This window comes from Arthrobacter glycogeni, assembly GCF_054511155.1.
Window position 1 is genome coordinate 286,038 of record NZ_JBTNDE010000001.1, and the last position, 57,042, is coordinate 343,079.

47 protein-coding genes and 1 pseudogene (1 of these 48 cut by a window edge) are annotated in these 57,042 nt (G+C 65.4%); 17 read left to right on the forward strand and 31 right to left on the reverse strand.

Annotation, left to right across the window (positions count from 1 at the left end; translation table 11 throughout):
* From guaA to ACX80O_RS01360, 3 genes are all read right to left on the reverse strand, one after another.
* A protein-coding gene (guaA, locus tag ACX80O_RS01350) for a glutamine-hydrolyzing GMP synthase (protein WP_459305709.1) crosses the window boundary here: on the reverse strand, window positions 1-296 show its start. It extends 1,255 nt beyond the left edge of the window; the window shows 296 of its 1,551 coding nt (coding positions 1-296); it begins with the start codon at window positions 294-296; its stop codon lies off the left edge, out of view.
* Window positions 297-446: 150 nt separating this feature from the next.
* Window positions 447-935 (reverse strand): DUF3817 domain-containing protein, encoded by a 489-nt coding sequence (locus tag ACX80O_RS01355; RefSeq protein WP_459305402.1) that lies wholly within the window; start codon window positions 933-935, stop codon window positions 447-449.
* Complete coding sequence (locus ACX80O_RS01360; RefSeq protein ID WP_459305401.1) at window positions 932-1,753, reverse strand: SURF1 family protein; 822 nt, start codon at window positions 1,751-1,753, stop codon at window positions 932-934. The genes ACX80O_RS01355 and ACX80O_RS01360 overlap by 4 nt, the downstream gene beginning before the upstream one ends.
* A 130-nt stretch (window positions 1,754-1,883) precedes the next feature.
* Between ACX80O_RS01360 and ACX80O_RS01365 the strand changes: the two genes are divergently transcribed.
* Together ACX80O_RS01365 and ACX80O_RS01370 are read left to right on the forward strand one after the other, a co-directional pair.
* Window positions 1,884-3,605: an ABC transporter ATP-binding protein gene (locus ACX80O_RS01365; protein ID WP_459332249.1), complete on the forward strand. Its 1,722-nt coding sequence runs from the start codon at window positions 1,884-1,886 to the stop codon at window positions 3,603-3,605.
* Window positions 3,520-5,364, forward strand: a complete 1,845-nt coding sequence (locus ACX80O_RS01370; RefSeq protein WP_459332250.1) for an ABC transporter ATP-binding protein — start codon at window positions 3,520-3,522, stop codon at window positions 5,362-5,364. Before ACX80O_RS01365 ends, ACX80O_RS01370 begins: the two co-directional genes overlap by 86 nt.
* Before the next feature lie 200 nt (window positions 5,365-5,564).
* Here ACX80O_RS01370 and ACX80O_RS01375 read toward each other — a convergent pair whose 3' ends face one another.
* The 3 genes from ACX80O_RS01375 to ACX80O_RS01385 are packed head-to-tail and all read right to left on the reverse strand — an operon-like array spanning window position 5,565 to window position 9,025.
* Window positions 5,565-6,056, reverse strand: coding sequence for a PTS sugar transporter subunit IIA (locus tag ACX80O_RS01375; RefSeq protein WP_459305398.1), 492 nt, complete (start codon window positions 6,054-6,056; stop codon window positions 5,565-5,567).
* 55 nt (window positions 6,057-6,111) lie between these two features.
* Window positions 6,112-7,836, reverse strand: a complete 1,725-nt coding sequence (locus ACX80O_RS01380) for a glycerol-3-phosphate dehydrogenase/oxidase (protein ID WP_459305397.1) — start codon at window positions 7,834-7,836, stop codon at window positions 6,112-6,114.
* 49 nt (window positions 7,837-7,885) lie between these two features.
* Window positions 7,886-9,025 (reverse strand): GuaB3 family IMP dehydrogenase-related protein, encoded by a 1,140-nt coding sequence (locus ACX80O_RS01385; RefSeq protein WP_459305396.1) that lies wholly within the window; start codon window positions 9,023-9,025, stop codon window positions 7,886-7,888.
* Window positions 9,026-9,202: 177 nt separating this feature from the next.
* Here ACX80O_RS01385 and ACX80O_RS01390 point away from each other — a divergent pair, with 177 nt between their 5' ends.
* The gene (locus ACX80O_RS01390) at window positions 9,203-9,646 is read left to right on the forward strand and encodes a MarR family winged helix-turn-helix transcriptional regulator (protein ID WP_459305395.1); all 444 of its coding nucleotides are present in this window, start codon (window positions 9,203-9,205) and stop codon (window positions 9,644-9,646) included.
* Between the two features lie 73 nt (window positions 9,647-9,719).
* On the forward strand, window positions 9,720-9,998 hold the full coding sequence (locus ACX80O_RS01395; protein WP_459305394.1) for a hypothetical protein: 279 nt from the start codon (window positions 9,720-9,722) through the stop codon (window positions 9,996-9,998).
* Between the two features lie 66 nt (window positions 9,999-10,064).
* Here the strand turns inward: ACX80O_RS01395 and guaB are convergent, their stop codons facing one another.
* From guaB to pulA, 5 genes are all read right to left on the reverse strand, one after another.
* The gene (guaB, locus tag ACX80O_RS01400; RefSeq protein WP_459332251.1) at window positions 10,065-11,591 is read right to left on the reverse strand and encodes an IMP dehydrogenase; all 1,527 of its coding nucleotides are present in this window, start codon (window positions 11,589-11,591) and stop codon (window positions 10,065-10,067) included.
* A 309-nt stretch (window positions 11,592-11,900) separates the two neighbouring features.
* Entirely contained in the window at window positions 11,901-13,508 is a 1,608-nt protein-coding gene (gene groL, locus ACX80O_RS01405) for a chaperonin GroEL (protein WP_459305392.1), read from the reverse strand.
* A 128-nt stretch (window positions 13,509-13,636) separates the two neighbouring features.
* Window positions 13,637-13,933 carry a co-chaperone GroES gene (gene groES, locus ACX80O_RS01410; RefSeq protein WP_459305391.1) on the reverse strand — a complete coding sequence of 99 codons (297 nt, stop codon included), beginning with the start codon at window positions 13,931-13,933 and terminating at the stop codon, window positions 13,637-13,639.
* 200 nt (window positions 13,934-14,133) lie between these two features.
* Entirely contained in the window at window positions 14,134-14,295 is a 162-nt protein-coding gene (locus ACX80O_RS01415; RefSeq protein ID WP_459332252.1) for a hypothetical protein, read from the reverse strand.
* A gap of 172 nt (window positions 14,296-14,467) precedes the next feature.
* Window positions 14,468-17,560, reverse strand: a complete 3,093-nt coding sequence (gene pulA, locus ACX80O_RS01420) for a pullulanase-type alpha-1,6-glucosidase (protein ID WP_459332253.1) — start codon at window positions 17,558-17,560, stop codon at window positions 14,468-14,470.
* A gap of 153 nt (window positions 17,561-17,713) precedes the next feature.
* Between pulA and ACX80O_RS01425 the strand changes: the two genes are divergently transcribed.
* From ACX80O_RS01425 to ACX80O_RS01440, 4 genes are all read left to right on the forward strand, one after another.
* Window positions 17,714-18,757, forward strand: a complete 1,044-nt coding sequence (locus tag ACX80O_RS01425) for a LacI family DNA-binding transcriptional regulator (protein ID WP_459305388.1) — start codon at window positions 17,714-17,716, stop codon at window positions 18,755-18,757.
* 356 nt (window positions 18,758-19,113) lie between these two features.
* Window positions 19,114-20,772, forward strand: coding sequence for a peptide chain release factor 3 (locus ACX80O_RS01430; RefSeq protein ID WP_459305387.1), 1,659 nt, complete (start codon window positions 19,114-19,116; stop codon window positions 20,770-20,772).
* Window positions 20,756-22,021: a class I SAM-dependent methyltransferase gene (locus ACX80O_RS01435; protein ID WP_459332254.1), complete on the forward strand. Its 1,266-nt coding sequence runs from the start codon at window positions 20,756-20,758 to the stop codon at window positions 22,019-22,021. Before ACX80O_RS01430 ends, ACX80O_RS01435 begins: the two co-directional genes overlap by 17 nt.
* A gap of 243 nt (window positions 22,022-22,264) precedes the next feature.
* Complete coding sequence (locus ACX80O_RS01440) at window positions 22,265-22,699, forward strand: hypothetical protein (RefSeq protein ID WP_459332255.1); 435 nt, start codon at window positions 22,265-22,267, stop codon at window positions 22,697-22,699.
* Between the two features lie 21 nt (window positions 22,700-22,720).
* Here ACX80O_RS01440 and ACX80O_RS01445 read toward each other — a convergent pair whose 3' ends face one another.
* The gene (locus ACX80O_RS01445; RefSeq protein ID WP_459305384.1) at window positions 22,721-23,737 is read right to left on the reverse strand and encodes a LacI family DNA-binding transcriptional regulator; all 1,017 of its coding nucleotides are present in this window, start codon (window positions 23,735-23,737) and stop codon (window positions 22,721-22,723) included.
* Between the two features lie 229 nt (window positions 23,738-23,966).
* On the opposite strand from ACX80O_RS01445, the gene ACX80O_RS01450 reads away from it, so the two are divergent.
* The 4 genes from ACX80O_RS01450 (at window position 23,967) to ACX80O_RS01465 (ending at window position 29,292) form a co-directional block, all read left to right on the forward strand.
* Window positions 23,967-26,036: a beta-galactosidase gene (locus ACX80O_RS01450; RefSeq protein ID WP_459305383.1), complete on the forward strand. Its 2,070-nt coding sequence runs from the start codon at window positions 23,967-23,969 to the stop codon at window positions 26,034-26,036.
* Window positions 26,023-26,952, forward strand: a complete 930-nt coding sequence (locus ACX80O_RS01455; RefSeq protein WP_459305382.1) for a carbohydrate ABC transporter permease — start codon at window positions 26,023-26,025, stop codon at window positions 26,950-26,952. Before ACX80O_RS01450 ends, ACX80O_RS01455 begins: the two co-directional genes overlap by 14 nt.
* 95 nt (window positions 26,953-27,047) lie before the next feature.
* A complete protein-coding gene (locus ACX80O_RS01460) occupies window positions 27,048-27,881 on the forward strand; it encodes a carbohydrate ABC transporter permease (protein ID WP_459305708.1) in 834 nt (277 codons plus the stop codon).
* A gap of 79 nt (window positions 27,882-27,960) precedes the next feature.
* The gene (locus tag ACX80O_RS01465; protein ID WP_459332256.1) at window positions 27,961-29,292 is read left to right on the forward strand and encodes an ABC transporter substrate-binding protein; all 1,332 of its coding nucleotides are present in this window, start codon (window positions 27,961-27,963) and stop codon (window positions 29,290-29,292) included.
* Window positions 29,293-29,391: 99 nt separating this feature from the next.
* On the opposite strand, the pseudogene ACX80O_RS01470 reads toward ACX80O_RS01465, so the two are convergent.
* A pseudogene (locus tag ACX80O_RS01470) lies at window positions 29,392-30,096 on the reverse strand (alpha/beta hydrolase); the annotation flags it as partial.
* A gap of 44 nt (window positions 30,097-30,140) precedes the next feature.
* Window positions 30,141-31,850 carry a glycoside hydrolase family 3 N-terminal domain-containing protein gene (locus tag ACX80O_RS01475; protein WP_459332257.1) on the reverse strand — a complete coding sequence of 570 codons (1,710 nt, stop codon included), beginning with the start codon at window positions 31,848-31,850 and terminating at the stop codon, window positions 30,141-30,143.
* A gap of 107 nt (window positions 31,851-31,957) precedes the next feature.
* On the opposite strand from ACX80O_RS01475, the gene ACX80O_RS01480 reads away from it, so the two are divergent.
* Complete coding sequence (locus ACX80O_RS01480; protein ID WP_459332258.1) at window positions 31,958-33,097, forward strand: glutamate--cysteine ligase; 1,140 nt, start codon at window positions 31,958-31,960, stop codon at window positions 33,095-33,097.
* A gap of 42 nt (window positions 33,098-33,139) precedes the next feature.
* Here the strand turns inward: ACX80O_RS01480 and tsaD are convergent, their stop codons facing one another.
* The 6 genes from tsaD to ACX80O_RS01510 all read right to left on the reverse strand — a co-directional run bounded on the left by tsaD (window position 33,140) and on the right by ACX80O_RS01510 (window position 38,191).
* Complete coding sequence (tsaD, locus tag ACX80O_RS01485) at window positions 33,140-34,216, reverse strand: tRNA (adenosine(37)-N6)-threonylcarbamoyltransferase complex transferase subunit TsaD (protein ID WP_459332259.1); 1,077 nt, start codon at window positions 34,214-34,216, stop codon at window positions 33,140-33,142.
* Entirely contained in the window at window positions 34,213-34,656 is a 444-nt protein-coding gene (gene rimI, locus ACX80O_RS01490) for a ribosomal protein S18-alanine N-acetyltransferase (RefSeq protein WP_459305377.1), read from the reverse strand. Before rimI ends, tsaD begins: the two co-directional genes overlap by 4 nt.
* Window positions 34,653-35,312 carry a tRNA (adenosine(37)-N6)-threonylcarbamoyltransferase complex dimerization subunit type 1 TsaB gene (gene tsaB / locus ACX80O_RS01495; RefSeq protein ID WP_459305376.1) on the reverse strand — a complete coding sequence of 220 codons (660 nt, stop codon included), beginning with the start codon at window positions 35,310-35,312 and terminating at the stop codon, window positions 34,653-34,655. Before tsaB ends, rimI begins: the two co-directional genes overlap by 4 nt.
* Window positions 35,313-35,321: 9 nt before the next feature.
* The gene (gene tsaE, locus ACX80O_RS01500; protein WP_459332260.1) at window positions 35,322-35,858 is read right to left on the reverse strand and encodes a tRNA (adenosine(37)-N6)-threonylcarbamoyltransferase complex ATPase subunit type 1 TsaE; all 537 of its coding nucleotides are present in this window, start codon (window positions 35,856-35,858) and stop codon (window positions 35,322-35,324) included.
* A complete protein-coding gene (gene alr, locus ACX80O_RS01505) occupies window positions 35,845-37,020 on the reverse strand; it encodes an alanine racemase (RefSeq protein ID WP_459332261.1) in 1,176 nt (391 codons plus the stop codon). Before alr ends, tsaE begins: the two co-directional genes overlap by 14 nt.
* Before the next feature lie 82 nt (window positions 37,021-37,102).
* Window positions 37,103-38,191, reverse strand: coding sequence for a carbohydrate kinase family protein (locus tag ACX80O_RS01510; RefSeq protein ID WP_459305373.1), 1,089 nt, complete (start codon window positions 38,189-38,191; stop codon window positions 37,103-37,105).
* 110 nt (window positions 38,192-38,301) lie between these two features.
* Here ACX80O_RS01510 and ACX80O_RS01515 point away from each other — a divergent pair, with 110 nt between their 5' ends.
* Window positions 38,302-39,687: a family 4 glycosyl hydrolase gene (locus ACX80O_RS01515; RefSeq protein ID WP_459332262.1), complete on the forward strand. Its 1,386-nt coding sequence runs from the start codon at window positions 38,302-38,304 to the stop codon at window positions 39,685-39,687.
* Here the strand turns inward: ACX80O_RS01515 and ACX80O_RS01520 are convergent.
* From ACX80O_RS01520 to glmS, 8 genes are all read right to left on the reverse strand, one after another.
* Entirely contained in the window at window positions 39,684-40,214 is a 531-nt protein-coding gene (locus tag ACX80O_RS01520) for a GNAT family N-acetyltransferase (protein WP_459332263.1), read from the reverse strand. The two genes, ACX80O_RS01515 and ACX80O_RS01520, sit on opposite strands and share 4 nt — an antisense overlap.
* A 4-nt stretch (window positions 40,215-40,218) precedes the next feature.
* Entirely contained in the window at window positions 40,219-41,265 is a 1,047-nt protein-coding gene (mgrA, locus tag ACX80O_RS01525; RefSeq protein WP_459332264.1) for an L-glyceraldehyde 3-phosphate reductase, read from the reverse strand.
* 52 nt (window positions 41,266-41,317) lie between these two features.
* Window positions 41,318-43,051, reverse strand: coding sequence for a malto-oligosyltrehalose trehalohydrolase (treZ, locus tag ACX80O_RS01530; RefSeq protein WP_459332265.1), 1,734 nt, complete (start codon window positions 43,049-43,051; stop codon window positions 41,318-41,320).
* Window positions 43,048-45,363, reverse strand: coding sequence for a malto-oligosyltrehalose synthase (treY, locus tag ACX80O_RS01535; protein WP_459305368.1), 2,316 nt, complete (start codon window positions 45,361-45,363; stop codon window positions 43,048-43,050). The genes treZ and treY overlap by 4 nt, the downstream gene beginning before the upstream one ends.
* A gap of 59 nt (window positions 45,364-45,422) precedes the next feature.
* Window positions 45,423-47,603 carry a glycogen debranching protein GlgX gene (gene glgX / locus ACX80O_RS01540; RefSeq protein ID WP_459305367.1) on the reverse strand — a complete coding sequence of 727 codons (2,181 nt, stop codon included), beginning with the start codon at window positions 47,601-47,603 and terminating at the stop codon, window positions 45,423-45,425.
* 86 nt (window positions 47,604-47,689) lie between these two features.
* Window positions 47,690-49,276, reverse strand: a complete 1,587-nt coding sequence (locus tag ACX80O_RS01545; protein WP_459332266.1) for an NAD(P)H-hydrate epimerase — start codon at window positions 49,274-49,276, stop codon at window positions 47,690-47,692.
* A 2-nt stretch (window positions 49,277-49,278) separates the two neighbouring features.
* On the reverse strand, window positions 49,279-49,671 hold the full coding sequence (locus tag ACX80O_RS01550; RefSeq protein ID WP_459305365.1) for a holo-ACP synthase: 393 nt from the start codon (window positions 49,669-49,671) through the stop codon (window positions 49,279-49,281).
* 6 nt (window positions 49,672-49,677) lie between these two features.
* The gene (glmS, locus tag ACX80O_RS01555) at window positions 49,678-51,576 is read right to left on the reverse strand and encodes a glutamine--fructose-6-phosphate transaminase (isomerizing) (RefSeq protein WP_459305364.1); all 1,899 of its coding nucleotides are present in this window, start codon (window positions 51,574-51,576) and stop codon (window positions 49,678-49,680) included.
* A 112-nt stretch (window positions 51,577-51,688) separates the two neighbouring features.
* Here glmS and coaA point away from each other — a divergent pair, with 112 nt between their 5' ends.
* Genes coaA through mscL form a run of 3 tightly spaced genes read left to right on the forward strand, consistent with a single transcriptional unit; the run spans window position 51,689 to window position 53,897 of the window.
* Window positions 51,689-52,669 carry a type I pantothenate kinase gene (coaA, locus tag ACX80O_RS01560; protein ID WP_459305363.1) on the forward strand — a complete coding sequence of 327 codons (981 nt, stop codon included), beginning with the start codon at window positions 51,689-51,691 and terminating at the stop codon, window positions 52,667-52,669.
* The gene (locus ACX80O_RS01565; RefSeq protein ID WP_459332267.1) at window positions 52,666-53,487 is read left to right on the forward strand and encodes a M15 family metallopeptidase; all 822 of its coding nucleotides are present in this window, start codon (window positions 52,666-52,668) and stop codon (window positions 53,485-53,487) included. Before coaA ends, ACX80O_RS01565 begins: the two co-directional genes overlap by 4 nt.
* A gap of 17 nt (window positions 53,488-53,504) precedes the next feature.
* Window positions 53,505-53,897 carry a large conductance mechanosensitive channel protein MscL gene (gene mscL, locus ACX80O_RS01570; protein ID WP_459305361.1) on the forward strand — a complete coding sequence of 131 codons (393 nt, stop codon included), beginning with the start codon at window positions 53,505-53,507 and terminating at the stop codon, window positions 53,895-53,897.
* Window positions 53,898-53,933: 36 nt separating this feature from the next.
* Here mscL and glmM read toward each other — a convergent pair whose 3' ends face one another.
* The 3 genes from glmM to rplM all read right to left on the reverse strand — a co-directional run bounded on the left by glmM (window position 53,934) and on the right by rplM (window position 56,399).
* Window positions 53,934-55,286: a phosphoglucosamine mutase gene (gene glmM, locus ACX80O_RS01575; protein WP_459305360.1), complete on the reverse strand. Its 1,353-nt coding sequence runs from the start codon at window positions 55,284-55,286 to the stop codon at window positions 53,934-53,936.
* A gap of 130 nt (window positions 55,287-55,416) precedes the next feature.
* On the reverse strand, window positions 55,417-55,914 hold the full coding sequence (gene rpsI, locus ACX80O_RS01580; RefSeq protein ID WP_459305359.1) for a 30S ribosomal protein S9: 498 nt from the start codon (window positions 55,912-55,914) through the stop codon (window positions 55,417-55,419).
* 41 nt (window positions 55,915-55,955) lie between these two features.
* Window positions 55,956-56,399 carry a 50S ribosomal protein L13 gene (gene rplM / locus ACX80O_RS01585; protein ID WP_019481538.1) on the reverse strand — a complete coding sequence of 148 codons (444 nt, stop codon included), beginning with the start codon at window positions 56,397-56,399 and terminating at the stop codon, window positions 55,956-55,958.
* Window positions 56,400-57,042: the final 643 nt, after the last annotated feature.

The window sequence follows — 57,042 nt, forward strand, 5'->3', positions numbered from 1 at the left end:
TACTCACGGAGCCCGGTTTTTGCGACCGTGCCGCCCAGGGCGGAGGCCATCGCCTGGAAGCCGTAACAGATCCCCAACACTGGCACGCCAGCCGCGAACAACCCGGGATCGACCCGTGGAGCCCCATCGGCGTAGACGCTTGATGGGCCGCCGGACAGGATGATCGCCACCGGATCCTTCGCCAGGAGCGCTGCGGTGTCCAGCGTGTGAGGAACCACTTCCGAGTACACGTCGGCGTCACGGACACGGCGGGCAATCAACTGGGCGTACTGGGCGCCGTAGTCCACCACCAGCACCGGCCGGTGGCTGGTCTCGGAGCTCTCGTCGGCGGAGTCAATGGTGGAGTCGGCAGCGCCTGAAATTCCGGGTCCGGGTGCGGGAATAGTCACCCGTCAACAATAGTCGCCGTCGACCCCCGACCGCACATCGCGACGACCCCACGACTCCTAGTACCGGGAGGCGGCTTCGGGATGGGCGGCGAGTTCACTGTCAACCCGATGATGGATCCGGCGTTCAACGATGAAGGACAGCAGCGGAACCACCCCACCGAGTGCCATCAGCAGGAACTGTTTGAACGGCCAGCGCATCATCTGCCACAGCCGGAAGTCGGCAATCAGGTACACCACGTACATCCAGCCGTGCACAATCAGGACGGTGGTGGAAAAGTTGAATCCCGCGGCGGTATCCGAGAATTCCTTGTCGGTCAGCGAGAGCAGCCCTTCGGGGCCCCCGACCATGATGTGGGACTGCATTCCGTAAGCTGCAATCATTTCCACGACCACCAGCAGCAGCATGACGCCGGTGGCATACGCCAGCACCTTGTAGAACGTCACCGCCGAGAGGATCTGGGCGTGGGTGCCGCCGAACCGCCGCTTGGGTGTCTTGGCGGTACCGGGGCCGCCGCCTGCTGGCCGGTTGACGTCGGGGGTGCTCACTGTCGTACCTCATTCTCGGTTGGTTGGTGCTCGAGAGCGGCCGCATCCTCTGCCGCTTCCAGGGTGCGACGGTGATCGTCGGCTACCAGGCGCCACCACAGGAAGAAGGCAAACCCGGCGAACACAAACCACTCGACCGCGTAGAAAATGTTTAGCCAGTTCAGTGGGGTGTCCTGAGGTTGCGGACCTACGGTGACAGCCTCCAGCGGTGCCTGTGGGACACGTTCCGCTCCGTCGACGGTCGTGACTGATGACACCACGAACCCGGCATAGATGGCCCGGTCCCAGCGGTTGGTGAGTTCCGCCGTCGCAAGCATCGGGACCTGACCCGCCACTGGTCGTTCAGCGATCGGGCCCTCGGCGGGTAGCAAACGCCCCACCACAACTCCGGGTCCCGCAAGGTCGGGCACCTCGTTGGCTGCAGCGGCGTCCTGGACCCAGCCGTGCACCACCGGTATCACTGTCTGGTCGTCGCGACCGGCCGCCGGGTTGGCGGGCGCGCCGTCGACGGCGAATGCCGAGACCAGCCAGAACCCCCGCCGATCCCCCTGTAGCCGGTTCTGGACCAGCACGGCCGTATCCGCAAGGAATTCGCCGTCCATGGTGACCCTTTGGTCGGCGACCGGCGCGGTCATCGGAACGCCGGGGCTGAAGACATCAATCAGCGGGCGCACCTGTTCGGTGGTACTCGTTGGTGGCGGCGCGTCGCCAGTCGAACTGGAGAACTGCCATTGGCTCAAAAGCACAAAGACTGCCGCAATCACCATGGCGAGGATCAACGAGAGGATCCAACGGAGTTTCAGCGCGGTTTTGAGCACCTCTCAACGGTACTTCGTCACCCTGTAGAAAACCGAATGCCCGGGTGAATCAGCAGGAACGCCCTTCATCACAACACAGTGATTGGGAAATGTCTATCACTTAGCCCAAAAGGGGCTAGGATGATTGATCGTGCGCTCCTATCCCTATCCAGACCCTGGATCTCCCGACCTCAGATCCCCCTCCCGCTATCTGCTGTGGCTGGCATCGAAGCAGAAAGCCACCCTGCTTGCCGGGGTGCTGTTCGGCACCGTCTGGATGGTCTCCCAGGCGGTCATGCCCTATGTCCTGGGCCGGGCCATCGACGAGGGGGTGGTGTCGGGAAACTTCGACCGCCTACTCCTCTGGGTGGGGGTCCTGATCGGTTTGACCATCCTGCAGGCAGTAGCCGGGACCCTTGAGCACCGCACGGCCATCAGCGGGTGGATGCAGGCCGCCTTCCTCTCGATCCGGCTGATCGGGTACAAAATCACCCGCACCGGCGACGCACTGCCGAGGAAGCTTTCCACCGGCGAAGTGGTTTCCACTGCCGCATCGGATGCCACCCGGCTCGGCGAAATCTACGCGGTGTCGGCACGGCTCGCAGGCTCGATCGTGGCCTGGCTGGTGGTGTGCGTGCTCATCGCGCAGACCTCCCTGCCGCTCGGGATCATCGTCCTCGTCGGCGTCCCCGCCTGCTGCGGACTGCTCCTCTTTGTGGTCCGCCCCCTGCAGGCCCGCCAACGCGAGCAACGTGAGGCGTCAGGCAAGATGACCGCTGTCGGAGCCGACACCGTGGCAGGGCTGCGGGTACTGCGGGGTATCGGCGGCGAGCACATCTTCGTGAACCGCTACCGGGAACGGTCAGCCAAAACCAGGGATTCCGGGATCCGGGTTGCCTACTCGCTTGCCGATCTTGAAGCCTCCCAGGTGTTCATCGCGGGCGCCTTCAGCGTCCTGTTCACCTGGGTGGGCGCGAACCTGGCACTGTCCGGCGAGATCGAACCCGGCCAGCTCGTGGCGCTCTACGGCTACTCAATTTTCCTGATGACGCCGATTCGAGCGGCGGCCGACAGCGTGGCCCGCTTCATCAGGGCCCACGTCGGCGCCCGGAAGATCATCGCCGTCCTCGTCGTCGAGCCTGACGTAACCGACCAGGAGACCGCCCTCCCTGCCCCTCCCCCCGGTTCGCCCCTGCATGACGCCCGCACCGGCGTCGTGATCCGCCCCGGCCGGATGACAGCGGTCGTTTCGGTGGACACCGCGGCGTCGGCCGATCTCGCCACCAGGCTGGGCCGCTTCGAGGATCAGGTGCTTGAGCTCGCCGAGGTCCGCTGGGGAGCCGAACCGCTGCAAAACATCGCCCTGCAGGACATCCGCCGTCGGATCGTGGTCAGCGAGGCGAACCCGCAGTTATTCACCGGTTCCCTCCGCTCCCAGCTGGATCCGCAGTCACAGCATGACGACTCAAGCATCCTCGCAGCATTGGATGCCTCCAGCGCACTAGACATCCTTGACGGTGTTGACGACGGCCTCGACCATGAGGTCACCGAGCGCGGCAGGGGCTTCTCCGGTGGACAACGCCAGCGCCTCGTTCTCACCCGGGCACTCCTGACCGGCGCTGAGACGCTGGTCCTGATCGAACCGACCAGCGCCGTCGACGCCCACACCGAGTCACGGATCGCTGCCCGACTGAAGGGCATCCGCGGCGGGCCCGATCAGACCACAGTGGTGGTCACAGCCAGCCCCCTCATGCTCGGCGTGATGGACCATGTGGTGTACCTCGAGGATGGCCGCGTCGCCGCCGAAGGAACGCACCACGACCTGCTGTCCAGCCACCCCGCCTACCGAAACGTGGTTATCCGAAGTGAGTGAAACAGCTGTCAACACCGATGCGTCGGGGAAACTTCCCGTCGCCGAGCCCGCCCAGGTCCGCACCGAGGCCGCGCGCCTGATCAGGCACCACCGGGGCGGGCTCTCCCGCGTCGTCGCCCTGTACATCGGTTCGGCGATCGCCGGCTTGGTGGGCCCGGTGCTGCTGGGGCGGGTCGTGGACGCCGTCGTCGACGGAACCACCTCCGACTACATCGCGGCCATTTCCATGATCATGCTCGCGTTCTTGATCGTTCAGGCAGTCCTGCGGCGCCTGGCGGTCCGGGCCGGCATGGTGTTCGGGGAAACGGTTTTCGCCGAACTGCGCGAGGACTTCATGGAACAGGTCACCTCGCTGCCCCTGTCGACGGTGGAGCAGGCGGGAACGGGTGACCTGGTGTCCCGCACCACCAACGACGTCGACGCCGTCTCCCACACGGTACGCTTCGGTGTCCCCCAGGTAGTGGTGTCCGTCGTCACCATCCTGCTCACCATCGGGGCGGCGGTCATCACCTCACCGGTAACCGCGCTGGCACTTCTGGTCGGGCTGCCCGTGCTGTATCCAGTGACCCGGTGGTACCTCAAGCGCAGCTCGGCCGGGTATCAGAAGGAGCGGGAAACCTATGCCGTCGTGAACGGTTCCATCACTGAGACCATCGAGGGCGCACGGACCGTCGACGCCCTGGGCCTTGGCGCACTGCGCCGCGACCGCATCGACGGAGCCCTGAGCGGTAGCTACCGCGCCGAACGGTACACCTTGTGGCTGCGTACAGTTCTTTTCCCGGCCGCGGACTTCGCCTTCTGGCTGCCCGTCGCCGGGGTGCTGCTCTGGGGCGGCTGGCTCGCATCGCTCGACGTGGTCACACCCGGTGTCGTGGCAACCGTCGCCCTGTTCGCGGTCCGCCTCATCGACCCGGTGGATCTGTTGATCATGTGGACCGACGAGATTCAGGTAGGGGCCGCGTCGCTGGCGCGTATCGTCGGGATCAAGGAGGTGCAGCCGGATCGGCACGCCACCGATCACGAACCATTGAACGAGGACATCCTGGTCTCCAAGGCACGGTACGCCTACCGGCCCGGACACGACGTGTTGCATGGTGTTGATCTGGAGCTCCGCCGCGGTGAGCGGCTGGCAATGGTCGGTCCGTCGGGCGCGGGCAAGTCGACGCTGGGACGGCTCATCGCCGGGATTCACCCGCCGACCGCCGGCGCAGTCACCGTGGGAGATGTACCCCTGGTAGACCGCCCCCTCAACGCACTGCGCCGCGAGGTGGCGCTCGTCACCCAGGAGCACCACGTTTTTGTCGGCTCGTTGGCGGACAACATCCGTCTGGGCAAGGATGACGCGACGGAGGCCGAGCTTGAGCAGGCACTCGACGACGTCGGCGCGCTTGGCTGGGCCCGCGCCCTGCCGCTTGGCCTCAAGACCGAGGTCGGATCGGGAGCTCACGAGCTGACGCCGGCCCAGGCGCAGGAACTGGCCCTGGCGCGCCTGGTCCTCGCCGACCCGCACACCCTCGTACTGGATGAGGCGACATCGCTCATCGATCCGCAGGCAGCCCGTGACCTGGAGCGGTCGCTCAACGCGGTCCTGGCGGGCCGGACCGTCGTCGCCATCGCGCACCGGTTGCACACTGCCCATGACGCCGACCGAGTGGCGGTCGTCGAGAACGGCAGGATCACCGAGCTGGGCTCGCACGACGAACTGCTGGCCCTGGACGGCTCCTATGCGGCGCTGTGGAAGTCGTGGCGCTCGGAATAGTCCACGGAAGAGGGCAGAACGTGGATCCGAGCCGGGATCGAGAACAAAATTCGCTGCTGAGCGGGTCTGGTGCCGGTCTCTGGGTGAGCAACCTGGACCGGCGGGGTCAGCCTAGACGAGCGGGAGGGAAAGGTCGCCCACCGATGTCTAGTTCCCTCACCGATTCCGCGACAACGCCGGCGACAACCGCGGCGGAGCCCTCAGTGGTCGAAGAAGACGAGGGTCGAGTTGATCAGTTCGGCTATCACTTCAGTGTCGTTGGCTCGCCGCAGCGACTCCCTGAAGTTTTCCTTGAAGAGTGAGCGTGCCAGGGTGGCCAACACCTCGAGGTGTTCGGAAAAGGATTGCGATGGGGTGGCGATGAGCAGGATGAGGGTGGCCGGACCGTCGACAGCGCCGAAGTCGAGGCTGTGACCGTACTTGGTGACGCCCACCGCGATGCTGGTCTGGGTGACGTAGTCGCTGCGCGCGTGCGGCAGCCCGACCCCGCCCGGCAAGCCAGTAGCCATCTGGTGTTCCCGGGAGTTGACCTGGGTCAGGAACCCTTCGAGCTGCGAAATCCGTCCATTCTCGAAAAGTCTCGTGGCAAGCTGCGCTGCCGCCTCTTCCTTGTTGGCGGCGACCATTTCGAGGATCACCAGTCCAGGGATAGTCAGTTTGGCGTCGTTGTATTCAAGAGAACGCTCGGTCACGGTAGACCTCTCGCGGGTTGCGTTGGACAGGCGGCGCGGCGTCCGAACCGCTGTCCTAGCTTAGCGGCACAATATCTTCGACTCCCATCCGGGCGTTGTCGGCCAGGATGTCGTCGGGCTGCTCCTGGCTCAGTCGCTCGGCTTCCACGCGGGCCAGGTAGTGCTTGACCTCGCGGTCAACCTGCTCATCACTCCATTCGAGGAAGGGTGCCATCAGGGCGGCGACGGCTGGGGCGGCGGACACCCCACGATCCCAGGACTCGATGGAGATCCTCGTGCGGCGGGTGAGCACGTCGTCAATATGCCGTGCGCTCTCGTGGGTGACCGCGTACACTACCTCGGCGCCCAGATAGTCGTCTGCCCCGGGCAGCGGCTCGCCGAGGGCGCGATCTTCACGGATCAAGGCGAGGATGTCTTCGGCGTGGCTTCCGTAGCGCTGCAGGAGGTGCTCAACCCTGGCCACATGGACGCCCGAGCGCTCTGCCATCCTGGCCCGCTTGTTCCAGGCAGCCTTGTACCCCTCGGCTCCCAGCAGGGGAACGGTCTCGGTGCAGCTCGCGGGGACCCGCTCGTCGAGTGCCCTGGTCGCCTCATCGACCGCGTCCTTGGCCATCACCCGGTAAGTGGTCCATTTGCCGCCAGCCACTACCACCAGGCCGGGGACGGGGTGCGCCACGACATGCTCGCGGGAGAGCTTGGCGGTGGAGTCGCTCTCGCCTGCCAGCAGCGGCCGGAGCCCCGCGTAGACGCCTTCAACGTCCTCTCGGGTGAGCGGGCGTCGCAGCACTTTGTTGACGTGCTCAAGGATGTAGTCAATGTCCTTGGAGGACGCTGCCGGGTGGGCTTTGTCTAGATCCCAGTCGGTGTCGGTGGTCCCGATGATCCAGTGCCGCCCCCAGGGGATGACGAACAGGACCGATTTTTCGGTGCGCAGGATCAGGCCGACGGTGGACTGGAAGCGGTCCCGTGGAACCACCAGGTGGATACCCTTTGACGCCCTGACCTTCATCTGGCCACGGTCGGTGACCATGGCCTGCGTTTCGTCAGTCCAGACGCCCGTCGCGTTGATGACCTGTTTGGCGCGGATTTCGAACTGCTCGCCGGTTTCCTGGTCTTTCACGCGGGCACCGACTACGCGCTCGCCCTCCCTGAGGAAGTCGACGACGGTTACCCGATTGGCCACCTTGGCGCCGTAGTGCCCTGCGGTGCGCACCATGTTGACCACGTACCGCGCGTCGTCGACCTGAGCGTCGTAATAGCGGATCGAGCCCACCATGGCGTCGTCCTTCAGGCTCGGAGCTGCCCTCAGGGTGCCACGACGGGATAGGTGCTTATGCATGGGCACCCCCCGGGAGTTGCCGGAGGTCAAGCCCATCGTGTCGTACAACAGGATCCCTGCGCCGACGTAGGGGCGTTCGAAGAAACGCCTGGTCAGCGGATAAAGGAACGGCACCGGTCGGACGAGGTGCGGGGCAATCCGCTGAATCAGTAGGCCGCGTTCCTTCAGCGCCTCCTGCACCAGGGCAAAGTCGAGCATCTCAAGGTACCGCAGGCCACCGTGGATTAGCTTCGAGGATCGCGACGATGTACCGGAGGCCCAGTCTCGGGCCTCAACCATCCCCACGTCGAGTCCGCGCGTCACGGCGTCGAGCGCTGACCCGGCACCAACGACGCCGCCTCCGACAATCAGGATATCCAGTTCCTGGCCGGACTCCGCGGTGGCTTTTAACGCTGTAATCGCATCTTCACGGTTCTTGGGGCTCAGTACACCTGATGACATGGCGGCGATCCTTCGTCGGGTTCGATACTACGTTCCCCCACCTTAGCAATCAGCCGTTGGAAAGGTAGGGGGAAAGGACTACTTCCACCCGCTGAAACTCTTTCAGATCCGAGTAACCGGTGGTGGCCATGGCCCGGCGCAAGGCGCCGATCACATTGGAGGTGCCGTTGGTGTGGTGGGAGGGGCCCCACAGCACCTCCTTGAGCGGACCCACCGTGCCAATATTCACCCGGTCTCCCCGGGGCAGCTCATCGTGGTGGGCTTCCTGCCCCCAGTGCCAGCCCTTACCGGGAGCCTCCTCGGCCCGGGCAAGTGCGGAACCGAGCATGACGGCGTCGGCTCCCATGGCGATGGCTTTGACGATGTCGCCGCTGGCGCCCATTCCGCCGTCGGCAATCACATGCACGTAGCGGCCGCCCGATTCGTCCATGTAGTCACGTCGGGCTGCTGCCACGTCGGAGATGGCGGAGGCGAGGGGCGAATGAATGCCCAGGGCGCGGCGCGTCGTCGTCGTCGCTCCCCCGCCGAATCCGACCAACACCCCGGCGGCACCGGTGCGCATCAGGTGGAGCGCGGGGGTGTACCCGGCGGCCCCGCCGACAATGACTGGGACATCGAGTTCGTAGATGAACTGTTTGAGGTTCAACGGCTGATCGTTTTTGGAGACGTGCTCGGCCGAGACCGTGGTGCCGCGGATCACGAAGATGTCGACTCCCGCGGCTAGCACGGTCTTGTAGAACTCCTGGGTGCGCTGCGGTGTCAGCGACCCTGCCACAGTGACGCCCGCCTCCCGGATTTCGGCGAGTCTGCTGGTGATCAGTCCCTCCTGAATGGGGGCGCTGTAGATTTCCTGCATCCGGCGGGTAGCAGCCGGACTGAAGTTTTCGGTGCTGAGACCCGCAATCTCGTCCAGCACAGGCTGCGGGTCCTCATACCTGGTCCACAGTCCCTCAAGGTTGAGGACCCCGAGACCGCCGAGGCGGCCCATGGCAATGGCGGTCGCCGGCGACATGGCGGAGTCCATTGGCGCCGCGATGACTGGCATCTCGAACTGGTACGCGTCAATCTGCCACTGCACCGACACGTCATACGGGTCGCGGGTGCGGCGGGACGGGACCACCGCCACATCGTCGAGCGAATATGCCCGCCGTCCGCGCTTGCCTCGGCCAATTTCTATCTCGTTAGTCACTCCTCAAGGCTATCCCAGGGCGGCATGCAAAGAGTCCCTTAGTTCCGGTAAGCGCCCTGAAGGTGATAAGCGTGCTTTCCTTTTTGGCCCCGAGGGGACTAGGGTTGATGGCGTCCGGGACACAGGAGCTGGCACGGTCCCGGTCCATCGATCTCCACCACCAAAGGAAGTGTCGACATGCAGGATCTGGAGCAGTGGCCCACCGGAAGGTTGTTGACCACCGCGGCACGCTTAGTCGACCACGCCTGGAACGCGGGCCTGGTAGATCTCGGCCTCACCCACGCTGGCTACACCGCGTTACGCGTGCTGGAAGATCACGGTCCGATCAACCAGACACGGCTTGCCCAACTGATCCGCGTCCAGAACCAGACCATGGGCAAAACTATTGAGAAGCTCCAGACGACTGGGTATGTCCACCGGGTGCGGGGAGAGCTGGATCAGCGAATCCAGCTGGTCTCGGTGTCCGATGCTGGCAAGAACGCTCTGGCCAGCGCGCAGACGATCGAGCAATCGCTGATCCTCGGCGGCGGGCTTCTGTCAGAAACCCTGCGCGCTGAACTACGGAATTTGATTGAAGAGCTGGGCGCCGGACGCAATAGCGGACATCGGACCGCTGGCTGACTACAGCTCGCCTTTCAACGTAGACTGCCCTGTGCGAGAGAGTTTCGAACACAATTGTCGAAAGGTACGGGCGATGGGCGATAAGAGCAGGCTTTCACCGGAGCAGTCATTTCCGGCAGACTTGGCACCCCTGGAGGACAGCCAGGTGGAGATTCTCAACAGCAAGGTCAACCGCCAGCTGGATCTCGAGTACATCGAGGACCAGGAGGTTGATCCCGAAACCGAATCCCGCTATGAGGAGCTCAAGGCTGAACTCGACTACCGGGCGGGCGAGGACAGCCAGCCACCGGTCGACGGACGGGACGCCCTCAAGTCATCGGCTCAGGAGCCGAAGGACAAGGCCTCGGCCTAAGTCCCCCGAGCCCGGCCCGGCGACCGGGCCGGGCAGGCCGGTCATCGGGAGCCGGCCGCGGGGGTTTTACTTGCTGCCGTAGTTAGGCGCCTCGACGGTCATTTGGATGTCGTGGGGGTGGGATTCCTTCAGACCGGCCGAAGTGATCCGGACAAACTTGCCCTTGGCCTTCAACTCACCGATGGTACGGGCCCCGGTGTAGAACATGGTCTGCCGCAGCCCACCGACCAACTGGTAGGCCACCGATGCCAGCGGACCCCGGTAGGCGACCCGACCCTCGACGCCCTCGGGAATCAGCTTGTCGTCGCCGATGACGTCCGCCTGGAAGTAGCGGTCCTTGGAGTAGGAGGTGTTCTTGCCCCGGGTCTGCATGGCGCCCAGCGATCCCATGCCGCGATAGGTTTTGTATTGCTTGCCGTTGACGAAGATCAATTCGCCAGGGGCTTCCGCGGAGCCGGCGAGGAGAGAACCCAGCATGACGGTGTCGGCTCCAGCGACCAGCGCTTTGCCGATGTCACCCGAGTACTGGAGGCCGCCGTCGGCGATTACCGGGACGCCGGCAGGGATTGCGGCTTTGGCCGACTCGTAGATGGCGGTGACCTGTGGCACTCCGACACCTGCAACGACGCGGGTGGTACAGATGGATCCTGGTCCAACGCCCACCTTGATCCCGTCGGCGCCGGCGTCGATCAGCGCCTGTGCGCCCTCACGGGTCGCTGCCTGGCCGCCAATGATGTCGACGTGGGCGAGTAATCGTTCGGCTTTGAGCCGGGCCACCATGTCGAGGACGCCGGCGCTGTGGCCGTTGGCCGTGTCGACGAAGAGTGCGTCGACGCCGGCGTCGACCAGGGCCATCGCGCGCTCCCAGCCGTCGCCGAAGAAGCCAATCGCCGCTCCGACCCGCAGGCGGCCTTCGTCGTCCTTGGTGGACAGGGGATACTGCTCGGCTTTTGTAAAATCCTTGACCGTTATGAGGCCGCGGAGGACGCCGTCGGTGTCCACCAATGGAAGCTTCTCAATCTTGTTTTTGGCCAGTAGACCGATCGCGTCCTCGCCGCTGATCCCCACCTGCCCGGTGATGAGCGGCATGGGGGTCATGACGGCGCGGACCAGCCGGTGTGGCCATTCGTGTTCGGAGACGAACCGGGTGTCCCGGTTCGTGACGATCCCCAGCAGCCGGCCGTCGTCGTCAATCACTGGCAGACCGGAGACCCGGTAGTGTCCGCATAGCTCGTCGAGTTCGGCCAGGGTGGCGTCGGGGCCGATGGTGACCGGGTGGGTGATCATGCCGGATTCGCTGCGCTTGACCCGGTCCACCTGCTCGGCCTGATCCTGGATGGAGAGGTTGCGGTGGATGACGCCGAGGCCGCCCTGCCTGGCCATCGCGACGGCCATTCGGGCTTCGGTGACCGTGTCCATGGCGGAGGACAATAAGGGTGTCTGGACGGTGATGCGCTTGGAAACCCGCGAGCTGGTGTCGGCTTCCGACGGAATCACGTCGGTGAGGCCGGGCAGGAGCAGGACGTCGTCGTACGTCAGCCCAACGAATCCGAAGGGGTCGTGGGTTTCGTCACGCTGGGACGGATGGCTCACTACGTCGCCTCTTTCTCAGATGGTCTTTCGGCGGCAGCTGGCCGAGGGATGGTCGGACTGCCAGACTCTCATCCTAAAACGATTGCAGGGTGCACCCTATTCCGAGGGCGTGGGGTTGGACACACCCGCGGACCTCAAGGAGCGGACCGCCAAACCTGCTGGGCGAGCCGCGGTACGGTCGAGGACGAACTCACCCGCGGTGCCGCGAGGCAAAACCGGACACCGTCGATATGTTCGCGTATGACAGCACCCCCGGTCCGCGGACCGGGGGTGCTGTCATACGCTAGCCGTACAAGTACCTGTGGAGGACTAGTGGCTGTGACCCTCGTTGTCGTCGGCCTCGGGCTTCTCGACCACCAGTGTTTCGGTGGTGAGAATTAGAGCCGCGATGGACGCCGCGTTCCGCAGGGCGGAGCGGGTGACCTTGACGGGGTCGATGATCCCGGCGTCGACCAGGTTCTCGTACTCGCCGGTGAGGGCGTTGAAGCCGTGTCCTGGCTCAAGCTCCTCCACCCGGTGCACCACGACGTAGCCTTCGTGGCCAGCATTCTCGGCGATCCAGCGCAGTGGCTGGGCCAATGCGCGGCGGACCAGGTTGATCGCAGTTGCCGCATCGCCCTCGAGGGCGAGGACTGATGCGTCGGTGTCCAGTGCCTTGGAGGCGTGGATCAGCGCGGCGCCGCCACCGGCGACGATGCCCTCGTCGAGAGCGGCACGTGTCGCTGACACGGCGTCCTCGATCCGGTGCTTCTTTTCCTTGAGCTCAACCTCAGTGGCTGCGCCCACCTTGATGACTCCGATGCCGCCGGCCAGCTTGGCCAGGCGTTCCTGAAGTTTCTCGCGGTCCCAATCAGAATCGGTGCGCTCAACTTCGGCACGGATCTGGGCCACGCGGTCGGCAACATCGGACTCGCTGCCGATGCCGTCAACAATGGTGGTGGTGTCCTTCGTGACGGTGATCCGGCGTGCCGAACCCAGCACCTCAAGACCCACCTGGTCCAGCTTGAGGCCGAGATCAGGAGAAACTACCTGAGCACCGGTCAGCGTGGCGATGTCCTGCAGCATGGCCTTGCGGCGGTCGCCGAAGCCCGGCGCCTTGACGGCGACGACGTTCAGCGTGCCGCGGATCTTGTTCACCACGAGGGTGGAGAGCGCCTCGCCGTCGATGTCCTCGGCGATGATGAACAGTGGCTTGCCCGCCTGCAGCGCCTTCTCCAGCAGCGGGAGGAATTCCTGCAGCGAGGAGATCTTGCCGGAGTTGATCAGGATCAGGGCGTCTTCAAGCACTGCTTCCTGGCGCTCGGCGTCGGTGATGAAGTAGGGGCTGAGGAAGCCCTTGTCGAACTGCATGCCCTCCGTGAGGACCAGTTCGGTCTGCGTGCTGGAGGACTCTTCGATGGTGATGACGCCATCCTTGCCGACCTTCTCGAAGGCTTCAGCGATGAGCTCGCCGACCTCCGAGCTCTGGGCTGAGATGGAAGCAACGCTGGCGGTCTGCTGACCGACAACTTCGCGGGCGTTCTCCAGCAGGCGGGCTGCTACTGCCTCGATGGCGACCTCGATGCCGCGCTTGAGCTGCGAAGGGGCAGCACCTGCGGCGACGTTCCGGAGACCCTCGGACACCAGGGCCTGCGCCAGGACAGTGGCGGTGGTGGTGCCGTCACCGGCAATGTCGTTGGTCTTGGTGGCAACTTCCTTGGCGAACTGCGCCCCCAGGTTCTCGAACGGGTCGTCCAGTTCGATCTCACGGGCGATGGTCACGCCGTCGTTGGTGATCGTGGGGGCGCCCCACTTTTTGTCCAGCACGACGTTGCGGCCGCGGGGGCCGAGCGTCACCTTGACGGTGTCAGCTAGCTTGTTGACTCCCGCTTCCAGTGCGCGGCGTGCAGCGTCATCAAACTTCAACTGCTTTGCCATGATGTGGTTCCTCTTCCATTGTGCAAATCCTGCATGTGCAATACCTGGTACAGCCGGTGGTCTTGGGTGGGTCTTCACGCACCGACAAGAGAACCCCGGCCTGTGCGGCCGGGGTTCTCTTGGGGAAACTACTTAACGACGATCGCCAGCACGTCGCGGGCGGAGAGTACGAGGTACTCCTCGCCGGCATGCTTGACTTCGGTTCCGCCGTACTTGGAGTAAATGACGATGTCGCCTTCGGCTACATCGACAGGTACGCGGTTTCCGTTGTCGTCAACACGGCCCGGGCCCACTGCAACAACTTCGCCCTCCTGGGGCTTTTCCTTGGCAGTATCCGGGATCACCAGACCCGAGGCAGTGGTCTGCTCGGCTTCCAGTGGGCGAACAACAATACGATCCTCAAGAGGCTTAATAGAGACCGACACTCGGACCTCTCCTTCGCTTGGGTGACAAATGGAATCAAGGCCTTCGGTTAGCGCTGACCGTCGTCGCGGTGCCGGCTCACGCTTCCTGAAGGAATTAGCACCCTCATGGTGAGAGTGCCAAGTCTGACCTTATGCATTGGTTAGCACTCGGTCAAGGCGAGTGCCAGATTGCGCTCGCAGCACAGCTTGCTCTTGCACCGTTACCTAGGGTTCACGTCGCGGATGATCGCCGCCCGGCCCAGCCCTGCGGCTATTCCGACAACGACGGCGAGAATCGCCGGGAGCGCAGCGCCCGTCCCGGGTAGCAGCAGTGCCGTTGTGGCAGCGGCCAGACCGGCGAACACCAGTGCGAAGGCTGCCACGTGGAGCCACTGGTTGGGCACCTGCTTCGGCCGCCGTCGAGCCCTGGCTTGTCTCCATACCGCTGCCGCAGAATGGCGACGTGGTCGGGTCGCCCGTACCGGCGCTGGTCCTCCTGGAAGTCCATGGTCGAACACTATCCCTTCCAGCGTCCCCGCCCGTGAAAACTGCCACTCAAGGTTGAGTTATCGCCTCGAAGACCGCCACCGTCCGCGCAGGGACGGTAAAGACACCGTCTGCATCGGCTGTTGCCTGGCGGATTGTTTCGTCGCTCCCATCGGCTTGCACGGTGTGCAACGTGAATCCCTGGCCTATCGCCGCAGGGACTTGCTGCACAGCGCTTTCGTCGGAGGCGTTGAATACCACCACGATGCCAGTGCGCTCGGGATCGAGGTCCGGACCGGCGGTGTCGTCGAGGTGCATCACGATCACCCCGGGTGCCTGATCTGGGCCGGTTCCGGGAAAGGAGAGCTTCTGCTGGACAAGATCCGCCGTACCCAGGCTGAAGAGAGGGCTGCTCTGGCGGATGCGCAGCAGTTCCTGTGCCTGTGTGCGAGCCAATTCGATGTCAGCGGGTGAGGGCTTGAGGGTCGGATCGGCGAGCAGCGGCCGCATGAAGTCATACTTGTCCTCATTGTCGGTGCGCGGAGGCAGCCCGCGTCCGAAACCGTTGTCCGTACCCGTGTGATCCAGGACGTTGAACCAGTCGCCGGAGTCGTAGCTGTTGCGGTCCAGGGACTTGCTCCTTAGCGCCTCTCCTCCTGCATGCCAGAAGGACACCCCCTGTCCCAGCGCTGTTGTCGAAAGGGCCAACGTTTGCATCCGGACCCGATCAGCCATGGGCGTGTCGACCGGCATCTTGAAGGCGAGGGCATCGAAGAGGGTCTCGTTGTCGTGTGCCTCCACGTAGGTGATGGCTTCCTGCGGGTCGGCGGTATATCCAGTGGGAGAGCCGTTGTAGTCGATGTCTGCCCCAGTGACCTCATCGCCGAACCGGTCAGTAAAGGAATAGTCCTTGAGGTTGCCAGTTAGGCCCACCCGGATCTGGTCCTGAGACTGGAGCAGTCGTGCGCGTTGTTCCTCCTCGGTCCCGTTCACCTCGATGCCATTCGGGTCGGTCAGCAGCCCCGACGCAAAGCCTTGGACCCGTGGATCCTCGTCAAACGGACCTCCACCTCGCACCGCGTCACGGAGACGGTCGTTGAAGGTTCCGATGCCGGTACCGGCCATGTTGGCCTGCGTGGCCTGCTCGAAGCGGGCGTTATCCGCGACCTCCCCGAAGTTCCAGCCCTCGCCGTAGAGGTAGATCGACTTACCGTCGATACCGTCGCGTTTAAGAGTCAGTTTATCCAGCGCCGCGCGGACGTCGAGGAGGTTCTGCTTCGAATGGTGCCCCATCAGGTCGAATCGGAATCCGTCCAGCTTGTAGGTCCGTGCGAGCGTCACGATGGAGTCGATCATCAGCTTGCCCATCATGGTGTTTTCGGTTGCCGTGTTGGGGCAGCAGGTCGAGGTTTCGACGGCGCCCGACTCAGGATTGAGTCGGTGGTAGTAGCCCGGAACGATGCGATCGAGATTGTTCGTTGCCGCTTGGCCCGCGCCAGCCGTGTGGTTGTAGACAACGTCCTGGACGACACGCAGTCCGGATTCGTTGAGCGAGGCGACCATGCCGCGAAACTCGCGGATGCGAGTAGCATCCTCGGGATTTGTTGAGTAGGAGCCCTCCGGCGTCGTGTAGTGCAGCGGGTCGTAGCCCCAGTTGAAACCGTCCTGCCCGGCGACCGCCGAGACGCACTCCTGCTGCTCCGTGCTGTCCGGTGCGTAGGACACGAGGTCACACGCGGGTTCGGCCTGCAAAGACCTGTCCTCTTCGACGGTGCCGATGTCGTTAACGGGCAGAAGGTGAACAGCGTTCAGCCCGCTGTTGGCGAGCTCGGAGAGGTTCTTCATGCCGTCGCTGTCCTGTCGTGAGAAGGCAGCATAGGTTCCGCGCTCAGCCTCGGGCACGGTGGTGTCGCCAATTGAGAAGTCCCGTACGTGGAGTTCATAGACGCTCAACTGCTCGGGGCGCTCAAGGACGGGCTTCGCGAGCCGGTTCCAGTCAGCTGGTAGGAGGGCCGGATCCGCGAGGTCAACGAAGAGGGACCGCTCCGAGTTCGTGGACAGGCCCACGCTGTAGGGGTCGGTCACCAGGTTGTGCTCGACGGTGCCGGTTTCGGGCACGAAGACCTCGACGTCGTACAGGTAGTACGCGTCCTTCCAGTCCTTTTCACCCCTGACGCTCCAGATGCCGTTCTTGTCCTGCCGGAGGGCGCGAGTGGCGATGGGATCCCCGCCCGAGCCCTCGCGGAAGACCTGCACTGAGACGCTGCGCGCTGTCGGCGCCCAGAGATCGAGTTGCGGCTTCGTACCCTTCCAGGTGAGCCCGAGCTCTTTGCGGGAGGCGCCCGAATAGAGGTCATCGAGCACGCCGGGTACCTGGACACCGGTGACCGCCAGCACGGTGCCGTCGGGCGACACCGCCGCCAGGAGCAGCTGCCCTTTCAGCAGGTTGCCTGCGTTCCGGGCATCCTTCCGGCCGAGCTTGAAAGTGTCGAGATCCCTCAGGTGCGGATACCGGGCCGCGAGATCGGCCGGCAATGCGTCGCCACTGCGCTCAACCGCGAGGTACGCCCCGCCCGTGACGCCATCGTCCTCGACGGCGAGGCCGCCGTCGGGCGCCGTGTACAGCCTGTACTGCGTCTCGGCGGGCAGATCAACATCCCAGACGAGGGTGTCCTCGGCGAGCCAGTGGCTGGCCATCCCGGCCGTGGGTGCCTGCGGTACGTCGCTGGAGATGACATGCGTCCGATGGTCGTAGGTGAAAGTCACCGGCCCACCCGCGGTCTGCACGGCTAAGTTTGCGCCACCAGCTGCACCGTCGGCACCGTAATTCTCTCCCCAGGAGTCATTCAGCGCCACCTTGTACTCATAGGAGCCGGCGGGAACATCGAAGGTTGCTGCCCAGATATCGGGCGATCCATCCACGGGTACAAGTCGTGTTGCCGCGCATTCGGGCTGCCAGTCGCCAGGACAGCCGAGCTCGGATTGCAGGGAGCCGACGAGCCCGACGGCGCCCGGTACCTCTGTGTGGTCGGCCAGCGCGGGGGCCGACATGAGTGCGGCAAGGAGCGGTGCGGTCAGGATGACGGCGGCTAGTCGGGCTCGGCGCTTCGAGAAGGGCCTGCTGCCTGTCGAGACCGGGCCCGTGGTGTCTGTGGGAATCATGGTAGTCCTTCCCGACCGAGCGTCGCTGCCGGGTCGGACTGAGGAGGGGTGGGTACCTCGATCCTAAAGACGGCTACCCCTGGCCGTCAACGAAATGACGCAACTTTCACGAAAACTTTCTTCCGGATGATGGGTGTGCATTAGATTGGAGCCATGACTTCCGAGACGCATAACATTCGGCCGCGACTGGATGACGTCGCCCGTACCGCCGGCGTCAGCGTCCCCACTGTCTCACGCGTTCTCAATGGGAAGGGTGGCGCCTCCCAGGAAACTCGGCAAGCCGTCCTTACTGCGATGGACAGCCTTGGGTATGAGCGGCCGGTCAGGACGGCCGGGCGCTCGAAAGGGCAGATCGGCGTCGTCGTACCGGACCTCGTGAACCCGATCTTCCCCGCTTTCGCCGGGGCTATTGCTGCCCTGCTGGCACCCAATGACTACATTCCAGCCCTGTGCACCTTGCCGGGCGGCGGCATCACCGAGGATGAGTACGTGGCACTCATGCTCGATCAGGGCGTGAGCGGCATTATCTTCGTGTGTGCGGCACACTCTGACGGCCGAGCGGGAGTGGAGCGCTATCGGCGGTTGCGTGGTCGTGTTCCTTTCGTACTGGTGAACGGAGCCCGGCCGGAGATCGATGCGCCGTCTGTCTCAAACGACGATGCCACGGCCATCCGGACCGCGGTCGGTCACCTCGTGGCGCAGGGCCATCAACGCATCGGCTTCGCGACCGGATCCGACCGTTTCATCCCGAGCCGCCGCAAGATGGACGGGTTCCGCTCCGGGCTCGTCGACTTCCTCGGCGAGGACGACACGGACTCGCATGTGGCCTCCAGCATGTTCACCATCGAGGGCGGACAGAGTGCGGTGAACGAACTCATCGACAGCGGTCATACGGGCATCGTGTGTGCCTCGGACGTCATGGCCCTCGGAGCTATGCGGGCCGCACAGACGCGTGGGCTTCACGTACCCGAGGACATCTCGGTGATCGGATTCGATGACTCGCCGCTCATGGCCTTCACTAACCCACCGCTGACTACCCTGCGGCAAAATGTCGCCGCAATGGCAGAGGCCGCCGTCCATGCACTGGTTACTGAACTCGCCGGTGACCGGGTCACACGCACAGACATGCTGTTTCAGGCCGATCTCATCGTGCGCGGCTCCACCGGCGCAGGGCCCGCCGTCCGCAGGACCTCCTAGCCCGAACTCCAGAGTGGAGCCTTCCGTTCCGGCCCGCGCCTACTGCGTACTTGCGGCACCACTCAGGCCGCCGCGGATGCGCCCAGCCTCCGCCGAACCCGAAGAAGTGCCTTTCGTCGTCCACGGCACCGTGGCGTTGCATTCGTCCCGGGCCAACACCTGGATCGGGTGAGCCTGCGGGGCGACACCGGGCAACCCCACAGTCCATGGTTTCAGCCTCGTCACTCCCTCCTGCTCACCGAAGGCCCAGTCTCACTGGGCATGACCGTGCATGCCCACTGAAAGCTGCCTCCTGCGGAGCAGCCGCGCTTCGACGCCGTGAGACTCCGCCCGTTAGACTGGGTAGCTGGCCATCAATGGCCCTCCCGTCATCTTTCGAAAGCAGTTTCGTGACCCAGCAGGTACAGGCTTCCACCCGGAGCCACAGCGGCATCGTCCAGGAGGCCTCCCGACGTCGGACGTTTGCCGTCATCTCTCACCCCGACGCCGGTAAGTCGACGCTGACCGAGGCGCTCGCCCTGCACGCCCGGGTGATTGGGACGGCTGGCGCCACCAATGGCAAGGAGAACCGCCGGGAAACTGTCTCCGACTGGATGCAGATGGAAAAGGACCGCGGCATTTCCATCAGTTCCACGGCGTTGCAGTTCTCCTACCGCGACACCGTGATCAACCTGCTGGACACTCCTGGCCACTCGGACTTCTCCGAGGACACCTACCGTGTGCTCGCCGCAGTGGACTGCGCGGTGATGCTGATCGACGCCGCCAAGGGCCTGGAAACCCAGACCATGAAACTGTTCGAGGTCTGCCGGCAGCGCAACATCCCGATCATTACCGTGATCAACAAGTGGGATCGGCCGGGCTTGGATACCCTCGCACTGATGGATGAGATCACCGAACGTACCGGGCTGATCCCCATGCCCCTGACGTGGGCCGTCGGCATTGCCGGGGATTTCCGCGGTGTCTGGGACCTGCAGCGTGATGAATTTGTCCGGTTTACCCGCAAGAACGCTGGCGCCTCCCTTGCCATTGAGGAGCACCTCACGCCCGCCGAGGCACTGGCCGAGGAAGGCGAGGCCTGGACCGACGCGCTGGATGAAGCGTCACTGGTGATCGAATCGAACCAGCCGTTTGACAAAGAAAGTTTCCACGCCGGAACCGGCACCCCCGTCCTGTTCTCGTCGGCCGTCCTGAACTTCGGTGTCCAGCACATCCTCGATACCCTGGTCGATCTGGCGCCCGCCGCTGCGCCCCGGAAGGACATCAATGGAGACGCCCGCCCCGTGGATGCACCGTTCTCCGGCTTCGTCTTCAAGGTGCAGGCAGGAATGAACCGTGCCCACCGCGACCATGTTGCGTTCATCAGGGTGTGCTCGGGCGTCTTCGAGCGCGGCATGGTGGTCACCCACGCCAACTCGGGCAAAACCTTCGCCACGAAGTACGCCCAGCAGCTGTTCGGCCGCGAACGGGAGGTAATCGACGAAGCCTGGCCGGGCGACGTCGTCGGGCTGGTCAATGCGTCGGCCCTGCGGATGGGTGACAGCCTCTACGTCGAGGAGCCGGTGGAGTTTCCCCCGATCCCGCTCTTCAGCCCCGAGCACTTCCGGGTGGCCCGGTCCAAGGACCCCAGCCGGTTCAAGCAGTTCCGGCGTGGGATCGAGCAGCTCGGCCATGAGGGCATCATCCAGGTGCTCCGTTCGGACCTCCGCGGCGATCAGGCACCGGTGCTGGCCGCCGTGGGCCCTATGCAGTTTGAGGTGGTCGCGGACCGGATGGAGCACGATTTCAGCGCCCCCATGCGGATGGAGCCCCTGCAGTACTCGCTGGCACGCCTCACCACCCACGACGCGCAAACGGCCCTGAGCGCGATCCGCGGCACCGAGGTGCTGATCCGGTCCGACGGCGAGTACCTCGCCCTGTTCAACGACATCTGGGCGCTCCGCCGGGTAGAGAAAAACTCCCCGGAGATCACCCTGAGCACCATCGGCACGGACGCCGGGGATGCCCGGGGCTACTGAGATGGCCGGCCCGGCTGCCTCCGCTGGCCCGGACCTGATTGCGGCCCTGCTGACACCCGCCGGCTGGGATCTCCTCAATTCGCTGGAGCCCTACAACGAGGCAGACTCCCTCCGGCTCGGTACCGCCCTGCGGCGGGCGGGGCACGATCCCGTGGTCATCTCTGCCGCGCTCACCCAGTCCCGGCTTCGTGCCAAGGCGGAGGCAAAGTTTGGGCCGTTCGCCGCCCGCATGCTGTTCACTGCCGCCGGTCTGGAGCAGGCCACCCGCCTGGGGGTGGCGGCCCGTCACGCCGAACGGTATGTCACCGCCGACCTGACGCGGGTCGCAGACCTGGGCTGCGGGATCGGCGCGGACGCGATCGCGCTGGCGAGCCTGGACCGCGAGGTGACAGCCGTGGAGATTGACGAGACCACCGCTGCTGCCGCCACCATGAATCTGATGCCCTGGCCCAACGCCACGGTGGTGGGCGGCGACGCTGAATCCTTCGACCTCACCGGGTACGACGGCGTTTGGCTGGATCCAGCCCGCCGGACCACCTCCAGTTCGGGCACCACCCGGCTCTTCGACCCCGAGGCATTCTCCCCTCCCCTGTCGTTTGTCGAGAGGCTCGCGGATAGCGGCACCCCGGTCGGCGTGAAGCTTGGGCCGGGGATCCCGCACGCCGCCGTGCCGGCCAGCTGCGAGGCGCAGTGGGTCTCGGTGGACGGCGACGTCACCGAGGTGACTCTCTGGTTCAACTCCCTCAAACGGCCCGACGTGCGCCGTTCCGCGCTGGTGATCAGCTCCCACGGGGCCGCCGAGCTCACCAGTGCAGTAAATTTTGGCGACGAGATCCACCCTCCGGTCGGCGCACCGGAGGGTTTCCTGTACGAACCGGATGGTGCGGTGATCCGCGCGGGGCTAGTGGCCGACGTCGTACACCAGTTGGGAGGGCATCTGCTGGATCCGCGGATCGCCTACATTTGCGCGCCGCAGTTGCAGGACACCCCGTTTGCCCGCGCCTACAAGGTGGTCGACGTGATGCCGTACAACGTCAAGGCCCTGAAAACCTGGGTGCGCGAGAACGGGATCGGCGTGCTGGATATTAAGAAGCGCGGGACGTCGGTCACGCCGGAGGAGCTGCGCCGGCAACTGCTGGCGGGTTCGGGCAAAACCAGGAAAACCCCGGGAAAGAAGAAGGCCACGCTGGTGCTGACCCGGATCGGCGAGGACCGGGTGGCGATCGTCGTCGAGCCGGTGAGCGGCTAGTACGCCCCTTTCGCCGTTTTGGTGAGGCCCGCCTACCGGGTGCCGCGGGTCGTCCCTACCGGGTGTCGCGCGTCGTCGTCCTCGTTTTGGTGAGGAACCTGGGTATCCGTGGGCAATATGTCCCACCCGAATGTCGAGGCTGACCCCTCCGGTCCAGGTTGCTCACCAAAACAGGCGGTATTCGGGAGCAACTGGCGCGCCATTCCACCAAAAAGTGTCGGTGCCGGATGGAATAGTCAGGCCATGGAAACGAACACTCCCCGTATCGGTATCATCTTGCGAACCTTCCGTGAGGACGTCAGTATGGGCCGGAGCCACTACGTTGGCGCTCGGTACTATCGGGTGATGGCACACCTGTGTCGTTACCTTGAGACGGTCGACGCCACCGCGGTCCTGGGCCCCGAATCCGGAACCCTACTCGCGGCCGAGCGCGAAATACACCCCCGCGGAGCCTTTCTCCGGCTATTCACTGCCCATGATCTGGTCCACTGCCTGCCCGGCTTCCTCGCGAGCCCCTGGCTGATGACGGATCCTGCGGATGTGCGCACCCAGATCAGCCTCACCGACCGGCTACTGCGTTGGGTTAGGCGCCGCTATCCGGACGATATGTATTACTGCGAGTGCGGAATCCACGAATGTACCGTGGCGATCGAACGCGCCCGGGCCGAGCGACGCTGACCCCCAATGGCTAGCTCTCGCTCAGGCCGAGCCCCGCCACATCACCGACGTCTCCAGCACTTCCGCGGGGCTCGGCAGTCCCCTGATCTGGGCCAACACCAACTCTGCGGCACGCTTGCCCAGAAGGTCCGCTGGCTGCCTGACTGTCGAGAGCTGTGGCCTGCACCGCAGGGCCCAACTACTGTCGTCGAAGCCGACAATCCCCACCTCGGCCGGGACGTTTCGACCGCTTTCCTGCAAGGCCGTCATCGCACCAGCCGCCACTGCATCGGACGCAGCAAACACGCCGTCCAGATCTGGACGGCGCCTTAACAGCTCCTGCATTCCCTCCAGCCCAAACCCGTACGTGTACAGCGGGTATTCCACCACCAGCCCGGGATCGAACAGGTGCCCCATCGCTGTCTTGAACCCGGCGAGCCGATCCTGGCCGGAGTCACGGTCAAGCGCGCAGGCGATCATGCCTACCCGGGTGCGTCCGGTGCCCAGCAGCCGGGCGGTAATGGCCTCGGCTGCCGCTGCGTTATCGATTGCGACATACGGGATGTCCGGGATCCCCGGTGGGTGCCCGACGAAAGCCGCCGGCACACCAAGATTCTTGACCGCTAGGGCGATCGGGTCCGACGCTCGCGCCGACACGATCACCGCGCCGTCCACCAGGCCACCCTGAAGGTAGTCGGCAACCCTACGGCTGTCGCGTTCGGAGTCGATAATGAGGGAGACCAGCTGGTAGTCGGCTGCCGACAGGACCGCATTGGCGCCCAACAGGATCGACCCGATATTGGGGTCCTCGAACAACAGCGAGTGAGGTTCATGGATGATTAGTCCGATGGCCCCGGATTCCTGCCGGACCAGGTTCCTGGCTACCGAGTTCCGCACATAACCGACCCGCAGGATCGCCTCCTCCACGGCGAGCTTCGCGTCCTCGGACACATAGCGTTCCCCATTGACCACCCGCGACACCGTTCCCCGGGACAGCCCGGCCGCTGACGCAACATCATTGATGGTTGCCCTGCGGATGCGCGTGCGGGTTGAGTCCATACCTGTACTTTAGCCGAGCATTTGCCTGCCCTCACGGGCGCCCTGCGTCAGCTGCGTACCTGCGGCCCGGTAATTTCGTTGACAAGCAAATGTGACATGCCTTACTCTGGGAACGTTCACAGAAAAACTCGATGGCGAGCTTTGCCGAGTCTGGGAGCGTTCACAGAACGCCTCGGACACCCCGGCCGCCCTCGGAACAATCATTCATGAATGACGACGAGGAGCCGGGTTGAATTCGAGCACCACCAGCATCACTGACCTCTCGGGTACCGGAGATCTGGTCTACGGCTGCGACTACAACCCTGAGCAATGGGATCCCGCCGTGTGGCCCGAGGACATCCGGTTGATGAAGGAGGCGGGTGTCAACCTCGCCGCCATCAATATCTTCGGCTGGGCCGAGCTGGAACCCGCCGACGGCGTCGTGAGGTTTGACCGGCTGGACGAGATCATCGCGTTGCTTCACGCCAACGGTATTTCCGTCAATCTGGGGACCGGCACTGCCTCCCCTCCCCCCTGGCTGACGGCCCTGCACCCGGAAATCCTTCCGCAAATGGCCGACGGCACCCGACGGTGGCCCGGCGGACGCCAGGCGTGGTGCCCCAGCTCGCCGGTGTTCCGGGAGTTCGCACTCCGGCTGGTAGAGCTCGTGGCGCAACGGTACGGCAGCCACCCCGCAGTCGCCGTATGGCACGTCTCCAACGAACTGGGCTGCCACAATGCCCTGTGTTATTGCGACACCTCAGCCGCCGCGTTCCGCACCTGGCTGGAAGACCGCTACACCACCGTTGAGGAGCTCAACCGGGCCTGGGGGACCTCTTTTTGGAGCCAGCGCTATTCGGACTGGGCTCACATCCTCCCCCCACGGGCCACCATCTCGGCCCTCAACCCCACTCAGGAACTTGATTTCCAACGATTCAGTTCCGACGCGTTGCTTGACTACTACCGGGCCGAAGCCGCAGTGATCCGAACCCACAGTTCCATCCCCATCACCACCAACTTCATGGTTACCGCCCACATCCGCAACCAGGACTACTGGACCTGGGCTCCGGAGATGGATGTCATAGCCAACGACCACTACCTCGACCATCGGCTCAACGTACCCCTGGCCGAGCTGGCATTCGCCGCCGATACCACCCGCGGGCTCGCCCAGGGCCGACCGTGGCTGCTGATGGAACACTCCACCGGTGCCGTGAACTGGCAACCCCGCAACATTGCCAAGGGCCCTGGCGAAATGATCCGCCACTCGCTCAGCCACCTAGCCCGCGGCGCCGACGGCCTCTGCTTCTTCCAGTGGCGCGCGTCGCTGCAGGGCAGCGAGAAATTCCACTCAGCGATGCTCCCCCACGCTGGCACCGACTCGCAGACGTGGCGCGACGTCGTCGGCCTTGGCGCATCACTCCGAAAGCTGCGCGAACTGGCGGGAACCACGGTGCAGGCCGAGGTGGCGCTCGTTTTCAGCTGGGAGGCGTGGTGGGCCCACGACCAGGAGTCACACCCGTCCGGTGACGTCGGCTACATCGACCAGGTACATGCTGCCTACACGGCACTGTGGGACGCCGGACTCACTGTCGACGTCGTGGCCCCCGGCGCTCCCCTCTCCCACTACAAGCTGGTGGTGGTTCCTAACCTGTATCTGATCCGCGATGAGCATGCCGCAGTCATCACGGATTTCGTCGACGACGGCGGGTCCGCCTTCATCACTTTCTTCACCGGCATCGTCGACGAGAACGAAAGGGTACGCCCCGGAGGGTACCCGGGGGCGTTCAGGGACCTGTTGGGCATCCGCTCAGAAGAATTTTTCCCCCTCGACCCGGCGCATCCACTCACGCTCGACAACGGATCACCCGCCACCCTCTGGTCCGAGGCGCTCCGTCTCACGACGGCCGACGCCATCCTGAGCTACGCCACCGGCACCCACCGGGGCATGCCGGCCGTGACCCGCAACCACTTCGGCGCCGGCGAGGCCTGGTACGCCGCGACGGTGCTGGACGGCGGCGTACTCAAGGACCTGTTGCTGCGCGCCGCGGTGACCGCCGGCGTCGCGCTCCCCGATATTCAGTCGGGTCTCGAGTCAGTCACCCGGCGCGGCAACGGCCACGAATATGTCTTCCTGATCAACCACACCACCGAGGACCGCAAGCACCGGGTCAGCGGTCTGGAACTGCTGACTGCCGAGGCCGTGGCTGGCGTCGTCGTCGTTCCCGCCGGCGCAGTCCGCGTTGTTCGCACCACCCCAGAAATTTCCGACACCCACGGCCCAGCCCAGGGCCGGAAGGATGCAGGCCATGACAGTCACTAGCACTCCGGCCGAGGTACCGAAGGCGCCTCAGGTTGCGAGGAAGAACCGTTCATCGGGGGCGCAGCGCCGCGCCGTCGCCCTGTTCATTGCGCCGTTCGGGCTCCTCTTTCTCGCCTTCTACGCCGTTCCAATCGTCTACGCGATAGTGCAGTCGCTGCTCACCGTGGAGCGCGAGGGGACGTTCGGCGCGCCCCGCCAGGTTTTCGGCGGCCTCGTGCAGTACGAGCAGGTCTTCCAGGACAGCGCATTCTGGGCCTCGGTGGGCCGGGTGATGCTGTTCGGCGCCGTGCAGGTGCCCATCATGCTGGGACTCGCGCTGTTGTTCGCCCTGCTGCTGGACTCACCCCTGCTGAAGGGAAAGAAATTCTTCCGCCTGGCGTTCTTCGCACCCTATGCGGTTCCCGGAGTGATTGCAGCCATCATGTGGGGATTCCTGTACTCGCCGTCGCTCTCGCCCTTCGGCGCGGTGACATCGAACATCGACTTCCTGTCGGCGAACCTCGTACTCTGGGCCATCGCCAACATTGTGACCTGGGTGTACGTCGGGTACAACATGCTCATCATCTATGCGTCGCTGCTGGCGATCCCCACCGAAATCTATGAGGCCGCGCGGCTCGACGGCGCAAGTAATATCCAGATCGCCTGGCGCATCAAGATCCCCCTGGTGATCCCGGCGATCATCCTGACGGCGGTCTTTTCGATCATCGGCACCCTTCAGCTGCTCGCAGAGCCGCAGACGCTGCGTAGCTTCAGCTCCGCGATCAACAGCACCTTCACGCCGAACCTTGCCGTCTACACGACCGCGTCAGTGCCGAACTACAATCTCGCCGCAGCCTTCTCGGTGGTCCTTGCACTCGCCACGTTCATCCTCTCCTTCGTCTTCCTGAAGTCGACCCAGCGGAAGGTTACTCAGTGATGTCTTCCCCAGTCACCGCCCCCAAACGCCCACGCGGCGGAGGATCCACGACGCGCAGCAGGGACGATCGCGCGCGCGGCCCCCGGCAGGGCATCATGTCCCGCAGCGCGGCGATGCTCATCATGGGTGTCTTCACCCTCTACTTCCTCACCCCCATCTGGTGGCTCCTCACCACGTCAACGAAAACCGGCGGCGAAATCACGTCGACCGCCCCGCTGTGGTTCACTGCAAGCTCGTTGGGGACGTTCTTCGACAACCTGGGACGGCTTTTCACCTACGACGACGGGCTGTTCGGCCGGTGGCTCGTGAACTCGGCTATCTATGCGGGAATCGGAGCCCTGATCGGCACCGTGATAGCCGCGATGTGCGGGTACGCGCTCGCCAAGTACGAGTTCAAGGGACGCGAGGCGATCTTCAACATCGTACTGAGCGGCGTCCTCGTACCCGCGACTGCCCTGGCCCTCCCGCTCTTCCTGATCTTCAGTCAGGCCAACCTGACGAACACCATGTGGGCAGTGTTCTTACCGAGCTTGGTCAGCCCGTTTGGCGTCTACCTGGCGCGCATCTATGCAGCAGCCAGCGTCCCCGGGGAGTTGCTCGAAGCGGCGAGGTTGGACGGATCGGGTGAGATCCGTACCTTCTTCACGGTGTCCACCCGCCTGATGGCTCCCGCCCTCGTCACCATCTTCCTGTTCCAGTTCGTGGCGATCTGGAACAACTTCTTCCTCCCGCTCATCATGCTCCGCGATCAGGCTCTCTTCCCTGTCACCCTGGGCCTCTACGCGTGGAACAGCCAGATCAGCCAGATCCCTGAACTGCGGTCCCTGGTGATCATTGGAGCCCTCGTCTCCATCGTCCCGCTGATCATCGCGTTCCTCGCACTCCAACGTTTCTGGAGCAGCGGGCTCGGCGCAGGCGGCGTCAAGTAGTCCACAGATTTTCACAATCACCACCACCTGGTGCAGGAGCATCCGCTCCCGCACTGCACTACCACCGATAGGAAAGACAATGCGCGCGCAATACGGAAAAGTCACCGCGGCCTTTGCCATCTCTGCGCTGGCTCTCACCGGCTGTTCAGCCGGTGGGGACAGCCCGGGAGGAGGAACCGAGGCGGCACCCTGCGAGGCCTCCGACGGGCCGGTCGAGCTGACCTTCACCACCTGGGTTCCGGGAATGGACCAGGTCGTTGAACTGTGGAACGAAGAGAACACCGACATTCAGGTCACCGTGCAGACTGGTCCCAACGGAAACTCCGGAACCTATCAGAACTTCTTCAACCAGATCCAGGCCGGCAACGCACCCGACCTGGGCCAGATCGAATACGACGCGCTCCCGAACTTCCGCGTCCAGGACGGGCTGGAGAACATCGCCGAGTGCGCGGGCGTCACGGAAGCTAAGGACCAGTTTGTTGACTGGACCTGGGGGCAGACCACGTTCGGCGAGGAGGGCTCTGTGTACGCCATCCCGCAGGACAGCGGGCCCATGGCCATGTACTACCGGGCCGACCTCTTCGAGGAGGCTGGCATTGAGGTTCCGACCACCTGGGAGGAATATGCAGTCGCTGCCGAGCAGATCAAGGCGGAGGGCTCCTACATCACCAACTTCCCCAAGACTGACGTCAACTGGTTCGCTGGCATGGTCTGGCAGAACGGCGGCCAATGGTTCGCCAACGACGGCGAGAGCTGGGACGTCAATCTGACCAGCCCCGAGTCCGAGGAAGTCGCGACCTACTGGCAGGACCTGCTATCCGAGGACCTCGTGTCAACCCTCCCGTCCTTCTCCGATGAGTGGAACGCGTCGTTCAACGAGGGTCAGCAGTGGACCTGGGTCTCGGCAGTGTGGGGTGCGACTACCCTCTCCGACGGCGCACCTGACACCGCGGGCAAGTGGGCTGTTGCCCCCATGCCGCAGTGGGAAGCAGGTGGGGAGACCGCCGGCAACTGGGGCGGCTCCTCCACTGCGGTACTGAAAGGCTCGGAGCACCCGGCCGAGGCAGCGGAGTTCGCGTTGTGGCTCAACACCGATCCCGAAGCACTTGCCCTCGCTAACGAGCTCGGCGGACTGTACCCGGCGGCGAAGTCGGCGACCGAACTTGAGGCCTTCGCCGGTGGCGTCGAATTCTACGACGGACAGCCGATCTACGACATCTTTGCCGAAGCATCAGCGAATGTTGACCCCGACTTCATCTGGGGCCCAACCATGACCCAGACCTACACCGATGTCTCTGACGGCTTCGGTGCAGCGATCGGCGGCTCCGGCACGCTGATGGATGCGCTGACTGAAGGCCAGCAGCAGACCATCGACGCTCTGAAAGCCCAGTCCATCCCGGTCGCAGAATAGTAGCTGGCTAACCCTCCTGCAGCACCGAATCTCGGGGCCGGCTGAGTGCAGAAACCCGGCAGTCACCCGGGCCAGGGTCTGCCGGGCGTCGGCGTCGGAAATAGTCGGATCGCCGTCACCGAAAATGGACCGGTAGGCACCGAACTGGCTGTGTTCCATTCCCTCGATTTCGACCATGTCGGCATCGACCACCGCTGCCGCGAGCCGCTCCCGCACCACCGCGGTGGGAACAATCTCGTCCTTGCTCCCGGTCACCGCCAGCACCTCAAGCCCCGGCGTATCATCCAGCACAACATCATTTTCGGGGAAGGCCGCCCACAGCAGTAACCCCTCGAAATCCGGGTGCGCGTCAGCATAACGCGCCGCAGTGATCCCGCCGAGTGAGTGGCCGCCAATCCACCAGGTCTCCACGGCCGGTTCGGCGCCAATGATGTCCCGCGCCGCGTCGTCCCGGAGCGAGGCAAAGCCGAACGGCATCTCGGCAAGGTACACGGCTATCCCCGTGGCTTCGACGATCGGCGCCCAGGAGGGCAGGTAGGCCTCGGCGACGGTGCGCGCCCCAGGGTAGAAAATCATCCCGGTCTCCGCCGGGCCGCCGGCCGGCAGGAGCGCGATGTAGCGCTCCCGGTCAATCACCCGCACCGCCGGGTCGCCCCGTACCGCCGCCACCTCGGCCTCCTTGACGGGCGACGGCGTCAGCAGGACCGCTGCGGCGGTGCCGAGCACGACGACGATCCCCAGCAGGGTAGTGAGCAGCACCCGACGCAGCCGTCCGCGCTTCGGCCGGCGCACTGGGGTGGACATGGTTCAAGACTACGCTCGAACCAGTTGGCTGCTGCCGGGCCGCATCAGCATCCGGTCCCTGCGGCGTATCCGGCCGCCTCGACCGGCAATCGTCCGGGTGCCGGCGCATCGCCTGTCAGAACGTCGAGGACGGCGGCGAACGCCCCCGGCGTGTCTCCGTAGGCAGCAATCTTCACTGGTGCGTCCACGGCCTCCAACCACCAGGGTGCATCAAGAGCGACGGCAATCTCGGCCGGCGCCGCACCGCTGCTGCCGCCGACCAGGGACACTGTCGTCCCTCCTGCTCCGACGGTGACACCCCGTTCCCCTGCGGCATCGGTGAAGCGCTGCCTGTCGGTTTCCGTTCCGCCAATCAGCGAGGCGGTGCCGTTCAACAGGTCCCCTTCACACTGCCCGGTGAGCATGGTAATCGCCGCTGCGGAGGCTACGGCGCTGGCCCCCGCCTGCTCCCCCGGCGCTGCGGTCACCGCCGCGGTTGCGAGCTTTGCCTGCCACAGCATCAGTGTGACCACCCGGGTGGCGGCCTCGGCCAGCCGCGCGCCGGGAAGGCTACCGTCGTCGATGGCCGCGACGATTCCCGCGTGGGCGGCGTAGGTGTCGGTGGGCATCAGGAGCAGGTCGGCCCCTGCGGCGAGGGCCCGAGGGGCTGCCTGCCCACCGGGGTAGAGCTGTTCCACTGCTGCCATGTTCAACGCGTCGGTGACCACCACTCCGTCGAAACCCAGCCCGCGCAGCGCCTCATAGTTGGGAGCTGACACCGACGACGGCACCCCCGGGTCAAGCGCCTCCACGGCAATATGGCCCATCATCATGACAGGCACGCCAGACTCGACCGCCGCTGTGAAGGGCGCCCAGTCGCGGGTCTGAAGATCCTGGAGGGTAGCTGTCTGCACGGGGAGTTCGAGGTGGGAGTCGGCCGGCACTGAACCGTGCCCGGGGAAGTGCTTCGCGCTGGGTAACACTCCCGCTTCCAGCATCCCGGCCACCGCAGCGGACCCCAGCTCGCCGACCAGGGTCGGATCATCCGCATAGGCGCGCGCGCCGATCGTCGGGTCGCTCGCTCCCGTGGTGACGTCTACCGACGGCGCATGGTTCATGGTGAAGCCGAGTCCTGCCAACTCAGAGTTCATCGCCGTCATCGACGACCCAACGAGTGCCGGATCGCCCGCAGCGCCGTAGGTCATCGGCGTCGGCCAGGCGGTGAGGGGCCCACGGAGCCGGGCGACCTGCCCGCCTTCCTGATCCACGGAGATGACTGCCGGCCAGGTCCTACCGTCCTCTGCTACTGCCGCGGCCAGAGACTCGGTCACTGCCGCCATTGCCACGGGATCCACCGCACCGTCGGCGGAGAGCGGCACGTTGTCGCCCATGATGATGCTGCCCGCCAGGTGAAGGTCCCTGATCGCCTGTTCCTGGCCTGCAGTGTCCGTGCCCGCGTAGAACCCGACGATCACCTGCCCGGCCCGCTCCTGGGTGCTCATGCCGGCCACGGCCGCGGCGGCGTCGTCGTAGTTCTGCGTACTGGGACCCCAGGGCAACGAGTCGGTGGTCGTCGACGACGCTGACGGTTCAGGTGACGGTTCAGGCGACGCCGACGGCGTTGGGCCGGTCTCGGTGGTGGGGGCGCCGCCACCGTTTCCGGCGGGGGTGCAGCCCGCCACGAGCAGGAGCGTGACAACGGCCAATCGTGCCTGGCGTAAGCCCCGGCGGCGTGCCTGGTTCCCAGTGTTCGCCCGGTGGGCTGCGCTTTTCACTGTATCGATGCTACTCCTGCTCTAATATTGGGACAGTTCTCTTCCGCGGATGACGTGATATCGAGGCAGAATTTTCCAGCAGTCCGGTACCGGTCAGGAGCCAGCCCATGAAGATCGAATTCGCACAGTCAGCACAGTCCACGCTCGGCGTGGAATGGGAGCTGGCCCTGGTGGATCGTTACAACGGCGAGCTGGTGTCGGTGGCCGATCAGGTCCTCCGCGGGGTGGCGGCGAACCACCCCGAGCTGCAGGAGGACGAGGAGCACCCACACATCAAGCAGGAGCTGCTCCTGAACACGGTCGAGTTGGTGACGGGGATCTGCCACACGGTGGCCGACGCGAAGGCTGACCTATCCCGTTCCCTGGCGGCCGTCCGCGAGGTCACCGACCCGATGGGCGTTGAGCTCTTCTCTGCCGGGTCGCACCCGTTCAGCGTGCCCCGGTCCCAGCCGGTGACCGATAAGGAGCGCTACTACAAACTGATCGACCGCACCCAGTGGTGGGGCCAGCAGATGGTCATCTACGGGGTCCACGTACATGTGGGGCTCGACCACCGCGACAAGGCGATGCCCGTGCTCGACGGCCTCGTGAACTATGTGCCGCATTTCCAGGCCCTGTCGGCGTCGTCGCCGTTCTGGGCGGGAGAGGACACCGGCTACGCGTCGCAGCGCGCCCTGATGTTCCAGCAGCTGCCCACCGCCGGGTTGCCTTTCCAGTTCCCCAACTGGAGTGAGTACGAGTCCTATGTGCAGGACATGTTCACCACCGGAGTGATCGACGCGGTGAACGAGATCCGCTGGGATGTGCGCCCCGTCGGAAACCTGGGAACCATCGAGATGCGGGTGTGCGACGGGTTGTCCACCCTCGAGGACGTCGGAGCGATTGCTGCCCTGACCCAATGCCTGGTCGACGAATTCTCAACCACCCTCGACAACGGCGGGACCATCCCCACCATGCCGCCCTGGCATGTGCAGGAGAACAAGTGGCGGGCCGCCCGCTATGGGATGGAAGCGATCATCATCCTCGACGCCAAGGGCAACGAGCAGCTGGTCACTGAGCATTTGCTGGAGGTGCTCGACCGGCTGCAGCCGGTGGCGAAGAAGTTGGGCTGCGTCGAGGAGCTCGGTGACGTGGAGAAGATCCTCGCCCGCGGCGCCGGCTATCAGCGTCAGCGCCGGGTCGCGGCCGAGCACGGCGGCGACCTCAGCGCCGTCGTCCTCGACATGGTCGCGCAGCTCCGCCACTAGCCCCCGCCATCCCCCGGATCGAGTCAACTCGATCCAAGGGATTTAGGTGTACACGCTGGTAACGGGCAGCGACGAGTCGGTCGCGAAGCGCAGCCCGGTGGGTTCCCCGCCGTTCATCACGATCTGCGCCCCGAGCGCCGCCACCATCGCTCCGTTGTCAGTGCACAACGATAGAGGCGGGACCGTCAGGGTGATCCCCGCGGACGCGCACCGTTGGGCGGTCAGGGTCCGCAACCGCGAGTTGGCTGCCACCCCGCCCCCGAGCAGCAGGTTGGTGATCGCGTGTTCGCGGCATGCCAGCACCGCCTTGGAGGTAATCACGTCGACGACGGCCTCCTGGAACGACGCGGCGATGTCGGCGACCGGGAGGTCGACGCCGTCGGCTTCGTACTGCTCCACGCACCGGGCGACAGCAGTTTTCAGGCCACTGAACGAAAAGTCGTACCGGTGCGGTCCGGGCTGCCCGGCCGTCCCCAGGTATTTGGGCTGGGTCAGCCCCCGCGGGAAGCGGATCGCCTTCGGGTTTCCCTCCGCGGCGAGGCGGTCGATCGCCGGGCCGCCCGGGTAGCCGAGGCCGAGGATGCGGGCCACCTTGTCGTAGGCTTCACCGGCGGCGTCGTCGATGGTGCACCCCAACAGCTCGACGTCGGAGGCGAGGTTGTTGACCCGCAGGATCTCCGTGTGACCACCCGAAACCAGCAGGGCACCAAGATTCGGCGGCAGACCGTGTGGGAACGCCGAGTCCAACACTCCCACCCCGACGTGGGCCACCAGGTGGTTCACGGCGTACAGGGGCTTTCCGGTGGCAAGCGCCAGCGCCTTCGCCGCGGACACCCCCACCATCAGCGCACCGGACAGCCCCGGGCCGGAGGTCACCGCGATGGCATCGATCTCCGCCAGCGTGACGCCGGCGTCGGCGAGCGCCTGCCGCAGGGTCGGCACGAAAGCGTCAAGGTGTGCCCGGGAAGCGATCTCCGGAATCACACCCCCAAACCGGACATGTTCGTCCATTGACGAGGACACCGTGTTGGTGAGCAGCTGCGTCCCCCGGACAATCCCGACGCCGGTTTCGTCACAGGATGATTCGATGCCGAGGACCAGCGGCTGATCACGGTTCACAGGATCAACCTCATCACCCAGGCATCGACGCCGTCGCGGTAGTACTTGCGCCGGGTATGGATGTGCTCAAATCCGGTCAGGGTATACAGTTTTTGCGCCCGGGGGTTGTCGGCCCGCACCTCCAGCAGCACCTCGGTGGCGCCGCGGTTGCGGGCCTCGGCGAGCAGTTCGGTCAGCATCGCCGTGCCGATGCCCTTCCCCTCGCACTCGGGGAGGACGCCGATCGTCTGGATATCAGCTGTCGTGTCCACGCACATCACTCCGGCGTAGCCCACCAGCCTGCCCTCGCTCTCGGCAAGAAGATAACGGCGTGTTTCGGTCTGGGACACCTCGTCGAGGAACATCTCCAGCGGCCAGGCGTCGATGGGGAACAGCTCCAACTCGAGCCGTGCCACAGCCGGGACGTCCTGCAGTAGCAGGTCACGCAGTGAAAAGCTCATGCCGTAGCCCGCTTCCGGGGGCCGGGAACCCGCGCATCGGACTCCCTCAAATACAGCGGTGTCGTATCCAGCAGTTGGCGCCCGGCGGCGAGCCTGCGGTACGCCGAGCGTCCCAGCGCCGCCGCCGACGGGTGGACATCGGTGAATCCCTCCACCCCGGCCAGCGCCTCAGGGTACAGTCCGGCGCCTTTCCCATAGGCGGGGAGGTCAGGGAGCGACGTCGGTACTCCCACCTGCGGGCCCGCCACCAGGTCAGGAACGCCGCCGTCTGCGCGGTACCGAGCCCAGTAGACCTCCTTCCGCCGGGCGTCAGTGGTCACCAGGAACTCACCGGACACGGCGTGTGCTGCCGCATCCTCGGCGATCGAGTCGAGACTCATCACGCCGTGCAGCGGCACCTCCCAGACGTAGGCGAGGGTCCTGGCGGTGGCCAGCCCGGCCCGCAGACCGGTGAAGGGCCCCGGCCCCACACCCACCACAATGGCGTCGAGATCGGCTCCGGAGATTCCCGCGTCAGCCAGCAGGTCAGCGACAGCGGGTGCCAGCACCTCCGCGTGGGTCCGGGTGTCGTCGGTGGCAAAACTCCCGCCGACGACGCCGTCACGCACCAGGGCAGCACTCGCCGCGGCGGAGGTATCGAGGGACAAAATCAGCATCCTGGCAGCCTAATCCAGTGCCTCGACGGCTGGCGGTGTATTCGCCCAGCGCGGACCGAACGCGACAAGGAGAACCCGGCGGGGTTCGTCGTCGTCATCGGGGTCAGATGGTGCGCCGGCGCCCGCCGGCCGCTCAAGGTGAATCTCCAGGCGGCTCTCCGCAAGGTGCTCCACTCGCCCGGCGCCCCACTCCACCACCGTGACGCTGGAATCCATGCTGGATTCCAGATCGAGGTCGTCAATGTCGGCGGCAGACTCGAGCCGGTAGGCGTCGGCGTGCACCAGCGCGGGCCCGACCGCGACGGATGGATGGACCCGGACCAGCACAAAGGTCGGTGAGATGATGCCCGGCCGGACGCCGAGGCCCTGGCCCAGGCCCTGGGTGAAGGTGGTTTTCCCCGCACCGAGGCTGCCGGAGAGGATCAGCAGATCCCCGGGGGCGAGGTCGGTGCCCAGGGCAGTCGCGAACTGCTGCAGCTCGCCCGCCGACTGCACGGTGAAGCTGCGCCTCCACCGCTGAGGGTCTGTGCCGTTACTGGTCTGCACTGGGGGCTGTCCCGTTCAGGTAGGTGCGCGGGACGCGGCCGCTGATCCGCGTCACAATCTCGTAGTTGATCGACCGGCTGGCGTCGGCCCAGGCGTCGGCGCTGGGCTCGTCCGGGCTACCCCCAAACAGGACCGCGGTGTGTCCCAGGAGACTCCGGTCGGTGCCGGCAATCCCGGTGGTCTGCAGGTCGATGACGAACTGGTCCATCGCGATCCTCCCGACCACCGGATATTGGCGGCCGGCCACCAGCACCGGCGCTCCGGTGGCGATTCGGGGGACGCCGTCGGCGTAGCCCACCGGGATCAGGGCCAGGGTGGTGGGCCGGGTGGTGCGGTAGGTGAGGCCGTAGGAGACGCCCTGCCCGGCGGGGACCTCCTTGCAGGATGCTACCGAGGTCACAAACCTCATCGCCGGGCGCAGACCAAGACTGGCCGAACTGTGGCCATGGAACGGCGAGAGCCCATAGATGCCGAGCCCCACCCGCACCAGGTCGAAGTGGGTATCGGGGCGGGACAGGGCGCCGGGGGTGTTGGCGAGGTGCCTGAGTTCGACGTCGACGCCGGCATCCTCGGCCACCGCCACTGCCTCGCGGAAGCGGCGGATCTGGTCATCAGTTTCGTGGCGCTCCGGTTCGTCGGCGACCGCCAGGTGCGAGAAAATGCCGACCACCCGGAGGAGCCCCTCCTCCTGCTGCTCCAGCGCACGGCCGACGAACGTGTCCCACTCGTCAGGGGGGCAGCCGTTGCGTCCCAGCCCGGTGTCGATCTTCAGCTGGACCCGCGCGGGCCGTTCCTGCAGCCGGGCTGCCGCCACCACATAGTCCAGCTCCCACCCGGACACGCCGATATCGATGCCATCCCGGATTGCCGCCCCAAAGTCGGACTCGACCGTGTGCAGCCAGGCGAGGATGGGCGCCTCAATACCCGACGCGCGGAGGTCCAGGGCCTCGGAAATGTGGGCAACCCCCAGCCAGGATGCGCCCGATTCGAGGGCCGCCCTGGCCACCTGCTGCGCCCCATGCCCGTAGCCGTCGGCCTTGACCACTGCCATCAGTCGGGCCGGGCTGACGACGTCGGCGATGTGCCTGACGTTGTGGCGGACCGCGTCAAGATCAATCTCGACCCGCCGTTCACCGGCCGGGGGATCAGTTAGGAAACTCACCGCTCTATTCTGTCATTTCCGCGCGGCCGCGCGGCCGGCCGGTTCACAGCCGGACGCACGCGGGCGGGACCACACTGCCGCATCACGCATCCGACTGGCGGGCGATCGTCGCCGAGGCCCGGCGCACGGCTTCCAGCGGCACCCCTGAAACGAGGTGCTCGAGGAAGTCGTAGCGCTTCAGCCACTGCTTGCGCACCTTCTCGCGCGACTCGCTCATCCGGTGCCACCAGTCGGCGATGTCTCCCCACCCGGGTGCGGCGAGGGACCCACCCACTTCCTGCACCGACAGGGCTGCACATAGGTTGGCGAACCGCAACCGGTCGGCCAGAGGGAACCCGGCCAGGTCGCCCATCACAAACGCCGCACCAAAGCAGTCGCCCGCCCCCGTTGGATCGTAGGCTTTCACCGGCAGCGCAGGCACCCATTCCTCTTCACCCGTCAGAGAGTCGATGGCAATGGCCCCTTGCTGCCCCACCGTCACCACTGCCACGGGCACCCGGTCGGCGAGCGCATACAGCGCCGCCCAGGGGTCGTCGGTGCGGGTGTAGGCCATCGCCTCGCTGTCGTTGGGCATGAACGCGTGGAAATACTGCAGGGTGTCCAGTGCACTCCCCGACCACTGCCCGGTGGGGTCCCAGCCCACATCACCAAACAAAAGGGTTCCGTTGGCCCGTGCGGCGAGGGCCCACGGTTCGAGCTCCGGTTCAACACTGACGACGGCGGCCCGGCACCGCGGCGGCGGGTCACCGATCAACTCGGTGGCCGATACCGGGGACGGGTGGCCATGAGTGACCATGGAGCGGTCGCGTTGCACCGACAGGGAGACGGTGACCGGTGAATGCCAGTTCTCGAAGGTCCTCGACCGGGACAGGTCAACGTGCTCCTGATCGCGCAGGATGCCCTTGTTGTAGTCGCCGTAGCCGTCGTCGCCGAAGGCGGCTGATAGCGTGGTGCGCAGCCCGAGGCGGCTCGCGGCGATCGCCTGGTTGGCCACACCGCCGGGGCATGATCCCATCCCGTCGGCCCAGACCTCTGTGCCGGGCGTCGGTAGCTGCCCGAGACCGGTAAAGACAATATCGAGGAAGACCGACCCGCTGAGTAGCAGGTCAAATTCCGGGTCGGACGCGGAGCGGCTGGCAGCCAGAGGATCGAAACGATGCGCGGTACCCATATACGGCACAATACTCTTAGGCTCCCGGCGCGCAGCATCCCTGTGACGCCGGGGTCGCCGTGGTGGGCGCTGAGCGCCGGCACCGGACACACCGACACCGTGGAGGGTTCGTGAAACTGGTCATAGTGGGTGGCGGGGGCTTCCGGGTGCCGCTGGTGTACCGGGCCCTGTCAGCGGGGGAATTCGCCGGGGTGATCGATCAGGTGGTGCTGCACGATTCGGACCCCGCCCGGCTGAGGGCTGTCTCCCGGGTGTTGCAGACCATGCCGCTACCCGCCGGCTCAAACCGCCCCCACCTCGCATCCGCAGCCGATCTCGACGCGGCCCTGGTCGGAGCCGACGTCGTCTTCGCGGCCATCCGCAGCGGGGGCGCCGCGGGACGGGTGCTGGACGAGCGCGTCGCGCTGGATGAGGGCCTGCTAGGTCAGGAGACGGTGGGTGCCGGCGGAATTTCCTACGCCCTGCGGTCCGTACCGCAGATGCTGGCGGTCGCCACATCCATGCAGCGTGTCTGCCCCGACGCCTGGCTGATCAACTTTACTAACCCGGCGGGCATGGTGACCAGGGCCGTCCAGACGGTCCTCGGCGACCGGGCGATCGGGATCTGCGACTCGGCGTCGGGGCTCGTGTCACGATCCGCCGCTGCAGCGGGTGTTCCCCTGGCGGAGGGTTCGCTCAGCGGCGTCGACTATGTGGGACTGAATCACCTGGGTTGGTTGCGTGGTCTGACGCACGACGGCGTCGACCGGCTCCCGGCGCTGCTGGCCGACCCGCAGCGCCTCGCCTCCTTCGAGGAGGGCAGAGTGTTCGGGCCTGAGCTGCCGAGGCTACTGCGGTCAGTGCCCAACGAGTACCTGTTCTACTACTACTACCATCGTGAGGCGGTGCTGGCTCTTGCCGGCGCCACCGAAACCCGCGGCGTGTTTCTGCACCGCCAGCAGGAAGAATTGTACGACGAGCTGTTGACGACCCCTGAGCCGTTCGCTGTCTGGGAAGGGGCGCGGTTGGCCCGGGAGGAGGGCTACCTCGCGGAGGCCCGTCCTGAGGCGGAGGAGCGCGACGAGTCCGACCTGGCCGGTGGCGGGTACGAACGGATCGCCCTTGCGGCGATGCGAGCTCTCCTCACGGGTGAGGCCACCGAGTTGATCGTCAACGTGCGCAACGGGGCTGTGCTGCCCGCGCTGCCGGCGGACGCCGTCGTCGAACTTCCCTCCCGTCTGGACCGGACCGGGGCGACACCGCTGCCCACCGGCGCTCTGACCCCGCACCAGCTGGGCTTGATGGCACAGGTGCTCGCCGTAGAGGAAGCCGTGGTGCACGCCGCGGTCCACGCCGACCGCGACTCGGCGTTACGGGCGTTCCTGCTGCATCCACTGATCGACTCCGCCCACGCTGCCTCGCGACTGCTCACAGGGTACGAGCGGGCGTTCCCCGACCTGGCCGCCTCCTGGAAACAGCCGTCCGGGAGCGTCGGAGTTGCGGAAGCTCCGTACTAGAGCTCCCGGAACATGACGTGTAGGCCCACAAAGCCCTCCTGCGGGTGCCTGAACGCGCCGGGAATGGTGGTGAGAATGCGGAAGCCCAACGACGCCCAGAGTCGGACCGCCCGGGTGTTCGTTTCCACCACCGCGTTGAACTGCATTGCGCGGTAGCCCTGCTCCCGGGCCTCCGCCAGAACGTGCCGGGCCAGCAGACGACCAACGCCCCGGCCGCCGGCCTCCCCTGCCACCATAAAACTCGCGTTGGCCACGTGAGATCCACCGCCGGCACGGTTCGCGTGCAGCTGAGCCGTCCCAACGACGGCGTCACCCCCTGCGACCCCAGGACCAGTCGCGACGGCAACGTACACGCGCATCGTCGGGTCGGCGGGCGCCAGCCATTCGTCCCGGGCCTGCGCCTCGGCCATGCCGGCATCCCAGCAGTACGTCTCACCGGCACGCAGCACCGGCTCCATGATGGCCCAAAGGGCGGGCCAGTCGGCGTCGGCGGCCGGCCGCACCCCCAGCCCGGCGGCGTCGAACACCGGGTTATGCGTCGAGGGCCTTGGCCCACAGGTTGATGTCCGATTCGACGGCGAATTCGTCGATGGCCGTCAGCTCGTCCTGGCTGAAGTCGAGATTCTTCACGGCGGTGAGGCTGTTCTCCAGCTGCGAGACGCTGGAGGCACCGATCAGCGCCGACGTGATGGCACTGCCCTTGGACTGTTCCCGCAGGATCCAGGCGATCGCCATCTGGGCGAGCGACTGCCCGCGGCCCTGCGCAATAGTGTTGAGCCCGCGCACCCGGCGAAGGTTATCCTCTGACAGGTGAGCCTCGTAGAGTGACTTGTCCGACGCAGCCCGCGACCCCTCGGGGATGCCGTCGAGGTAGCGGTCGGTCAGCAGGCCCTGGGCGAGGGGTGAGAACGCGATCGACCCTACTCCCTCCTGTTCCAGCACCTCGGGAAGGTTGGGGGTGCCGTTCTCCACCCAGCGGTTGAGCATCGAGTAGGAAGGCTGGTGGATCAGCAGGGGCGTGCCGAGGTCCCGCAGGATTGTCGCCGCCTCAACAGTCTTCTCCGGTGAATAGGAGGAGATACCAGCGTACAGGGCCCGGCCCGAGCGCACAGCAGTGTCCAGGGCGCCCATGGTCTCTTCCAACGGGGTGTTGGGGTCCGGCCGGTGGCTGTAGAAAATGTCCACATAATCCAGGCCCATCCGATTCAGCGACTGGTCGAGGCTGGCCAGCAGGTATTTGCGGGATCCCCATTCGCCGTACGGACCGGGCCACATGTCGTAGCCGGCCTTGCTGGAGATGACCAGTTCGTCACGGAACGGCGCGAAATCGTCCTTCAGGTGGCGCCCGAAGTTGGTTTCGGCGCTCCCGGCCGCTGGCCCGTAGTTGTTCGCCAGGTCAAAGTGGGTCACGCCCAGGTCGAAGGCTCGGCGCAGGATGTCGCGCTGCGTCGCAAATGGCTTGTCGTCGCCGAAATTGTGCCACAGGCCAAGGGACACCGCAGGCAGCTGCAGGCCGCTGCGGCCCACCCTGCGGTAGGGCATGGAGTCGTAGCGGTCATCTGCTGGGTGGAAGGTCATGGTCTCTCCTAGGTCTCGGGGCGGGGCGATGCGTCGTCGTTGCGGGGCGGGCTCAGCTGAGGATGGCTGACCCCCGCGGTGGCAGGGTCAGGCGTCCGGCCGCCAGGGTCTCGCCCTGAACGCTCGACAGCAGGACACGCGTCACGTCCAGGTTGATGGTGCGTTCGTCGTCGGCAAGGTTGACGACGACGACGGTGCCCCCACGGCGGATGGCCAACCACTTCTCGGGTTCGCTGAAGTCCACCGACACGGCGGTGAAGTCGGGGTTCAACAGGTCTGGGGTCTCGCGGCGGAGCCGGATCAGGTGTCGGTACAGGTCGAGGAGACGGGCGTGGTCGCCCGTTTCGGCCTCGGCCCAGTCCAGTTTCGCCGACGCGAACGTTGCCGGGTCCTGCGGGTTGGGCACCGTGTCCGCGTCCCATCCCATCCGCTCGAACTCCCGGAGGCGCCCTTCGGCGGTTGCCTTGCCCAATTCCGGTTCGGGGTGGGAAGTGAAGAACGGCCACGGCGTGGAGGCACCGTATTCTTCCCCCATGAACAGCATCGGGGTGAAGGGCCCGGCGAGGTTCAGCACCGCGGCCTGGGCAAGGTGCGCGTAGCTCACCGTTGCGCCCATCCGGTCGCCGGCTGCCCGGTTGCCGATCTGGTCGTGGTTCTGGGTGCAGACCACCAGTTGGTGGGCGGAAACCAGGGTCGGATCAATAGGTCGCCCGTGGCTGCGTTCCCTGAAGGACGAGTAGGTTCCGTTGTGGAAGAACCCGTGTTCCATCACCTTGGCCAAGGCTGCCACGGAGTCGAAGTCCTCGTAGTATCCGGTGGTTTCCCCGGTCACGTTGACGTGCACGGCGTGGTGGAAGTCGTCGCTCCACTGACCGGCGAGACCGTAGCCGCCGGAGGTCCGCGCCGTGATGTGCCGCGGATTGTTGAGATCGGATTCTGCGATCAGGAACAGGGGCTTACCCAGTTCCGTGGCGCACTTGTCGGTTTCCTCGGCGAATTCCTCGAGGATGTGGGTGGCCCGCTCATCGTGCAGGGCATGCACCGCGTCCAGGCGCAGACCGTCAACATGATAGTCGTGAAACCACATGCGGATGTTGTCCAGGAGGTAGCGACGGACCTCATCGGAGAGCGGCCCGTCGAGGTTAAGGGAATCACCCCACGTGTTGGCTTTGCCCTCCGTCAGATAGGGTGCGAACTGGCCGAGATAGTTGCCGCTCGGGCCGAGGTGGTTGTGCACCACGTCCTGGATCACTCCGAGGCCCCGCTGGTGGGCAGCGTCAACGAACCGCTGGTAGCCGGCGGGTCCGCCGTAGGTTTCCTGCACGGCGAACCAGAGGACGCCGTCGTAGCCCCAGTTGTGGGTGCCGTTGAAGGCATTGACCGGGAGCAGCTCGACGTGCTGTACGCCGAGGTCCACCAGGTAGTCAAGCTTCCCGATCGCCGCGTCGAAGGTTCCCTCGGGCGTGAACGTCCCGATGTGCAGTTCGTAAACTACTCCCCCATTGAGCCCGGGCGATACCCAGGAGCCGTCCTGCCAGGCGTGGGCGCCGGGGTCGAAGGTCTGGGAGAGCCCGTGCACGCCGTCGGGCTGACGGCGTGATCGCGGATCGGGGATCGGCGTGGTGGCGCCGTCCACCAGATACCCGTAGTCGGTGCCGGCTGGGAGGGGGGCCGCGCCCGCTGTCCACCAGCCACCATCACCCCGGCTCATGGGTGTGGTGGTCCCGCCCGCGGTCAGCGAGAGGCTGGTGGCTTTGGGTGCCCAGACGTCGAACTGGTTCCTCATGATGCGTCCTCCCTGACCAGCAACGCCACTGGGTAGGTCTCGAAGATGGTTCCGGCCGGGACGGGGCCGCCGGAGAATGATGCCCCGGTGATGGCGCAGCTGTACTTGCCCTCCGGCAGGACGACGGCGGTGTCCTGCCAGCCGCCTCGGCGTTCCAGGCCCAGCGGCAGCCGGGTGAGAAGGGTAAGCGCCCCGCCGCGGTCGAAGGCAAAGATGTGCTCCGCTGCCTCACCGGTGGTGGCGACGGCGGTGTACCCGGCGAACAATTCGGGACGGTCGCGGCGCAGCTTTAGCGCCCGCGACACGACCAGGAGCTTCGCCACCGCTGACTCATCAATGGCGGGGAGGGCGCCGAAGGCCAGGTTGACCAGCGCCTGCTTCCGTTCCTCAAAGTCCACCGGCCGGCGGTTGTCCGGGTCCACCAGTGAGTCTTCCCAGAATTCCGAGCCCTGATACACGTCGGGCACGCCCGGCATGGTCAGCTGCAGCAGTTTGGCGCTCAGCGAGTTGGACCAGCCGTAGCCTTTGATTTTTTCCACCAGGGTGGTGACCAGCGTGGTGACCGCCGGGGTGTCGAAGGCGGCGTCGACCGCGGCGTGCATCCGGTCCTCGAAGGCTTCGTTGGGCGCGGTCCAGTGGGTGCTGGAGTCGGCTTCGCGGGAGGCCTTTTCCACGTAGGCGTGGGCCCGGTCGCGGCTCAGCGGCCAGGCGCCGATCATCGCCTGCCAGAGCAGCGAGGAGAACGCCGGGTCGCCCAGCGGTGCGGCGTCGTCGAGCTGGCCGAGCACTGTGGCCCAGTCATCGGCCATCTCGGAGAGCACGCTGATCCGGGCGCGGGTATCTTCGCTGCGTTTGGTGTCGTGGGTACTGAGCGCCGTCATGGACAGCGGGTTGTCCCGCTGGCGCCGCAGCAGCCGGTTGTGCATCTCCACCCGGCCGATCGAGAAGATCGACGGGTCGGCGCCCACCTCGTTGAGGGAGGTCAGCCGGTTGTACCGGTAAAACGCGGTGTCCTCGACACCCTTGGCCATCACCATGCCCGAGGTCTGCTGGAACCGCGTGGCGAGCTCGGTGAGCGTCGCCTCAGGATCAGCCAGGTACGGGTTCAGGAGCCCCTGCAGGGTGGTCAGCGTGGCGGCCAGGTCGGGGCGGTGCACCTGGGCCGCGACGACGGCGTCGTCGAGGTACTCGGCCCCACCGGGAAGGTAGCTCCGGTAGACGGGGAAACACGCCAGTAGTTCGGCGATCGCGTCGGCGGCCTTCTCGGGATCGAGGCCAGCATCGGCTGGAACCAGGCGGGTCAGCCGCAGCACCTCGGACCGGAGGATCCCGTCGGCGATCCCCCGCTTGGTGCCGTGGATCATCGAATGGAAATCCCCGGCCGGAGCGATTCGTTCGAGCGTGGCCTGCCCGGCCGGGTCAACAAACAAGCGGTCAATATCGGCGAGCGCGTCATACCCGGTGGTGCCCTCGGTGGCCCAGTCGGCGGGTAGGGTCTCCCCGGGCTCGAGGATCTTTTCCACCAGGACGTACGCCCCGCCGGTGAGTTCACGCAGCCGGTCAAGGTACCCGGCAGGGTCGGCGAGTCCGTCCGGATGATCGATCCGGAGCCCGTCCACCAGAGACTCCTCAAACCAGCTGCGAATCTCGCTGTGGGACTCATCAAACACCCGGGGCACCTCGACACGCAGGCCCGCCAGGGTATTCACGCCGAAGAAGCGCCGGTAGTTCAGTTCGTTGTCCGCGCGACGCCAGTTCACCAGTTCATAGTGCTGGCGGGCGTGCACGGCCTGGGCTGTATCGCCGGTTTCGTAGCTGCCGTCGGCGATCGGGAAGCGGTGGTCGTAATACCGCAGCTCACCGCCGTCGAGCTCCAGGGCAGCCAGCTCGTCATCGCCGTCGCCCAGGACCGGGAGGCGGATCTTCCCGTCTGCCGCGTCCCAGTCGACGTCGAACGCCTCGGCATAGGGCGAATCCTGCCCGCCCTTGAGCAGCGTGGACCACCAGGGGTTCTGCGCGGGGGTCTGCACCCCCAGGTGGTTCGGCACAATATCCACCAGCACCCCTAGCCCCGCCGCGTGCGCGGCGTCCGAGAGCGCCACAAAGGCGTCCCGTCCGCCGCGCTCGGGGTCAACGGCCGTGGGATCGGTGACGTCGTACCCGTGACCCGACCCCTGTTCTGCAGTCAGCACCGGCGACAGATACACCCAGTCCACGCCGAGGTCCCGCAAATAGGGAACCACCGCCGCGGCAGCCCTGAGGTCAAACTCGGATCGAATCTGCAACCGGTAGGTCGACTTCGGGGTCCTCATGCATGTACTCCTGAACTGGTGCTGGTGGGTCGTTCCTACAACTGCGGTGCCGGTGGGGGTTAGGCGTTACCGGGCTGGTGCGAGTTGGCCAGTGCGGCCAGTGACGCAGCCACCGAGTGATCAAGATCCTCGGTTTCGGCGTGAGCTCGCAACACCACCATCGACTTGGCTTCCAGCGTGATGGCGGCTTCAGCCGGAATGGCGTCCGAATCGGCGAACTTACCGGCAGTATCAATGACCTCGTCCCAGGCCGGAGCGTACTCCTGCTGCGGAAGGGTGAAGTCGACTGGCTCGTCGCTGGCGTTGAAGAGCAGCAGGAAGTTCTGGTCGGTGATGCGCTGTCCGCGGGCGTCACGGCCTGAGATGCCCTGCCCATTCAGGAACACGCCAATGGAACGGCCGAACCCGGTGTCCCAGTCCTCGGGCGCCATCACGGTGCCGTCAGTGCCCAGCCAGACGATGTCCGGCAGCGCCTCGCCCTCCCCGCGTCGGACCGGTCGTCCGTCAAAGAAGCGGCGACGACGGAAGGTTGGGTGCTCCGACCGCAGCCGGTTCACTGCGGCAGTGAATTCGAGCAAGGGCTGGTCCACCTGGTCCCAGTGAATCCAGCTCAGTTCAGAGTCCTGGGCGTACGTGTTGTTGTTGCCCTGCTGGGTGCGTCCCACCTCGTCACCATGCAAGAGCATCGGGACGCCCTGTGACAGCAGGAGGGTTGCGATGAAGTTCCGCTGCTGACGGACCCTGAGCGTGTTGACCTCGGGATCCTCGGTGGGGCCTTCCTCGCCGCAGTTCCAGGACCGGTTGTGGGTTTCGCCGTCGTTGTTGTCTTCACCGTTGGCGTCGTTGTGCTTCTCGTTGTAGGACACGAGGTCGCGGATGGTGAAACCGTCGTGGGCTGTGACGAAGTTGATCGACGCGACCGGGCGGCGTGCCGACTGCTCGTAGAGGTCTGCTGACCCGGTCAGCCGTGAGGCGAACTCGCCCAGGGTCGATGGTTCCCCGCGCCAGAAGTCGCGCACCGTGTCGCGATACTTGCCGTTCCATTCGGTCCACTGTGGTGGGAAGTTGCCCACCTGGTAGCCGCCAGGACCAACATCCCACGGCTCGGCGATGAGCTTGACCTGGGAGACCACTGGGTCCTGCTGCACCAGTTCGAAGAACGCTGACAGGCGGTCGACGTCGTAGAACTCGCGGGCCAGGGTGGACGCCAGGTCGAAGCGGAAACCGTCGACGTGCATTTCGGTGACCCAGTAGCGCAGCGAGTCCATGAGCAGCTGAAGGGAGTGGGGGTTACCCACGTTGAGGGAGTTACCGGTGCCGGTGTAGTCCATGTAGTACTTCTTGTCGTCTTCGACGAGCCGGTAGTACGCAGAATTGTCGATACCGCGCATCGACAGGGTGGGGCCCATGTGGTTGCCCTCGGCGGTGTGGTTGTAGACGACGTCGAGGATGACTTCGATGCCCGCCAGGTGAAGTTCACGCACCATGGCCTTGAATTCCTGGACCTGTTCGCCGGTGTCACCGGCGGATCCGTAGGTGTTGTGCGGCGCGAAGAAACCGATCGTGTTGTAGCCCCAGTAGTTGGTGAGTCCCTTTTCCTGCAAGGTGCTGTCGTTGACGAACTGGTGCACCGGCATCAGTTCGATGGCGGTGATGCCCAGCTTCTGCAGGTGGGAGATGACGGCCGGATGCGCAACACCGGCGTAGGTGCCGCGCTGGTCCTCGGGAACCTCGGGGTGCAGCTGGGTGAGGCCCTTGACGTGGGCTTCGTAGATGACCGACTGGTGGTAGGGAATGCGCGGTTTCCGGTCGCCGTCCCAGTCGAAGAACGGGTTGACGACGACGCCGAGCATCATGTGGGGTGCCGAGTCGTCGTTGTTGATGGAGTTCTCGTCACCGAAGTTGTAGCCGAAGAGCGCTGGATCCCAGTCCATCTGACCGTGGACGGCCTTGGCGTACGGGTCCAGGAGCAGCTTGTTCGGGTTGCAGCGGTGGCCCTCTTCGGGGGCATTGGGACCGTGGACCCGGTAGCCGTACTTCTGGCCGGGGACAATGTGAGGCAGGTACCCATGCCACACGTAACCGTCCACCTCGTGCAGTTCAACGCGTTCCTCGACGCCATCATCGTCGAGCAGGCAGAGCTCCACCTTGTCAGCGATCTCGCTGTACAACGCAAAGTTGGTGCCGGTGCCGTCATAGGTGGCGCCCAAGGGGTACGCTTCGCCGGGCCAAAGTTCCATGTGTTCTCCTGATGTGGGGATTTCGTAAGGTCGAAAGTGAACGGTCCAGCTACCTTCATAGCGCAACCGAATGACTATTGGGTGAATTATGTCCTGGGCGGGGGGCTGCCGAGCAGGTCCGCGAGGACCGCACCCACGTAGCCCGGCAACCCCGAGACCACCACGGGCCCGAAGCTGGCCGCCCGCCTACCTGCCAGGCCGTGCAGCAGCGCTGCGGCCGCGGCGACGGCCGCCCACTTGTCCTGCACCGGGACGCTGATGCTCTCGATGGCCGAGGCGCCGTTGTTGCCGGGGCCGCCGTTGTCGGCCGAATCGCCGTTGTCGGCCGAATCGCCGGCAAGTGTTGCCACGAGGGCTCCGAGAATGCCGGAGAGCGTGTCCCCTGACCCTGCGGTGGCGAGCCAAGGGGTCGCTTCGGCCTGGCTGAACAGCGTGCCCGACGGCGAGGCCACCACTGTGACGGCGCCTTTCAGCAGCACTGTGGCGCCGGTAAGTACGGCCGCTTGGCGGGCAAAGGCGGCCGGTGCGGCCTCAATGTCATGCCGGGTCACCTTGACCCGGTGGCTGGCCAGCACCGCCTGCAGTTCACCCGCGTGAGGCGTCAGGATCACCTGGGGTCCCAGTCTGCGGGGCAACAGTGGCAGCGCACCGGCGTCGACCACAGTCGGCAGGCCGGAAGCCATGGCGTCACGGGCACGCTTCCGCTGGTCCAGGTCGTCCTCCGCTCCCGGCCCAACCAGCCACGCCTGCACCCGGGAAGCCTTGACCGAATCCTGGGAGCAGACGGCTTCCGGGTGGGTCCTGTTGATCAGGTCGGCGACCGACCGCGGGCCCAGATACCTGACCATGCCCAGCCCGGTGGCCAAAGCGGCGCCGGTGGCCAGCACCGCCGCGCCAGGGTACTTGGCCGATCCGGCCGCGATGCCGAGCACCCCGCGGGTGTACTTGTGGTCGGCGGGACGGGGACGGCGGTACAGTGCGGCGACGTCGGCGGGCTCCAGACGGAACACGTTCGGTTCCGGCAGGGTCGCGTCCAGCCCAATGTCGACCACGGTGACCCGCCCGGCGGCCTGCGCCCCGGGACCCGTGAGTAACCCGGTCTTGAGCGCCCCGAAGGTGACGGTCCGGTCCGCGTGGAGCACCGGTTCATTGAGGACTCCCGTGTCGGCGTCGACACCGCTGGGGAGGTCGCACGCGATGACGACGCCGGTGGCGGCCGCTGCCAGGTCGCGGACGAAGGCGGCGACGGGTTCCCGCAGGGCTCCCGTGCCGCCGATTCCCAGGATGCCGTCGATGATCAGGTCGGCGCCGGCTGTAGACGCCACCAGGCGGTCGGCGGATGCTGGGGTAAGCCGTTCACTCCGCCCACCAGCACGGTGGAATGCGTCGAGTGCCTGCAGGTGGGTGGACACCGAGGTCAGGACTGCTGTGGTACGGACACCCCTGCGTGCCAGTCGGGCCGCCGCGAAGAGCGCATCCCCGGCGTTGTTTCCGCTGCCGGCAAGAACGACAGCCGACCGGCCATAGCAGCCGCCGGTGCTCGTGATCAGTTCCGCAGCAGCTGCGGCGGAGAGGCCGTAGGCCGCACGCTGCATCAGGGCGTCGCCGTGACCGGCCGCGAGGAGGGGGGCTTCAGCCGAACGGATCGCGCTGCCCGAATAGGCGCTAAGCATACTTAGGAGTCTAACCCGGTGGACGGTGGTGCGGGAGCCACGGGCGCAGCTTCGGCGACCACCATCGCCGTCGCGACCCCTCCGTCATGGCTGAGGGACAAATGCCAACGGTGGACCCCCTTAAGGGTTGCCACCGCCGCGACGGTCCCCTTAACCTCGACCGATGGGCTACCGGCGGCGTCGAGCCCGATCCAGCAGTCCTGCCAGTTCATACCCGCCGGAGCGCCCAACGCCTTGGCCACCGCCTCCTTCGCGGCAAACCGTGCGGCGAGCGAGCGTAGATTCAGCGCCCGCTCCGCCGGCACGAACAACCGCTCACGCAAACCGGGCGTCCGCTCCAACTGTCTGCCGAACCGGTCAACGTCCACCACGTCAACGCCGATGCCCACGATCATCGGCAATTACTCAACCGTGACTGACTTGGCCAGGTTGCGGGGCTGGTCAACATCGTAGCCCTTGGCTGAGGCGAGTTCACAGGCGAAGATCTGCAACGGCACGGTGGTCAGCAGCGGCGCCAGCAGGGTAGGAGTCTTCGGCACGTAGAACACGTGCTCCGCGTAGGCCTCGACCGATGCATCGCCTTCCTCGGCAATCACAATGGTGACGGCGCCGCGGGCGCGGATCTCCTGGATGTTCGAGACCACCTTGGCGTGCAGGGAGTCCCTGCCGTTCGGTGAGGGCACCACGACGACGACGGGCTGGCCGTCCTCGATCAACGCGATGGGACCATGCTTGAGCTCGCCGGCAGCAAAGCCTTCGGCATGGATATAGGCAAGCTCCTTCAGCTTCAGGGCACCCTCCATCGCCACGGGGAATCCAACGTGGCGGCCCAGGAAGAGCACCGACTTGGCATCGGCCATCTCGCGGGCCAGCTTCTTGACCTTGTCGGCATTGTCGAGGATGCTCTGGATCTTGGCAGGCATTTCCGCCAGGTCAGCCAGGACGTCGGCAATCTCGTCGCCGAACTTGTTACCCCGCAACTGGGCCAGGTACAGGCCCAGCAGGTAGGCGGCGGTGATCTGCGCCAGGAAGGCTTTCGTGGAGGCGACGGCGATCTCGGGGCCGGCGTGGGTGTAGAGCACCGCGTCGGATTCGCGGGGAATGGTTGACCCGTTGGTGTTACAGATCGCCACCACCTTGGCGCCCTGTTCACGGGCGTACCGCACGGCCATCAGGGTGTCCATTGTTTCCCCGGACTGGGAGATGGCCACCACCAGGGTCTTTTCGTTGACGATGGGATCCCGGTAGCGGAATTCGTGGGACAGCTCCACCTCGGTGGGGATGCGGCACCAGTGCTCGATGGCGTATTTGGCCACCTGACCGGCGTAGGCGGAGGTACCGCAGGCGAGGACAACAATCTTGTCCACCGACCGCAAAATTGTCTCATCGATGCGCAGTTCGTCGAGGATCAGCTTGCCGGCAGCGTCGGAACGCCCGAGCAGCGTCTGCGCGACGGCGTCGGGCTGGTCGTTGATTTCCTTCTCCATAAAGGACGGGTACCCGCCCTTTTCCGCTGCCGCTGCATCCCAGTCGACGTGGAATTCCTTGCCGGTGGCGGGGGCGCCGAAGAAGTCGGTGATGATGACCTCGTCGGGGGTGATGGTGACCACCTGGTCCTGGCCCAGCTCGACGGCGCGGCGGGTGAAGTCGATGAAGCCGGAGACGTCGGAGCCGAGGAAGTTCTCGCCGTCGCCAAGCCCCACAACGAGCGGCGAGTTCCGGCGGGCGGCGACGACGACTCCGGGTGAGTCCTGGTGCACGGCGAGGAGGGTGAAAGCACCCTCCAGCCGTTGGCTGGCCTGGCGCATGGCGTTGGTGAGGGGGTCCGGGTCCCCTGCGGAGGAGAGTTCACGGTAGATGCTGCCCAGCAGTGCGGCTGCCACTTCGGTGTCGGTCTCGGAGAGGAAGGTCTCGCCCTCCTCCAGCAGGGTTGCCTTGAGTTCGGCGAAGTTCTCAATGATGCCATTGTGGATGACGGCCAGCCGCCCGTTGTCGGCGAGGTGCGGGTGGGCGTTAACGTCGTTGGGTGCGCCGTGGGTGGCCCAACGGGTGTGGCCGATCCCGGTCATGGACGTGGGCAGCGGGCTGGCCTCGAGCTCGGCCACCAGGTTGCTGAGCTTGCCTGACTTCTTCCGGGACTCGACACCGTTGGAGGTCAGAACGGCCACCCCGGCGGAATCATAACCGCGGTACTCGAGGCGCCGGAGCCCCTCCATGACCACGTCCAGCGCGCCGTGCGTCGCTGTTGTTCGGTCTGATGACACTGTTGCTCGGCCTACGTAGCCTACGATTCCACACATGGGCTTAAGAGTACCGTCAGCCCAGCTCATCGGGTGCAGCGCACCCCTAGATCCGGGCGCCGCACCCGACGAGGGTTCGCATCTGCGGCCGCCACCGGGCACAATTCAGACGGTGAGTGAAACAAATCCCGGGGTGACCGCGGGCAATGGTGCGGAGAGCAACTTCACACCCTTCGTCGAGCTGGACCGCCAGACCTGGGCACGGCTGTCCAACGAGATCTCCTCCCCCTTGGACCTGGAGGACATCCTCCGGTTGCGGGGGTTGGGCGATGAGCTCAACCTCGACGAGGTGCGCGAGGTGTACCTTCCGCTCTCGAGACTCCTGTCCCTCTATGTTGCGGCCGCTGGTGAGCTTCATGCCGCCACCACCACTTTCCTGGGTGAGCAACGCACCCGCACCCCCTTCGTCATCGGTGTGGCCGGCTCGGTGGCAGTCGGCAAATCCACCACGGCCAGGGTGCTTCGTGAGTTGCTGAGCCGCTGGCCGGACACCCCCAACGTGGAATTGGTGACGACGGACGGCTTCCTGTACCCAAATGATGAGCTGGAGCGGCGCGGACTCATGCAGCGCAAAGGTTTCCCCGAATCGTACGACCGGCGTCGCTTGCTGAGGTTTGTCAGCGAAGTCAAGAGCGGCGCCGATGAGGTGCGTGCCCCCTGGTACTCGCACCTGACATACAACATTGTGCCGGACCGCGAGGTGGTGGTGCGGCGCCCCGACGTTCTGATCGTCGAGGGCCTGAACGTGCTGGCCCCTGCCCGGACCCGCGCCGACGGCCGGTCCGGCCTTGCATTGAGCGACTTCTTCGACTTCTCCATCTATGTGGACGCCAAGACGACCCACATCGAGCAGTGGTACGTCCAGCGGTTCCAGTCGCTGCGGACCGGGGCCTTCGCCAACCCGCAGTCATACTTCCACCGGTATGCGTCGCTGACCGACGCCGAGGCACGCGAGACTGCCCTCGGCATCTGGCGGCGGATTAACGAGCCCAACCTGATGGCCAACGTGCTGCCCACCCGAGGGCGGGCCCAGCTGGTGCTGACCAAGGAAGCCGATCATTCAGTGCGGCGAATGCTGCTCCGCAAGACATGACACGCTACGGTCACCGGTCTGCGCGCCCGCTGCTGGTGAAGTCGGCGGTCTTCGCCGTCGTGCTCGCAGGCGGTACGGCGCTCTCCGGATGCGCCGGACCGGACGCTGGGCCCGCTCCGACCGTTGAGTCCGCGCCGGGCGCCGTGACCCCCAGCAGCGGCAAAGTGCCGGCGCCCGCCCAGCGGTCGCCGTCGTCGGGGGGTCCTGTCGCGGCTGATGCCTACGCGGATCCTACGGCCACGAACGTCGTCGTCAACAAACGCCGGCCCCTCAACCCCATCGACTACGCGCCGCCGGTGCTGGTGCTCCCGGCGGTTCCCCTCGCCACAGACAGCGCCAACGCCATGCTGCGCCCCGAGGCGGCTGAGGCATTGGAGGGGATGTTCGCTGCGGCGGCCGACGACGACGTCGGGCTTACCTTGATCAGCGGCTACCGTTCCTACGCCGTCCAAGCTGACACCTACGACTATTGGGTCAGCATCAACGGCAGTGCTGAGGACGCCGACAACTATTCGGCACGTCCCGGTTTTTCCGAGCACCAGACCGGGCTTGCCCTCGATATCGGCCAGGATGATGGTGCCTGCACCCTCAGGTCATGCTTCGGCGACACGGCGGCCGGAATTTGGGCTGCTGCCAATGCCCCCGCGTTCGGTTTCATCCTCAGGTATCCGGCGGGCCGCCAGGAAACCACAGGGTTTCTTGAGGAGTCCTGGCACTACCGCTTCGTGGGGGCGGAGACCGCCTCGTCCATGCGGGACGGAAAGGTGGAGACACTTGAGGAGTTCGCCGGGCTGCCCGGTGCGCCGGACTACGGCTAGGCAGATATCCTTGGCGCATGCTTAACGGATTTAAGACCTTCATCATGAAAGGCAACGTCGTTGACCTTGCCGTCGCAGTGGTTCTCGGCACGGCGTTCGGCGCCGTTGTCACTGCGCTGGTGGATTCGGTGCTCATGCCGCTGATCTCGGCGCTGGTCGGTTCCCCGAACTTCGACGACTTCGCGAAAGTCACCATCAACGGGAACGACATTCTGTTCGGGGTGCTGCTGACCGCTATCGCCAACTTTCTTCTGGTGGCGGCAGCGATCTACTTCGTCGTCGTGCTTCCACTGAACAAGATGATCGAACGGCGCAACCGAAGCCTCGGCATCGTCGAGGAGGAAGCCGTCGTGGATCCGCAGATCGCACTGCTGACGGAAATCAGGGACAGCCTCGCGACCCGCCCCTGACCGCACCGAAGCGGGGCGGGCAGGGCGCGAATACACCTAGGCCGGGGTGAGAGCCAACCGGAGCTGGACGGTCTCGGCGAGCCGATCAGCGGTGAGCTGAGCGGTTTCCATGTCGGCGGCCTCCACCATCACCCGCACCACCGGCTCGGTGCCGGACGGCCGCAGCAGCACCCGGCCGGACTCCCCCAATGTCTCTTGAGCCTCGAGCACTGCCTGCTGGACGTGCTCGTTGGTGGTGACAGCTCCCTTATCGACGCCCTTGACGTTGATCAGTACCTGAGGGAGCTTGTTCATGATCTGGGACAGCTCTTTGAGCGACCGCCCGGTGCGGGCAACCTGCGCTGCAAGCTGCAGGCCGGTCAGGATGCCATCGCCGGTGGTGGCGTACTTGGCGAAGATGACGTGACCGGACTGCTCGCCGCCGAGGCTGTAGCCGCCGTCGCGCATCCCTTCGAGGACGTACCGGTCTCCGACGCCGGTCTCCCTGAGACTGATCCCTGCCTCCCTCAGCGCAAGTTTCAGGCCGAGGTTACTCATGACTGTTGCTACGAGGGTGCTGTCCTTCAGGGTGCCGGCAGCGTTCATCGCGACCGCCATGATCGCCATGATCTGGTCGCCGTCAACGATGTTCCCCTCGTGGTCGACGGCGAGGCACCGGTCGGCGTCGCCGTCGTGGGCGATGCCCAGATCGGCGCCATGTTCCAGCACCGCGGTCTGAAGGGGACCCAGGTGGGTGGATCCGCAGCCGTCGTTGATGTTGATCCCGTCGGGGTCGGCGCCGATGACCACGATCTCCGCCCCGGCATCGGCGAACACCTGGGGCGAGCAGCCGCTGGCGGCACCGTGGGCGCAGTCCAGCACCACTTTGACGCCGTCGAGACGGTTCGGGAGGGTCTGCAGGAGGTGCACGACGTAGCGGTCTTCGGCGTCGGCGAACCGCTTGATCCGGCCAACATCGGCTCCGATCGGGCGGAGGGCGGGCCGGGTGAGTTCCAGCTCGATGGCGTCTTCGATCCGGTCATCGAGCTTCTTACCGCCCCGCGCGAGGAACTTGATGCCATTGTCCGGCGCCGCGTTGTGGGACGCGGAGATCATGACGCCGAAATCGGCGTCCAGGTCCGCCACCAGGAATGCTGCGGCTGGGGTGGGGAGGACTCCGGCGTCGAACACGTCAACGCCCGCGCCGGCCAGGCCGGCTTCCACGGCTGCCGCAATGAAGTCACCGCTGATGCGGGGGTCCCGCGCGATCACTGCAGTCGGCCGCCTGCCGTCGGTGGTGCTGTGGCCCAAGACCACCGCAGCCGCCTGTGCCAGCCGCATGGCCAGCTCAGGGGTGATCAGTTCATTGGCCAGTCCGCGGACCCCGTCGGTCCCAAATAATCTACTCATCGATGTACATCCTAATTCAGAGAGGATCGATCCCGATCTTAAACACCTAACGCCCGTCCGGTTACCGGACGGGCGTTAGGACCACTGAAGGCCGGGCATCCGAAGTGGAAGCGCCGGTCCACGTGGTTGGTTAGCGCTTGGAGTACTGAGGTGCCTTGCGAGCCTTCTTCAGACCAGCCTTCTTACGCTCGATCACTCGTGCGTCGCGGGTCAGGAAGCCAGCCTTCTTGAGGATGGCGCGGTTGTTCTCGCGGTCAATCTCGTTCAGGGTACGAGCGACGCCGAGGCGAAGCGCACCGGCCTGGCCGGATGGGCCGCCACCATGGATACGGGCTACGACGTCGTAGGATCCGAGGAGATCGAGGATCTTGAACGGATCGTTGACTTCCTGCTGGTGCAGCTTGTTGGGGAAGTACTCGGCCAGTTCGCGGCCGTTGACAATCCACTTGCCGGTTCCCGGAACGAGCCGGACCCGTGCAACTGCTTCCTTGCGACGTCCAACGGCTCCGCCGCCGACAGTCAGGGCGGGACGTTCCTTGGCAGCTGCCTCGGTGGTCTCGCCGGTTTCTGAGGTGTAGCTCGTAAGCTCCTCAGTTGGTTCATTCAGCTCTTCAGTGTTCTGAGCCACGGTTCTCCTTGAATTAATTTCTTAGTGTGTGGTGGCCAGGACTACTGGGCGACCTGGGTAATTTCGAAGGTCTTCGGCTGCTGTGCAGCGTGTGGGTGCTCGGCACCGCGGTAAACCTTCAGTTTCCCGATCTGCTGGGCAGCCAGGGAAGTCTTGGGAAGCATGCCTCGAATGGCTTTCTCCACAGCGCGGACTGGGTTCTGTTCCAGCAGCTCTGCGTAGTTGACCGATGAGAGGCCACCCGGGAAACCGGAGTGGCGGTATGCACGCTTCTGCTCGAGCTTGGCGCCGGTGAGGGCAACCTTCTCGGCGTTGATGATGATGACGAAATCGCCCATATCCATATGGGGTGCAAAGGTCGGCTTGTGCTTTCCGCGCAGCAGTGTTGCGGTCTGGCTGGCAAGTCGGCCTAGGACAACGTCGGTGGCGTCAATGACGTGCCACTGGCGGTTGATGTCGCCTGGCTTCGGGGTGTACGTACGCACGGTTTTTGCCTTCGTTTCTTGTTCGGTGACGCCTTCACAACCGGGACATAATCCCCGCGCGAAGGCTCAGCTTATGCATGCGCTACCGGAACTTCAGGTGAGGGCTGAAAGCCAGTGATCCCGGTTATCTCGGCCATTCCCGCGGGCCAGGTGACTCTGCAACCGAGTCGCCACGCGGGCATGGACGTATCGAGGTGGGATACGCACAACGACTACCAAGATTAGCGCGAAATAGCTCCCTAGGTCAAAACCGCCCGGGTCCTGGGTGCGAAACCCTGTGGTCATTGGCGGGCTTTCTCAAACGCTGGAGGTGCGCTCCCCCGTCTGGGAGATGTTCACCAGGAGTCTGGCGCCTGAGAAAGGTCTTTCACTATAGCGGTTGCGACGACGCGGCGGCGTGGGGCGTTGCCTCAATGGCCCGGCCCTTTGCGTGGGTCCTGTTCCGGGTATGGGCCAAGTTCCGGGTAGGGGTGGTGCGGTGGAGTTGTAGGTGTGGCCGGTGGGGGTGGTGATACGGAAGGTGTGCCGAGACCCTGTGCCTGTGCCTGAGTCGGGTCCGGGGCGTGGTTGTGCTGTCCAGCCGGGTTGTTCTTTGGTGTGGTTGCATGCCTCGCAGAGCCCCGCCGAATTCGGAATGGAGGTG

Coding starts and splice junctions, on each gene's coding strand:
- ACX80O_RS01390 (WP_459305395.1), top strand. CDS start 9,203: ATGCAGGATCTGGAGCAGTGGCCCACCGGAAGGTTGTTGACCACCGCG.
- ACX80O_RS01425 (WP_459305388.1), top strand. CDS start 17,714: ATGACTTCCGAGACGCATAACATTCGGCCGCGACTGGATGACGTCGCC.
- ACX80O_RS01430 (WP_459305387.1), top strand. CDS start 19,114: ATGGCCCTCCCGTCATCTTTCGAAAGCAGTTTCGTGACCCAGCAGGTA.
- pulA (WP_459332253.1), bottom strand. CDS start 17,560: ATGATTCCCACAGACACCACGGGCCCGGTCTCGACAGGCAGCAGGCCC.
- ACX80O_RS01395 (WP_459305394.1), top strand. CDS start 9,720: ATGGGCGATAAGAGCAGGCTTTCACCGGAGCAGTCATTTCCGGCAGAC.
- ACX80O_RS01480 (WP_459332258.1), top strand. CDS start 31,958: ATGAAGATCGAATTCGCACAGTCAGCACAGTCCACGCTCGGCGTGGAA.
- ACX80O_RS01435 (WP_459332254.1), top strand. CDS start 20,756: ATGCCCGGGGCTACTGAGATGGCCGGCCCGGCTGCCTCCGCTGGCCCG.
- ACX80O_RS01455 (WP_459305382.1), top strand. CDS start 26,023: ATGACAGTCACTAGCACTCCGGCCGAGGTACCGAAGGCGCCTCAGGTT.
- rimI (WP_459305377.1), bottom strand. CDS start 34,656: ATGAGCTTTTCACTGCGTGACCTGCTACTGCAGGACGTCCCGGCTGTG.
- glgX (WP_459305367.1), bottom strand. CDS start 47,603: ATGGAACTTTGGCCCGGCGAAGCGTACCCCTTGGGCGCCACCTATGAC.
- ACX80O_RS01440 (WP_459332255.1), top strand. CDS start 22,265: ATGGAAACGAACACTCCCCGTATCGGTATCATCTTGCGAACCTTCCGT.
- ACX80O_RS01545 (WP_459332266.1), bottom strand. CDS start 49,276: ATGCTTAGCGCCTATTCGGGCAGCGCGATCCGTTCGGCTGAAGCCCCC.
- treY (WP_459305368.1), bottom strand. CDS start 45,363: ATGAGGACCCCGAAGTCGACCTACCGGTTGCAGATTCGATCCGAGTTT.
- ACX80O_RS01445 (WP_459305384.1), bottom strand. CDS start 23,737: ATGGACTCAACCCGCACGCGCATCCGCAGGGCAACCATCAATGATGTT.
- treZ (WP_459332265.1), bottom strand. CDS start 43,051: ATGAGGAACCAGTTCGACGTCTGGGCACCCAAAGCCACCAGCCTCTCG.
- ACX80O_RS01460 (WP_459305708.1), top strand. CDS start 27,048: ATGTCCCGCAGCGCGGCGATGCTCATCATGGGTGTCTTCACCCTCTAC.
- mscL (WP_459305361.1), top strand. CDS start 53,505: ATGCTTAACGGATTTAAGACCTTCATCATGAAAGGCAACGTCGTTGAC.
- mgrA (WP_459332264.1), bottom strand. CDS start 41,265: ATGACCTTCCACCCAGCAGATGACCGCTACGACTCCATGCCCTACCGC.
- ACX80O_RS01380 (WP_459305397.1), bottom strand. CDS start 7,836: ATGTCATCAGGTGTACTGAGCCCCAAGAACCGTGAAGATGCGATTACA.
- glmM (WP_459305360.1), bottom strand. CDS start 55,286: ATGAGTAGATTATTTGGGACCGACGGGGTCCGCGGACTGGCCAATGAA.
- ACX80O_RS01565 (WP_459332267.1), top strand. CDS start 52,666: ATGACACGCTACGGTCACCGGTCTGCGCGCCCGCTGCTGGTGAAGTCG.
- ACX80O_RS01370 (WP_459332250.1), top strand. CDS start 3,520: ATGGCCGCGTCGCCGCCGAAGGAACGCACCACGACCTGCTGTCCAGCC.
- tsaB (WP_459305376.1), bottom strand. CDS start 35,312: ATGCTGATTTTGTCCCTCGATACCTCCGCCGCGGCGAGTGCTGCCCTG.
- glmS (WP_459305364.1), bottom strand. CDS start 51,576: ATGTGTGGAATCGTAGGCTACGTAGGCCGAGCAACAGTGTCATCAGAC.
- ACX80O_RS01510 (WP_459305373.1), bottom strand. CDS start 38,191: ATGGGTACCGCGCATCGTTTCGATCCTCTGGCTGCCAGCCGCTCCGCG.
- ACX80O_RS01550 (WP_459305365.1), bottom strand. CDS start 49,671: ATGATCGTGGGCATCGGCGTTGACGTGGTGGACGTTGACCGGTTCGGC.
- groL (WP_459305392.1), bottom strand. CDS start 13,508: ATGGCAAAGCAGTTGAAGTTTGATGACGCTGCACGCCGCGCACTGGAA.
- ACX80O_RS01465 (WP_459332256.1), top strand. CDS start 27,961: ATGCGCGCGCAATACGGAAAAGTCACCGCGGCCTTTGCCATCTCTGCG.